The sequence below is a fragment of the Mesorhizobium sp. WSM3224 genome (genome assembly GCF_000427725.1).
Lineage (GTDB): Bacteria > Pseudomonadota > Alphaproteobacteria > Rhizobiales > Rhizobiaceae > Mesorhizobium.
The window spans coordinates 1-56,426 of sequence record NZ_ATYO01000001.1; the positions used below are offsets into that span (position 1 = coordinate 1).

Annotated in this window: 52 protein-coding genes and 1 pseudogene (1 of these 53 running past the window's edge); 29 read left to right on the forward strand and 24 right to left on the reverse strand. The window is 62.9% G+C overall.

The window, feature by feature from the left end; genetic code table 11:
- Together YU3_RS35710 and YU3_RS0100010 are read left to right on the forward strand one after the other, a co-directional pair.
- The coding region (locus tag YU3_RS35710; protein WP_036257551.1) for an IS256 family transposase at positions 1-638 on the forward strand (638 nt) is incomplete at its 5' end.
- Between the two features lie 460 nt (positions 639-1,098).
- Positions 1,099-1,350: a DUF768 domain-containing protein gene (locus YU3_RS0100010; protein ID WP_027164301.1), complete on the forward strand. Its 252-nt coding sequence runs from the start codon at positions 1,099-1,101 to the stop codon at positions 1,348-1,350.
- A 41-nt stretch (positions 1,351-1,391) separates the two neighbouring features.
- Here the strand turns inward: YU3_RS0100010 and YU3_RS35715 are convergent.
- Positions 1,392-2,509: pseudogene (locus YU3_RS35715) on the reverse strand (P1 family peptidase).
- A 7-nt stretch (positions 2,510-2,516) separates the two neighbouring features.
- Complete coding sequence (xseA, locus tag YU3_RS0100020; RefSeq protein ID WP_027164302.1) at positions 2,517-4,082, reverse strand: exodeoxyribonuclease VII large subunit; 1,566 nt, start codon at positions 4,080-4,082, stop codon at positions 2,517-2,519.
- Positions 4,083-4,202: 120 nt separating this feature from the next.
- Here xseA and YU3_RS0100025 point away from each other — a divergent pair, with 120 nt between their 5' ends.
- On the forward strand, positions 4,203-6,404 hold the full coding sequence (locus YU3_RS0100025) for an EAL domain-containing protein (protein ID WP_027164303.1): 2,202 nt from the start codon (positions 4,203-4,205) through the stop codon (positions 6,402-6,404).
- 3 nt (positions 6,405-6,407) lie between these two features.
- Here YU3_RS0100025 and YU3_RS0100030 read toward each other — a convergent pair whose 3' ends face one another.
- Complete coding sequence (locus YU3_RS0100030) at positions 6,408-7,364, reverse strand: LysR substrate-binding domain-containing protein (protein ID WP_027164304.1); 957 nt, start codon at positions 7,362-7,364, stop codon at positions 6,408-6,410.
- Between the two features lie 226 nt (positions 7,365-7,590).
- Here YU3_RS0100030 and YU3_RS0100035 point away from each other — a divergent pair, with 226 nt between their 5' ends.
- The gene (locus tag YU3_RS0100035; protein WP_027164305.1) at positions 7,591-7,878 is read left to right on the forward strand and encodes a DUF1127 domain-containing protein; all 288 of its coding nucleotides are present in this window, start codon (positions 7,591-7,593) and stop codon (positions 7,876-7,878) included.
- Positions 7,879-8,032: 154 nt separating this feature from the next.
- Here YU3_RS0100035 and YU3_RS0100040 read toward each other — a convergent pair whose 3' ends face one another.
- The 4 genes from YU3_RS0100040 to YU3_RS0100055 form a co-directional block, all read right to left on the reverse strand.
- On the reverse strand, positions 8,033-8,311 hold the full coding sequence (locus YU3_RS0100040; RefSeq protein WP_036257557.1) for a hypothetical protein: 279 nt from the start codon (positions 8,309-8,311) through the stop codon (positions 8,033-8,035).
- 25 nt (positions 8,312-8,336) lie between these two features.
- Entirely contained in the window at positions 8,337-9,368 is a 1,032-nt protein-coding gene (locus YU3_RS0100045) for a DUF937 domain-containing protein (RefSeq protein WP_027164307.1), read from the reverse strand.
- A gap of 102 nt (positions 9,369-9,470) precedes the next feature.
- Positions 9,471-10,844, reverse strand: coding sequence for a glutamate--cysteine ligase (locus YU3_RS0100050; protein ID WP_027164308.1), 1,374 nt, complete (start codon positions 10,842-10,844; stop codon positions 9,471-9,473).
- A gap of 272 nt (positions 10,845-11,116) precedes the next feature.
- Positions 11,117-11,851 (reverse strand): 16S rRNA (uracil(1498)-N(3))-methyltransferase, encoded by a 735-nt coding sequence (locus YU3_RS0100055; protein ID WP_027164309.1) that lies wholly within the window; start codon positions 11,849-11,851, stop codon positions 11,117-11,119.
- A 130-nt stretch (positions 11,852-11,981) separates the two neighbouring features.
- Here YU3_RS0100055 and YU3_RS0100060 point away from each other — a divergent pair, with 130 nt between their 5' ends.
- Entirely contained in the window at positions 11,982-12,377 is a 396-nt protein-coding gene (locus YU3_RS0100060) for a GFA family protein (protein WP_027164310.1), read from the forward strand.
- Between the two features lie 6 nt (positions 12,378-12,383).
- Here YU3_RS0100060 and YU3_RS0100065 read toward each other — a convergent pair whose 3' ends face one another.
- The gene (locus YU3_RS0100065; protein ID WP_027164311.1) at positions 12,384-13,019 is read right to left on the reverse strand and encodes a hypothetical protein; all 636 of its coding nucleotides are present in this window, start codon (positions 13,017-13,019) and stop codon (positions 12,384-12,386) included.
- A gap of 86 nt (positions 13,020-13,105) precedes the next feature.
- On the opposite strand from YU3_RS0100065, the gene YU3_RS0100070 reads away from it, so the two are divergent.
- Together YU3_RS0100070 and YU3_RS42065 are read left to right on the forward strand one after the other, a co-directional pair.
- Positions 13,106-13,804, forward strand: a complete 699-nt coding sequence (locus YU3_RS0100070) for a type 1 glutamine amidotransferase (protein ID WP_027164312.1) — start codon at positions 13,106-13,108, stop codon at positions 13,802-13,804.
- Positions 13,805-14,098: 294 nt separating this feature from the next.
- A complete protein-coding gene (locus tag YU3_RS42065; RefSeq protein WP_263481599.1) occupies positions 14,099-14,230 on the forward strand; it encodes a hypothetical protein in 132 nt (43 codons plus the stop codon).
- Positions 14,231-14,272: 42 nt separating this feature from the next.
- Here YU3_RS42065 and YU3_RS0100080 read toward each other — a convergent pair whose 3' ends face one another.
- The 3 genes from YU3_RS0100080 to YU3_RS0100090 all read right to left on the reverse strand — a co-directional run bounded on the left by YU3_RS0100080 (position 14,273) and on the right by YU3_RS0100090 (position 17,056).
- The gene (locus YU3_RS0100080; protein ID WP_027164313.1) at positions 14,273-15,034 is read right to left on the reverse strand and encodes a metallophosphoesterase; all 762 of its coding nucleotides are present in this window, start codon (positions 15,032-15,034) and stop codon (positions 14,273-14,275) included.
- Between the two features lie 61 nt (positions 15,035-15,095).
- A complete protein-coding gene (locus YU3_RS0100085; RefSeq protein ID WP_027164314.1) occupies positions 15,096-16,232 on the reverse strand; it encodes an alpha-hydroxy acid oxidase in 1,137 nt (378 codons plus the stop codon).
- 20 nt (positions 16,233-16,252) lie between these two features.
- Entirely contained in the window at positions 16,253-17,056 is an 804-nt protein-coding gene (locus YU3_RS0100090) for an FCD domain-containing protein (protein WP_027164315.1), read from the reverse strand.
- A gap of 208 nt (positions 17,057-17,264) precedes the next feature.
- Between YU3_RS0100090 and YU3_RS0100095 the strand changes: the two genes are divergently transcribed.
- From YU3_RS0100095 to glcF, 4 genes are all read left to right on the forward strand, one after another.
- Positions 17,265-18,587 (forward strand): DUF3422 family protein, encoded by a 1,323-nt coding sequence (locus YU3_RS0100095; RefSeq protein ID WP_027164316.1) that lies wholly within the window; start codon positions 17,265-17,267, stop codon positions 18,585-18,587.
- A gap of 163 nt (positions 18,588-18,750) precedes the next feature.
- The gene (locus YU3_RS0100100) at positions 18,751-20,247 is read left to right on the forward strand and encodes an FAD-linked oxidase C-terminal domain-containing protein (protein WP_027164317.1); all 1,497 of its coding nucleotides are present in this window, start codon (positions 18,751-18,753) and stop codon (positions 20,245-20,247) included.
- 194 nt (positions 20,248-20,441) lie between these two features.
- On the forward strand, positions 20,442-21,659 hold the full coding sequence (locus YU3_RS0100105; RefSeq protein ID WP_027164318.1) for an FAD-binding protein: 1,218 nt from the start codon (positions 20,442-20,444) through the stop codon (positions 21,657-21,659).
- A gap of 64 nt (positions 21,660-21,723) precedes the next feature.
- Positions 21,724-23,049 carry a glycolate oxidase subunit GlcF gene (gene glcF / locus YU3_RS0100110; protein ID WP_027164319.1) on the forward strand — a complete coding sequence of 442 codons (1,326 nt, stop codon included), beginning with the start codon at positions 21,724-21,726 and terminating at the stop codon, positions 23,047-23,049.
- Between the two features lie 4 nt (positions 23,050-23,053).
- On the opposite strand, the gene YU3_RS0100115 is transcribed toward glcF, so the two are convergent.
- Together YU3_RS0100115 and YU3_RS0100120 are read right to left on the reverse strand one after the other, a co-directional pair.
- Positions 23,054-23,974 carry a bifunctional 5,10-methylenetetrahydrofolate dehydrogenase/5,10-methenyltetrahydrofolate cyclohydrolase gene (locus tag YU3_RS0100115; RefSeq protein ID WP_027164320.1) on the reverse strand — a complete coding sequence of 307 codons (921 nt, stop codon included), beginning with the start codon at positions 23,972-23,974 and terminating at the stop codon, positions 23,054-23,056.
- A 413-nt stretch (positions 23,975-24,387) separates the two neighbouring features.
- Complete coding sequence (locus YU3_RS0100120; protein WP_027164321.1) at positions 24,388-25,128, reverse strand: L,D-transpeptidase; 741 nt, start codon at positions 25,126-25,128, stop codon at positions 24,388-24,390.
- Between the two features lie 215 nt (positions 25,129-25,343).
- Here YU3_RS0100120 and YU3_RS0100125 point away from each other — a divergent pair, with 215 nt between their 5' ends.
- Complete coding sequence (locus tag YU3_RS0100125) at positions 25,344-25,982, forward strand: DNA-3-methyladenine glycosylase I (protein ID WP_027164322.1); 639 nt, start codon at positions 25,344-25,346, stop codon at positions 25,980-25,982.
- 161 nt (positions 25,983-26,143) lie between these two features.
- On the opposite strand, the gene YU3_RS0100130 is transcribed toward YU3_RS0100125, so the two are convergent.
- Both YU3_RS0100130 and YU3_RS0100135 read right to left on the reverse strand, forming a co-directional pair.
- Complete coding sequence (locus YU3_RS0100130; protein ID WP_036257564.1) at positions 26,144-26,527, reverse strand: hypothetical protein; 384 nt, start codon at positions 26,525-26,527, stop codon at positions 26,144-26,146.
- A 26-nt stretch (positions 26,528-26,553) separates the two neighbouring features.
- Positions 26,554-26,790 (reverse strand): hypothetical protein, encoded by a 237-nt coding sequence (locus tag YU3_RS0100135; RefSeq protein WP_027164324.1) that lies wholly within the window; start codon positions 26,788-26,790, stop codon positions 26,554-26,556.
- Positions 26,791-27,029: 239 nt separating this feature from the next.
- Here YU3_RS0100135 and hisS point away from each other — a divergent pair, with 239 nt between their 5' ends.
- From hisS to YU3_RS0100165, 6 genes are all read left to right on the forward strand, one after another.
- Positions 27,030-28,535 (forward strand): histidine--tRNA ligase, encoded by a 1,506-nt coding sequence (gene hisS / locus YU3_RS0100140; RefSeq protein WP_027164325.1) that lies wholly within the window; start codon positions 27,030-27,032, stop codon positions 28,533-28,535.
- Positions 28,536-28,713: 178 nt separating this feature from the next.
- Positions 28,714-29,832, forward strand: a complete 1,119-nt coding sequence (locus YU3_RS0100145) for an ATP phosphoribosyltransferase regulatory subunit (RefSeq protein ID WP_027164326.1) — start codon at positions 28,714-28,716, stop codon at positions 29,830-29,832.
- Complete coding sequence (gene hisG, locus YU3_RS0100150) at positions 29,829-30,527, forward strand: ATP phosphoribosyltransferase (protein WP_027164327.1); 699 nt, start codon at positions 29,829-29,831, stop codon at positions 30,525-30,527. Before YU3_RS0100145 ends, hisG begins: the two co-directional genes overlap by 4 nt.
- A 171-nt stretch (positions 30,528-30,698) precedes the next feature.
- On the forward strand, positions 30,699-32,465 hold the full coding sequence (locus YU3_RS0100155) for an AMP-binding protein (RefSeq protein WP_036257568.1): 1,767 nt from the start codon (positions 30,699-30,701) through the stop codon (positions 32,463-32,465).
- 9 nt (positions 32,466-32,474) lie between these two features.
- Positions 32,475-33,098, forward strand: a complete 624-nt coding sequence (locus YU3_RS35720) for a poly-gamma-glutamate hydrolase family protein (RefSeq protein ID WP_036257571.1) — start codon at positions 32,475-32,477, stop codon at positions 33,096-33,098.
- Between the two features lie 95 nt (positions 33,099-33,193).
- Positions 33,194-34,297 carry a calcium:proton antiporter gene (locus YU3_RS0100165; protein ID WP_027164329.1) on the forward strand — a complete coding sequence of 368 codons (1,104 nt, stop codon included), beginning with the start codon at positions 33,194-33,196 and terminating at the stop codon, positions 34,295-34,297.
- Positions 34,298-34,355: 58 nt separating this feature from the next.
- Here the strand turns inward: YU3_RS0100165 and YU3_RS0100170 are convergent, their stop codons facing one another.
- A complete protein-coding gene (locus YU3_RS0100170; RefSeq protein ID WP_027164330.1) occupies positions 34,356-35,264 on the reverse strand; it encodes a hydrogen peroxide-inducible genes activator in 909 nt (302 codons plus the stop codon).
- A 163-nt stretch (positions 35,265-35,427) separates the two neighbouring features.
- Between YU3_RS0100170 and katG the strand changes: the two genes are divergently transcribed.
- Complete coding sequence (gene katG / locus YU3_RS0100175) at positions 35,428-37,641, forward strand: catalase/peroxidase HPI (protein ID WP_027164331.1); 2,214 nt, start codon at positions 35,428-35,430, stop codon at positions 37,639-37,641.
- A gap of 74 nt (positions 37,642-37,715) precedes the next feature.
- Here katG and YU3_RS0100180 read toward each other — a convergent pair whose 3' ends face one another.
- A complete protein-coding gene (locus YU3_RS0100180) occupies positions 37,716-38,393 on the reverse strand; it encodes an MIP family channel protein (protein WP_027164332.1) in 678 nt (225 codons plus the stop codon).
- Between the two features lie 330 nt (positions 38,394-38,723).
- Between YU3_RS0100180 and YU3_RS0100185 the strand changes: the two genes are divergently transcribed.
- From YU3_RS0100185 to YU3_RS0100195, 3 genes are all read left to right on the forward strand, one after another.
- Complete coding sequence (locus YU3_RS0100185; RefSeq protein WP_027164333.1) at positions 38,724-40,013, forward strand: RsmB/NOP family class I SAM-dependent RNA methyltransferase; 1,290 nt, start codon at positions 38,724-38,726, stop codon at positions 40,011-40,013.
- A gap of 95 nt (positions 40,014-40,108) precedes the next feature.
- Positions 40,109-40,567 (forward strand): PaaI family thioesterase, encoded by a 459-nt coding sequence (locus tag YU3_RS0100190; RefSeq protein ID WP_027164334.1) that lies wholly within the window; start codon positions 40,109-40,111, stop codon positions 40,565-40,567.
- A 3-nt stretch (positions 40,568-40,570) separates the two neighbouring features.
- Positions 40,571-41,206 (forward strand): 5'-methylthioadenosine/S-adenosylhomocysteine nucleosidase, encoded by a 636-nt coding sequence (locus tag YU3_RS0100195; RefSeq protein WP_027164335.1) that lies wholly within the window; start codon positions 40,571-40,573, stop codon positions 41,204-41,206.
- 12 nt (positions 41,207-41,218) lie between these two features.
- On the opposite strand, the gene YU3_RS0100200 is transcribed toward YU3_RS0100195, so the two are convergent.
- Positions 41,219-41,536 (reverse strand): hypothetical protein, encoded by a 318-nt coding sequence (locus YU3_RS0100200; RefSeq protein ID WP_027164336.1) that lies wholly within the window; start codon positions 41,534-41,536, stop codon positions 41,219-41,221.
- 107 nt (positions 41,537-41,643) lie between these two features.
- Here YU3_RS0100200 and YU3_RS35725 point away from each other — a divergent pair, with 107 nt between their 5' ends.
- Together YU3_RS35725 and guaA are read left to right on the forward strand one after the other, a co-directional pair.
- Entirely contained in the window at positions 41,644-42,147 is a 504-nt protein-coding gene (locus YU3_RS35725; protein ID WP_051333787.1) for a MarR family winged helix-turn-helix transcriptional regulator, read from the forward strand.
- Between the two features lie 56 nt (positions 42,148-42,203).
- Positions 42,204-43,781 (forward strand): glutamine-hydrolyzing GMP synthase, encoded by a 1,578-nt coding sequence (gene guaA / locus YU3_RS0100210; protein WP_027164337.1) that lies wholly within the window; start codon positions 42,204-42,206, stop codon positions 43,779-43,781.
- A gap of 976 nt (positions 43,782-44,757) precedes the next feature.
- On the opposite strand, the gene YU3_RS0100215 is transcribed toward guaA, so the two are convergent.
- From YU3_RS0100215 to YU3_RS0100230, 4 genes are all read right to left on the reverse strand, one after another.
- On the reverse strand, positions 44,758-45,792 hold the full coding sequence (locus tag YU3_RS0100215) for a hypothetical protein (RefSeq protein WP_156913262.1): 1,035 nt from the start codon (positions 45,790-45,792) through the stop codon (positions 44,758-44,760).
- A 331-nt stretch (positions 45,793-46,123) separates the two neighbouring features.
- Positions 46,124-46,783, reverse strand: coding sequence for a PIG-L deacetylase family protein (locus YU3_RS0100220; RefSeq protein WP_027164339.1), 660 nt, complete (start codon positions 46,781-46,783; stop codon positions 46,124-46,126).
- The gene (locus tag YU3_RS0100225) at positions 46,780-47,595 is read right to left on the reverse strand and encodes a sugar phosphate nucleotidyltransferase (protein WP_027164340.1); all 816 of its coding nucleotides are present in this window, start codon (positions 47,593-47,595) and stop codon (positions 46,780-46,782) included. Before YU3_RS0100225 ends, YU3_RS0100220 begins: the two co-directional genes overlap by 4 nt.
- Entirely contained in the window at positions 47,592-48,887 is a 1,296-nt protein-coding gene (locus YU3_RS0100230) for a class I SAM-dependent methyltransferase (RefSeq protein ID WP_027164341.1), read from the reverse strand. Before YU3_RS0100230 ends, YU3_RS0100225 begins: the two co-directional genes overlap by 4 nt.
- A 254-nt stretch (positions 48,888-49,141) precedes the next feature.
- Here YU3_RS0100230 and rfbC point away from each other — a divergent pair, with 254 nt between their 5' ends.
- Complete coding sequence (rfbC, locus tag YU3_RS0100240) at positions 49,142-49,699, forward strand: dTDP-4-dehydrorhamnose 3,5-epimerase (RefSeq protein WP_027164342.1); 558 nt, start codon at positions 49,142-49,144, stop codon at positions 49,697-49,699.
- Here rfbC and YU3_RS0100245 read toward each other — a convergent pair.
- The gene (locus tag YU3_RS0100245) at positions 49,688-50,998 is read right to left on the reverse strand and encodes a DUF4910 domain-containing protein (protein ID WP_051333788.1); all 1,311 of its coding nucleotides are present in this window, start codon (positions 50,996-50,998) and stop codon (positions 49,688-49,690) included. The two genes, rfbC and YU3_RS0100245, sit on opposite strands and share 12 nt — an antisense overlap.
- Positions 50,999-51,008: 10 nt before the next feature.
- Positions 51,009-52,076 carry an SDR family oxidoreductase gene (locus YU3_RS35730; RefSeq protein ID WP_051333789.1) on the reverse strand — a complete coding sequence of 356 codons (1,068 nt, stop codon included), beginning with the start codon at positions 52,074-52,076 and terminating at the stop codon, positions 51,009-51,011.
- Between the two features lie 360 nt (positions 52,077-52,436).
- Between YU3_RS35730 and YU3_RS35735 the strand changes: the two genes are divergently transcribed.
- The 4 genes from YU3_RS35735 to YU3_RS0100270 all read left to right on the forward strand — a co-directional run.
- A complete protein-coding gene (locus YU3_RS35735; RefSeq protein WP_245273380.1) occupies positions 52,437-54,020 on the forward strand; it encodes a lipopolysaccharide biosynthesis protein in 1,584 nt (527 codons plus the stop codon).
- Positions 54,017-54,961 (forward strand): glycosyltransferase family A protein, encoded by a 945-nt coding sequence (locus tag YU3_RS38535; protein ID WP_051333791.1) that lies wholly within the window; start codon positions 54,017-54,019, stop codon positions 54,959-54,961. Before YU3_RS35735 ends, YU3_RS38535 begins: the two co-directional genes overlap by 4 nt.
- Before the next feature lie 46 nt (positions 54,962-55,007).
- Positions 55,008-55,937 carry an NAD-dependent epimerase/dehydratase family protein gene (locus YU3_RS35745; RefSeq protein ID WP_036257574.1) on the forward strand — a complete coding sequence of 310 codons (930 nt, stop codon included), beginning with the start codon at positions 55,008-55,010 and terminating at the stop codon, positions 55,935-55,937.
- Positions 55,938-56,094: 157 nt separating this feature from the next.
- Positions 56,095-56,426 carry the 5' end (the start) of an exopolysaccharide biosynthesis polyprenyl glycosylphosphotransferase gene (locus YU3_RS0100270; RefSeq protein WP_245273403.1) on the forward strand. It continues 1,096 nt past the right edge of the window, so the window shows 332 of its 1,428 coding nt (coding positions 1-332); it begins with the start codon at positions 56,095-56,097; its stop codon lies off the right edge, out of view.

A 56,426-nucleotide genomic window follows, 5' to 3' on the forward strand; every position in this document is an offset into this window, starting at 1 on the left:
TCGACTGGGATGGCCGGCGCCAGATCCTGGCCGTCGAGATGGCCAATCGCGAGAGCCGCTCGGCCTGGAGGGACTTCCTCGTCGCGCTGAAGGCGCGCGGCCTCAAGGGCGTCGAGCTGGTCGTGTCCGACGACCATGCCGGCCTGGTCGCGGCGATCGGCGAGGTGATCCCGGAAGCGGCCTGGCAGCGCTGCTACGTGCACTTCCTCAGGAACGCGCTCGATCACCTGCCGAGGAAGCATGGCGACGACTGCCTGCAGGAACTCAGATGGCTCTACGACCGGCGCGATCTCGCCGAGGCCAAGGCCGATCTCGCCGCATGGCTGTCCAAATGGTCGCGCCGCTATCCGCGGCTGACGATGTGGGTGGAGGAAACCATCGAATGCACGCTGACCTTCTTTTGCCTGCCGCGCCAGCACCACAAGCATCTGAAGTCCACCAACATGCTCGAACGCCTCAACGAGGAAATCCGCCGGCGCACCTATGTCGTGCGCATCTTTCCCAACGCCGAAAGCTGCCTGCGCCTGGTCCGGGCGCTGGCCGTCGAGACCAACGAAAACTGGATGGAGGCCAACCGCTACATCAACATGGACGACCTGCGCGAGCATAAAAAGCTCGCCCTACGCCAAGCCGCATGACCAGATCCCATGGCCGCCCCATTTTGCAGAACTTGACGCACACAACCGATTCAGGGGCGGTAGAAAAGCAGGGCAGCGGCGAAGAGAGTGACATTGCGGGAGTGTGGCGCTACGTAGCGGTGCCTCGATGGATGCCTGAGGAGTGGGATTAGCATGTGCTACGTATTGTGACACTTATTGTGACACAAATCGGCTGAAGAATCTCAAAAAAGCTAATAGAAACAATAACATGGCACCGTAGTTGATCCCAGCCAACGGTACCATCATTCTCAATGATCTGAATGTGCACCTTGAACCCTTCCATTCCTTCGGCTGTGCGGACCATGGGCAAGATATCTTGTCCCACCGGCAAGATGTCTTGCCGGTCGAGGCCGACTCGGCTCGAATGGGGCATGCATCCTTTGTGGGGATGCGGACGTTCATGGCTACCAATCGGCTTTGCCGCTAGGGAAGAAGCAGTATGAGTGAACATGCGATCGAGTTCTTGCGCGGATGGATTGGCGAGAAAGTCCACTGCCAGCATTCGCCGATCAAGATCGAGCAGGCGGAGACCCTTGCCAAGGAGTGCTGCGCCAAGGCGGCCGAGGCAGGCATTCTCCTGGAGGACATCCAGGAAGAGGTCGGCGATATCCAGGAGCTGATCGCATCGCGTCTCGAGGAAGCCGCCGAAGAGAGCACCAGCGCATCAACGCCGGACAAGCCGGCGAAGTAAAAACGCCAGCCCGGCACAGGCCGGCAGGCGGTTTGGTATCCTTAGCCGAACGTCTCCTTCAGCCACGCCTTCGGCAGCGCCGGCACGAAATTGCCGTCGCGGCCCGTCATATCCTCATTGGCGACCAATGCATTGAGGATCGCCTCCTCGATACCTTGCACGACCGCGTCGAAGAACGGATCGATGTCGACGTCCGGAATGAACTCCGCGCGTCCGATACTGCCCGAAGCCGCAAGCGCCGCCTTGGGATTGGCGGTCGAGAACGCCAGAAAGATATCGCCCGAACTGTGGTAGCCATAGCCGCCGGTCATGGCGATGCCGAGCGGCACGCGCCGTGCGAGCCGCTTCATCTGATGCGGCAGGAACGGTGCATCGGTGGCGACGATGGCGATGATCGAGCCTTTTTCGGCACGGGGCCTGGCCTCACGGATGGCTGGCTCGACCAGATCGGGACCGACGCGCCGGCCGCGAATGGTGAAATTGTGCCTCTTGCCGAAATTCGCCTGCACGAAGACGCCGAGCGCGTAGCGTCTGTCCCGCCATTCGACGAGGCGCGAGGCGGTGCCGGATCCCGCCTTGAAGCCGAAAGAGATCATGCCGGTACCGCCGCCGACGCTGCCTTCCTCGATGGCGCCGCTCGTCGCCCCGTCAAGCGCGGCGGCGACATGGTCGAAGCCGACATGATGGCCGTTGAGTCGTTGAGGAAGCCGTCATAGGTCTCGGCCGCCACCGGCAACCCCCAGGCGCTGTCGAGCGCGGCGGGCAACACCTGGCTCATCCAGCGCAGCGTGCCGTCTCGGGTCACGCCGCAGGAATGCGTGTTGGTGATCGTGACGGGGAAATTGAAAGCGCCGGTTTCCTCGATGATGTGCGTGCCCGTCAGTTCGCCATTGCCGTTCTGGCTGAACACACCGGCGAACACCGACGTCGCGAGATCCGCGATCGGCCTCGGCAGGATCGCGGTGACGCCGGTGCGCACCGGACCATTGCCGACCCGCAGCGGACCGTCGCCGGAAATCAGCGTCGCATAACCGACCGAAACGCCCGGAACATCGGTGATGGCGTTGAAGCGGCCCGGCGTGCCGTCGAGCGCGATGCCGAAGGCGCGTAGGCGCGGCTTGCCCGAGGGCGTACGACGATGCGGATCGTGGCTGCTCATCGTATCCTCAGAACAACGAACCCTGATTGCCAGGCTCCTTAGCCTTCGACGCCGGCTTGGTGGCCAGTTTCGGCCGCCCGCCGCCGCTGGTGGCAATGGCCTCGGCATTGCCGTCGGCAAATTCCAGCTGCAGCGCGGCGCCCGGGGCCAGCTCCGCGACCCGCTTGATGACGGCGCCGTCGGCGTCCTTGACCAGCGCGAAGCCCCGCGCCAGCACTGCTTTGTGCGACAGCGTGGAAAGCAGCCGGTCTGCCTGGGTGAGAGCAGCGCGCAGCCGGTCCATCTGCCGCGCCATCGCCTGGTCCTGCCTGCGCGACAGTGCTATCAGCGTGTCGGTCTGCTGCTTCTGGCGCCGGACGATCGGCGCCGGCGACAGGCTTGCCGCCGCGCGTTTGAAACGCGCCCGCCGTTCGCGCACGATGGCGAAGAACGCGGCTCGCGCCCGGGCAATATCGCGGCCAGTCAGCGTGCGCGCTTCGTTGAGGCGCCGCGACAGTGTCGCAGGCGTCAGCCTTTGCCGCTCCAGCGTTGCCCGCTTGCGCTCGATATTCACCGTCAGCCCGCGGCCGAGGCGGCTGGTCGCGTCGTCGAAACGGCGGCGCGGCAGCGCCAGCAACTGGTCGGGCGAGGGCAGCGCGCGCGCCGCGGCACGCACCGCCTGGCGCTTGCGTTCCAGATGCCGCGAGGCGCAGGCGTTGAGCCGCGCGCCGAGGCTCGCCAAGGTGGCCTCCAGGTCCGCCCTGACCGGCACGGCGATCTCGGCTGCACCCGTCGGCGTCGGCGCGCGCATGTCGGCGACGAAATCGATGAGCGTCGTGTCGGTCTCGTGGCCGACAGCGGAGATCACGGGGATGCCCGAGGCCGCCACTGCTCGCGCCAGCCCTTCGTCGTTGAAACCCCAGAGGTCTTCGAGGCTGCCGCCGCCGCGCGCCACGATCAAAACGTCGGGCTGGGGGATGGGACCTTCCCAGGTCAGTGCGTTGAAGCCGTTGACCGCCGCGGTCACCTCCCGGGCCGTCGTCTCGCCCTGGACCCTGACCGGCCAGACCAGCACATGGAGCGGAAACCGGTCCTTGATGCGATGGATGATGTCGCGGATCACCGAGCCGGTCGGCGAGGTGACGACGCCGATGACGCGAGGCATGAACGGCAGCCGCCGCTTGCGGCCGGCATCGAACAGGCCTTCGGCCTGCAGCCGGCGCTTGCGTTCCTCCAGCAGCGCCATCAGCGCGCCGGCGCCGGCCGGCTCCAGATTGTCGATGACGATCTGGTAGTTTGATTTGCCGGGATAGGTCGTCAGCTTGCCGCTGGCGATCACCTCCATGCCTTCCTCGGGCCGGAATTTCAGCCGCGCCATGGTGGTCTTCCAGACCACGGCATCGATCCGCGCACGGTCGTCCTTCAGCGCGAAATAGGCGTGTCCGGAGGAATGCGGGCCGCGATAGCCGGAAATCTCGCCACGCACCCGCACATTGCCGAAGGCGTCCTCGACAGTGCGCTTCAACGCTCCGGAAATCTCGCTCACCGTGTATTCGGTGGCGTTGCTGCGTGATTCGCCTGCTATTTCGTTCATCAGGCGATTGGGGAACGCTTATCGGCTCGCGTCAAGCACGGAGAAACCTCGCTAATATCATAACGCGATCTTAAGCCCGTTTTGCTTTGACTGGCGCCAGGAGAGCCGGCCAGGGACGTTATGAGCGCACGCCACAACAGCAGCCCGCTGACGCGTCAGGTCACACTGACCGTGCTGACGCTTGCTGCCTTCGCGCTGGCCATCGTTGTCGGCTTCGGCTTCTACGCCGCCGACCAAGCCGACAATGCCTCGCTCGAACGGCAGAAGATTTTCATTGCCGATGGCCTGAAGGACCAGATTGCCACCGTCCAGCGCGAGCAGGAAAGCGTGACCGTCTGGGATGAATCTGTAACCAATGTGAGGGCGGGCAATCAGACCTGGATCGAGGAAAACCTCAGCACCTGGATGTACACCTACTACGGACACAACCGGGTCTATATTCTCGACCCCGCCAATCATCCGATCCACGCCATGCAGGAAGGCAAGGTCGTCGAGGCGTCAACCTTCAGCGAGGATGAGCCCGAACTGCAGCCGGCCATCGAGAAGCTGCGCCACATGCTCGCTGAGCCGGCCGACGCCTCCAGCCAGCCGGTGAAGATGGTCGCCGAGGATATGGTGTCGCTCGGCGGCAAGCCGGCAATCCTCAGCGTCGCGCCCCTGGTGCCGAGCTCGGACAGGGTCACCCAGGCGCCGGGCACCGAATATCTGCATGTGTCGGTCGAATTCATCAACGATGCGGTCATCGGCAAGATCGCCGGCAAGTATCTGCTCGAGGGCGCGCGTCTGGTGCCGCTATCGCAGCCGGCTGGCCCGGCCGTCATACCACTGGTCGATTCGCGCGGCGTCATTCTCGGCTATATCGGCTGGGACCAGCAGCGGCCCGGCCTTACCTTGGTGCGCAAGGTCGCTCCGGTTTTGGCGATCGCGCTGCTCGTGGCGGGCGGCGTCCTGGTGTTCCTGTTGCGCAGGTTGCGTCGCGCCTCGGCCGCGCTGCAGACCAGCCAGGACCAGGCGCAATATCTCGCCTTCCATGACATGCTCACCGGCCTGCCAAACCGGGCGCTGTTCGAGGATCGCTTGCGGCGCACTTTGCTGTTTGCCAGCCAGGACGCAACGCGCGTGGCGCTGCTTTACCTCGATCTCGACCGCTTCAAGCATGTCAATGACACGCTCGGCCATCCGGCCGGCGACGAACTGGTCCGTCAGACGGCGGCGCGGCTCAGGCACACGATTCGCGAAGTCGATACCGTGGCACGCCTCGGAGGCGACGAGTTCGCCATCATCCTGCTCGATGTCCGCGACGTCGGCAGCGCCGAGGATATCGCCGACCGATTGCAACAGAAATTGCGCGAGCCCTTCAAGCTGATCGACGACCAGGTTTTTGTCAGCGCCAGCATCGGCATTGCGCTGTCGTCCGGATCGGACACCGATGCGGACGACCTGCTGCGCAAGGCCGACATCGCGCTTTACGAGGCCAAGAAGAACGGCCGCGGCCGCTACCAGGTGTTCGCCGGAGACATGGACGATCTGCTGTTGCGCAAGCGCAAGGTCGAGGCGGAACTGCGCAAGGCACTGGATGGCGATGGCGGCATTAAGCTCGCCTATCAGCCAATTTTCGCCGCCGACGGCCGCAGGATTCTCGGTGCCGAAGCGCTGATCCGCTGGGGGCACGAGGTGCATGGCGCGCTGCCGGCGGCGCAGTTCATCGCCATCGCCGAAGAGCGCGGCCTTATTGGCGAGCTCGGCAAATGGGCTCTGAGCGAGGCCTGCCGCTTCGCCGTCATGACTGAATTGCCCTGGATAGCGGTTAACGTCTCGCCGATGCAATTGCGCGATATCGGCTTTGCCGGGCAGGTCGCGGCGATCCTGGACGAAACCGGGCTCGACCCGTCCCGCCTGCAGCTCGAGACCACCGAAGGCGTGCTGCTCGAGCACAACGACACGATCGGCACGGTGATCGCCACGCTGCGCCAGTCCGGCGTCCGCATCGTGCTCGACGATTTCGGCACCGGCTATTCCTCGCTCAGCTACCTGCGCCGCCAGTCGATCGACAAGTTGAAGATCGACCGCTCTTTCGTGCGCCTGCTCGATGAGGACGAAAGCGCTTGTGCAATAGTCAAGACGCTGATCGAGCTGGCGCTGGCGCTGAAGGTGGAGGTGACCGCCGAAGGCGTCGAGACCGACACACAGAAGGCCCTGCTGGTCGGCATGGGTTGCCACCAGCTGCAGGGCTATCTGCTGTCGCCGCCGCTAGAACCAGGCCAACTGCTTGCGTTACCGGGTGTTTCGTCCGCCGAGGAACGCTCTGCCGCTCGCGCCTGACTTCTACCAGCCAGGCATGATCTGGTTTGCCTTGACCCGCTTCATCTTGGCGAAGGCGAGCGCGGCGAAGTCGAAGCTTCCCGCCTCTTCGCTGACCGGCACGGAAATGTTGTCGAGGCTTTCGGCGATGTGGCGGGCTAAAGCATCGACGATCTCCGGCTGCGAGGTCTGGCCACGCATGATGCCGATGCGGCAATCCGGCAACTGGCCGAAGCCGTCGGCTTCGCCAAGCACGCGCATGCCGGGCCTGAGCGCGCATTCCGGCAACACGGAGATGGCGAGGCCCGAAAGCACGGCCGCGGTGATAACCGTCGCCGAGAAGCTGGAGAACAGCACACGGTACTCGCGGCTCTGCCGGTCGAGCACATCGACCGCGGCGCGCCGCCAGATGCAGTTCGGCCGTCCGAAAGCCATCGGCAGGATTTCCTGCTCATGCGTGGCGTGGTTTGCCGAGGTGACCCACAAAAGCGGCTCGCGCCGCACCACTTCCGACTGGCCGCGCGTGTCATTATGCGTCACCAGCGCCAAATCGAGATTGCCGCGCTTGATGTGCTCGACCAGGCCGGGTGTCGGCTCGCAGATCACGGTCAGCTCGACGCGCGGGTTGGAGCGCGAGAAGCGCGCCATGATCTCGGGCAGGAAGCGGTCGGCATAATCGTCCGGCGTGCCGATGCGGATCGTGCCTTCGAGGCGCTGGTCGTCGAAGGCGGCTAGGGTCTCACGATTGAGGTAGATCAGCCGTCTCGCATAGGAAAGCAGCCTGTCGCCCTCCTCGGTCAGCTTGTTGGTGCGGCCGTCCTTTTCGAACAGTTGCTTGCCGATCCGCTCCTCCAGCCGCCGCATCTGCATCGACACCGCCGACTGCGTCCGGTGCACCTCCTCGGCCGCGCGGGTGAAGCTGCCGGTGTCGACGATTGAGATGAAGGTCTGCAACTGATCGAGGTCGAGCGGGGCTTTCATCGGTCCAACCTATCATTGATGTTGATGCTACAGATTAAAAACATTCGTTGGATTAATCAATCGCATGATGGCAAATTGCCATTGTCCACATGAAAGCACTGCGTGTCGCCCAAAAGTGGTCCCCGACGACGACATGCATCACTTTAAGTGTATCGAAACCGGAACGGCGCTTCTCCCAAGGCGCCGATTGCTTGGTTTCGTCCGCCCGACTCCGAAGGAGACTGACATGGCTACGATTGAATTCGCCTCCGAGACCCCGCGCATCACCACGCGTCCGGCCGTTGCGACGCTTGTGGTCAATGCTCTCGCCAACGCCTATGTCGCCTGGAAAAACCGCCGCGCCTTCTACCGCCTTGGCGAAATGTCGGATGCCGAGCTTGCCGATATCGGCCTCACCCGTGCCGACCTCCACGTCGCCAACGTGCCGTTCGGCCGCGATCCGACCGTGAAGCTGCGTGCCATCGCCAGCGAGCGCGCCGACACGATCGAGGATCTCGCTCGTCAGGTGGCCTGAACGGCCGCGTGCCTGGATTTCCGGTCGCATTGAACCTTTGCCAGGCTCGGCGCGACCAAGCTTCATGCAGGCTCCCACACTCCCTGCCGGTTCCCCGCCGGCCTGCCTGCACATTGCCCGGTTCTCCTCCAGGACCGGGCATTTTTCTTTTCGGTTAGAACCGGTCGATGAATTCAGCAACACGCGCACCGGCGAATATCAAAATGCCGAAGGTCAGGGCGCAAACCGCAAATATCCCGTAGCCGGCGCGATTGCTTTCATCCACCTGCTTCCATTGCGATGGCAATGGTTTGCCATGCTTCAAGGCGTCGCGGATATCGCTGTAGCCGGGAGCATTCCGTGGATTGACGAGGTCGTAACGAAAAATGGCATAGACAACGCCTAGCATTGTCGCCGCCATCAAGCCTTTGACGATCATTTCGCCCAGAGTCATTTGGATACCCGCCGCATCCGGCAGCCTACCGCCGGTCCATGTCGCGCTTGAACTGGTCGAAGATCGTCCCGACGTTCTTTTCATAGTCGTCGCGCTGCTGCGCGCCGGTCTCGAACATCTTGCCGAAGATGTCGTCGAACGGATTTCGTGGCCGGCCGCTTGGGTTGGTCTGCGGCTGCTGCGGCGCGCTCTGTTGCGGTTGGCGCTGTTGCGGCTGCGGCGCCGGCTGTCCGCCGGGCAGGCCGAAACCGCCACCGCCCTGGCGCAGCATCTCTTCGAAGATCTTGCCGAGCGGGTTGTCGCCATAGGGGCTTTGCGTCTGTTGCGGCTGCGTTTGCTTCGGCTGGCCTTGCGGCTGCGCGGCGCCGCCGCCGAACATGTCCTGCAGCACCTTGCCGAGCGGGTTGTCGCCGTAAGGATTGGGCGCTTGCTGGGGCTGGCTTTGCGGCTGCGGCGCGCCGCCGCCGAACATATCCTGCAGCACTTTGCCGAGCGGGTTCTCGCCGTAGGGATTGGGCGCCGGTTGCGGCGCCTGGCGCGTCTGCGGCGCCGGCGCGCCACCGCCCTGTCGCATCATTTGCTCGATGATCTCGCCGAGCGGATTGCCGCCGCCGAAACCACCGGCGGCCTGCATTTGGTTGTTGGTTTGCTTGAACAGCCCGCCCATCATCATTGAGGCCATGGCCGGCAGCATCTGCTGCAGCACCTGCTGGCTCAGTCCTGTCGCCTGCGCGGCCTGACCGGCCACGGCGCGCGACAGGTCTTTCGAGCCGAACAGATGGCTGAGAATACCGTTGCCCTCATCGATGCCTTGCGGCGAAAAGGCTCTGGTAGCGTCCTCGAAATACTTGGCGTGCTGGCCGCTCGCCATCGCCGTCATGAAGGCGCCCATCCCGTAGGGATCGGCGGTATTGCGCTGCAGTCCTTGCGAGAAGGCGGGTAGCAGCGCCTGGACCGCGGCCTGCGTCTGCTGCATCGAAAGCCCATATTGCTGGGCCAGTGCCTGCATGCCGGCGCCGTTCTGCGCCTGGGCGAATATGTCGAACAAGGAAGGCATTGGCATCTCCTCCGAGAACATCCTCGTGGAAGAAACCTAGTTCGTTTCCATTCCTGATTGAAGCGGCTTTCGCCGCGCCACCGTGACGCGGATACCGGACGGTTAATAGGCATACTCCATGAACACCGGCTCAATCGAGCCGCCCCAGCGCGTGTGGTAGGCCGACAGCATCTCCTCGGCGCTTGTCGTGCCGCGCGCCACGACCTCGTCGAGCGTGTTGAGGAACGACGTCTCGTCATAGCCGTCGCGGTTCTTCTTGCAGCGGTTCTTCAGGCCCATGCGCGAGATGGCGAGCACGTCGCGGGCGACGTCGCGCAAGGTGGCGTTGCGGAACGGCGCCGCAATCCCTTGCTCCGGCACGGCGTTGCGCATCGCCAGCGCCTCTGCGTAGGTCCAACTCGCTGTCAGCGCCTCGGCGGCGTCAAGCGCCTGCTCGTCATAAAGCAGCCCGACCCAGAAGGCCGGCAGGGCGCAGATGCGCCGCCACGGCCCGCCGTCGGCGCCGCGCATTTCGAGGAAGCGCTTCAGCCGCACGTCGGGGAACAGCGTCGAGAGGTGGTTTGCCCAGTCGCCCATCGTCGACAGTCCGTCCGGTATTTCATTGCGGGCGGCGCCCGCCATGAACTGGCGGAAGGTGATGTGCGTCATGTCGTGATAATGGCCGTCGCGGATGACGAAATACATCGGCACGTCGAGCGCCCATTCGACATAGTCGGCGAAGCCGAAATCGGGTGAGAAGCAGAATTCGAGCATGCCGGAGCGCTGGTTGTCGGTGTCGCGCCAGATGTCGCCGCGCCAGCTCTGCAGCCCGTTCGGCCGGCTCTCGGTGAAGGGCGAGTTGGCGAACAGAGCCGTCGACAGCGGCTGCAGCTTTAGCGACACCTGCATCTTGCGGCGCATGTCGGTCTCGCTTTCGAAGTCGAGATTCACCTGGATCGTGCAGGTGCGGTACATCATGTCGAGGCCCTTGGTGCCGACCTTCGGCATGTAGCGCGTCATGATCTCGTAGCGCGACTTCGGCATTTTCGGCGTTTCGGCCAGCGACCATTTCGGGCTGCCGCCGAGGCCGAGGAAGCGGATGCCCATCGGCTCGGCGATCTCGCGCACCTGCGCCAGATGCGCGTTACCCTCGCGGCAAGTCTGGTGGATCGACTCCAGCGGCGCGCCGGACAGCTCGAACTGGCCGCCGGGCTCAAGCGAGATCGCGCCCTGGCCCGTCGGCTCGACAAGGCCGATGATGCGGCCGGCATCCATGATCGGATCCCAGCCCAGCTTTTGCTGCATGCCTTCCAGGATGGCGCGGATGCCGTGCTCGCCGCCATAGGGCACCGGCGCGTTGCCGTCGACATAGAAGGGGAACTTCTCGTGCTCGGTGCCGATGCGCCATTTGTCGCGCGGCTTGTTGCCTTCGGCCAGATAGCCGACGAGTTCGTCGACGCCCTCGACGGGCTGGAAATCGGTTGTGTCGCGCGCCATGGTCAGCCCTCCGCAGCGGTCAGTCGACCGCCGGCGCTAGATGGACGAAATGTCAGTAGGCGATCAAGCGAAAAATCGTGAGCCAGAGGTCAAGTGGATTTGAACGGCGACGACGGCTCTTCCTTCTCCCTTGTGGGAGAAGGTGGCCGCGAAGCGGCCGGATGAGGGGTGTTCCAGCGAAGTGAGACGCCGGCTTTCCCTGGAACACCCCTCATCCGTCTCGGTGCTATCGCGCCGATCCACCTTCTCCCACAAGCGGACAAGGGAAGATCCTACCAGTCGCCGATCGTCGCCTGGATCGCGGCCAGCGCCGCCACCGCGGCCGTGTCGGCGCGCAGGATGCGCGGCCCGAGCGGGATGGCGGTGACGAAAGGCAGTGCCCTCAGCATCTTGCGTTCGTCGTCGGAGAATCCGCCTTCCGGCCCGACCAACAGCGCCAGCTTCTTCTCGTTGATCGCCTGCAAGGCCGGCAGCGGATTGTTGGTCGAGGCGTCCTCGTCGCAGAAGATCAGCCGCCGCTCCTTGTCCCAATTGGCGAGCAGCCGTTCGAGCTTCTCCGCTTCCCGCACATCCGGCACCGCCAGTATGCCGCATTGCTCGGCCGCCTCGACGACATTGGCGCGCAGCCGGTCGATGCCGGGTTTTGCAACCTGCGTGTGTTGGGTGATGACCGGCTGCAGCACGCCGGCGCCCATCTCGACCGCTTTCTGCACCAGGTAATCGAGCCGGCCCTGCTTGAGCGGCGCGAAGCAATAGACGAGATCGGGCAGCGGCGGCTGCGGCCGCTGCAATTCCAGTACCCTCAGCCGCACCGCCTTCTTGAACCTGGCGGCGATCGAAGCCGACCATTCGCCGTCGCGTCCGTTGAAAAGCAGGACTTCGGCGCCTTCGCCGAGCCGCAGCACATGGGCAAGATAGTGACTTTGCTGCTGTCCGGCGTCGAATTCGAGGCCGGGTCCGAGATCGTCGGGCACGAACAGCCGCTGCATTTTGTAGTTGGCGCGCATGACTGAGGAATGGGCGAGGCTCCCCCCGGCGTCAAGTCGTACGGAAAAGACGACATGCGAAGGTCGGAGCACCAATGCCGGTTCGCCGTGCGATCATACAAGCTGAGAGCCGGGAAGTTGCGAGAGATCAATGAGCAAGATTACACGCGGCAGTTGCCTATGCGGTGCCATTCAGTACGAGTTACGCGGCGAATTGCGTCCGATCGTTGCGTGTCACTGCAACCAATGTAGGAAGGCCAGCGGTCATTTCGCGGCGGCCACTCAGGTCGAACAGGCGCAGGCGGCAATTACGGGCGATACATTGCGTTGGTTCAAGTCATCCGAACATGCCGAGCGAGGCTTCTGTTCCGTATGCGGCGGCAATCTGTTCTGGCGCCGATTCGGCAGTCCTTACATCTCTGTCTGGGCTGAGACCATTGACGGCAAGACCGGTCTAAAAATGGAACGCCAGCTCTATCCGGAATCGGCCGGTGATTATTACGATCTGCCGGCGGTGCCGATGGTGTCGCAATCGGATCTGAAATAATTGCGCTCAGCCCGCCCAGACAGGGCGATATCCGGCGCGGAGCACGGCTACGGTTGTCGGTGGAGTGATCATGATCGCATTGGCCAGTTCCGGCGCGCTCAGCGGGATCGCCGCTTGATAGCCACCGAAGCTCCAGGGCAGGGCTGAACCGTCATGCAGTGCGTAGGATTTGCTGCCCACGCCGATCATGGTGCCGCCTGGCAGGCTGGCGAGCGACGCGGGATCGAGCCTTACCCCCTGTCCGCCCGAGGCCAGCCGTTCCTTGTGCAGCCGCTTGTCGACCATCGGAGCGCGCGGTTCGTCAATGCCGAAGGCTTCGCCGAAGCGTCCCACGAAGTCGGTTGCCCTTTCGCGCCGGCAGAAGAAGCAGGGCCGGTGGCCGGCGGCCAATGCCGTCACCTCGTCAAGGAAGAACAGTTCGGTCCAGCCGGCCTTGCCGCCCGGCCGGTTGCGGCCCATTGGTTCGCGCCGCACATTGCGGAACTGGCATACGCAGATGATCCAGGCCGGCAAGGCCCAGCGCTTCTTCAGCAGCGTCCTGGTTTCAGGGTCGTGGATGATGCCGCGATTGCCGGTGAACAGGCCGCGCTCCGGCACGGCATGGATGGCGCCGAAAGGATCGACCCGGTTCTGCAGTGGCATAGCTTTCTCTCCGACTGCGCATCTTGGCTGAAAGACGAGCCGCATGATATCGCTCGCCCCAGCGTTTTCATGTCAGCAGGTTTTCGATGCGGGTTTTGGTCGTCCAGAATTTCGACAATGAGGGCCTTGGCCAGATAGGCGCGGCCCTTGTGGAAGCCGGCGCCGACATTGATTTGCGAAAACCCTATCGCGGCGAGGCCTTGCCCGGAGACAGCACCGAGCATGATGCCATAGTGGTGCTTGGCGGCGCCCAGAACGCGCTCGACGACGAGATCTGCCCCTACTTCCCCGCCCTGATCGACCTGACGCGTGATTTCGCCGGCAAGGACCGCTCGGTGCTCGGCATCTGCCTCGGCAGCCAGCTTCTGGCGCGCGCCTTCGGCGGCAAGAACCAGATCGGTGGCGCCACCGAGTTCGGCTGGCATAAGGTGTCGCTGACGCCGGCCGCGAAGTCGGACCCGGTGCTGGCGGCGCTGCCCGAAAGTTTCCCGATCTTCGAATGGCATGACGACACGTTCGGCCTGCCGGAGAACGCCGTGCGGCTGGCTGGCAGCGCGGTCGCCGAAAACCAGGCCTTCCGCCTCGGTCGCGCCGTCTACGGGTTCCAGTTCCATTTCGAGGCGGACACGCCGATGGTGCGCGACTGGAGCACGTCCTTCGCGGCAATGATCGCCGAGCGCCATCCCGACTGGAACGACCGGCTCGACGACGAACTGGCCCGCAATGGCCCCGACGCCGACGCCGCCGGCCTGGCGATTGCCCGCGCCTGGGTAGCGACCATCTGATCGTAGAACCCGTCATCGGACGCGGCGTGGCATAATTGGCACGCCTCAGCGCTTCCGTCTGGGGAAAACGCTCTTCATCCTTGGTTTGTGTCCGGCCGCTCGCCTAAGAGGGCGCGCTTTGTATCGTCAGTGCAACCGCCATGAACCTTTTGTGTGATCCAGCCGACACACCGGCGATACAGAATCTGCCTAGAAGCGCGAAATCGTCGAAACATTGAGACGCATTTTACCGTTTCAACGCATTGGTAACCGCCTCGTGCCCAGATGCAGAAAGCTTAACCAGAGATGACGTCCGTGAAAGCAGCTCTCCTGTCTTTTGTCATGCTGTCTGCCATCGTGCTCTGCGGCCTGGGCATTTATGCCGCCGACGCAGCGACCAACCACCGGGCCGTCGACGGCTACGGCGTCACCGCCTCGCTGAACTGAGCCTCGACAAAAATCGGAAGCACGCCCCGGACCGCGACAGGTCTAGAGCGCTTTTCCATGGACTGTCAGGATGCGTTTGTCGTCGCCATTGACGGCAAGCGCGCTCAGCGTTCCCGATTTCCAGGCAAGCGTGTCGACATTGACCCGGTTGCCCATCACCTCGGCTTGCGGGACGGGTGTGTGCCCGTGCACGATCACCTTTGAAAAAAGCCCTGGATGGTCGTGGAAGGCGTCACGGATCCAGATCAGGTCCTGCTGGCTTTGCTTGTCGAGCGGCACGCCAGGGCGGATGCCTGCATGGCAGAAGAAGAAATCGCCGAAGGTCACCGAAAAGACCAGCGAGCGCAGGAAGTCGACATGGCTGCGCGGCACGGCTTTCACCAGGGCCGCGTGCCCCCGCCGCACGGCTTCCGCCTTGCCGAACCAATGGGCATCGCGCGCAAGATCCACGCCATAGGACTGCGCCGTCTGCACGCCGCCGTAGTTCATGAACAGCCCGTCCGGCTCTGCATCGGCAAGAAATTCGAGCATGCCGATATCGTGGTTGCCGGCCAGCATGATGTTGCGAGCGTCGCGTTTTTGCGCCTCGATCAGGAAATCGATGACGCTTCTGGAGTCCGGCCCGCGGTCGACATAGTCGCCGAGATGGATGATGCGCCAGTCGGGCGCATATTCCAACTCGCTCTCGATGTGCTGGTGCATGGCGGCGAGCAGGTCATGACGGCCATGCACATCGCCGATGGCGTAGAGCCGTATGCCGTCGGGCCCGCTTGCGTCGAGATAATGGATGCCGATTTCGGTCACGGTGGGCGTCTTTTCGGTATGGGTGCTGCCGCCAGGCTAATGCCGACCGATGAAGAACATCCTAGCGACGCAATTGCTCCTTGCCCATGTCGATGACGAGGCGCTTGCCGCACAGCGCCAGCGTGATGTCCATTTCCTTGCGGATGATTTCGAGCGCCTTGGTCACGCCGTCCTTGCCCATCGCGCCGAGGCCATAGAGGAAGGGCCTGCCGATATAAGTGCCCTTGGCGCCGAGGCAGAGCGCCTTGAGCACGTCCTGGCCGGAGCGGATGCCGCCGTCCATATGGACTTCGATCCTGTCACCGACCGCATCGGCGATTTCTTCCAGCACCGAGATCGAGGAGGCTGCGCCGTCGAGCTGACGCCCGCCATGGTTGGAGACCACGATCGCGTCGGCGCCGGTCTCGGCCGCCATCAGCGCGTCCTCCTTGTCGAGAATGCCTTTCAGGATCAGCTTGCCGCCCCAGCGCTCCTTGATCCAGGCGACGTCCTTCCACGACAAATGCGGATCGAACTGCTCTGTCGTCCAGGACGATAGCGAAGAGACGTCGCCGACGCCCTTGGCGTGCCCGACGATGTTGCGGAAGGTGCGGCGCTTTGTGCCGGCAATCCCCAGGCACCAGCGCGGCTTGAGGGCAAGGTCGACGATGTTGGCAAGCGTCATCTTGGGCGGCGCCGAAAGTCCGTTGCGCACATCCTTGTGGCGCTGGCCGAGGATCTGCAGGTCGAGCGTCAGCACCAGCGCCGAGCATTTTGCAGCCTTGGCCCGGTCGATGAGGTCGAGCACGAAATCCTTGTCGCGCAGCACATAGAGCTGGAACCAGAACGGTTTCTTGGTAACCGAGGCGACATCCTCGATCGAGCAGATGCTCATTGTGGACAGCGTGAACGGCACCCCGAACTCTTCCGCCGCCTGTGCCGCCAGCATCTCGCCGTCGGCGTGCTGCATGCCGGTAAGCCCGGTCGGCGCGAGCGCCACCGGCATCGCCACCTTCTGGCCGATCATAGTCGATTCCAGCGAGCGGTTGCTCATGTCGACCAGCACGCGCTGGCGGAATTTTATCTTGCCGAAATCCTCTTCGTTGGCCCGGTAGGTGCTCTCCGTCCAGGCGCCGGAATCGGCATAGTCGAAGAACATCTTCGGCACCCTGCGGCGTGCCAGGTCCTTGAGGTCGGCGATGGTGAGAATTTCGCTCATGACAGGTTCCCCGCTGATGGCTAGGAGCGTTTGCGTGTGGGTTCGATATCGCCGGCATCGGAGCGCTGCCTGAGGCGCAGCCTGGATATACGCTGCCAGTCGCCGCTGCGCTCGGCTTCCGCCATCGAGCGCTCGACATAGGTGATGTGCTCCATCGCCGCTTTGCGCGCCGCGACAGGATCGCCGGCTTTGATCGCGGTGTGGATGGCGCGGTGCTGGTCAAGCAGCGCTTCGCGCGCGCCGGGGACGCCGAAGACCAGGAGCCTGTTCTGGAACACACCTTCCGACAGCAGCCGGTAGCAGGAACGCAGCGTGTGCAGCAAAATGATGTTGTGCGCGCATTCGCACACCGCATGATGGAACTCGACGTCGATCTCCGCCTCGTCGTCGAAGTCGCCGGTCCGGTGCGCCTCGTCCATGCGCGCCATGATGCGGTCCAGCAGCGCCAGATCTTCCGGCGTTGCCCGGCGCGCCGCATATTCGGCCGCCACCGCTTCGATCTCGCGGCGGTACTCCAGATAGTCGGTCACCGCCTTGCGGTGCGTGGAGATGAGGTCCGTCACCGGCTTGGTGAAAAGCTGGCCGATGACGTCGGCGACATGCGTGCCGCCGCCTGGTCGCGTCGTCAGCAGGCCACGGGATTCCAGCGCCTTCAACGCATCGCGCAGGATCGGCCGCGACACGTCGAACTGGCGCGCCAGCTCGCGCTCGCCGGGCAGCCGGTCGCCGGTGCGCAGCACGCCTTCGAGGATCAGGCTCTCGATCTGCTGCACCACCTCGTCGGCGGTGCGTGAATGCTCGATCCTGGAGAAAATGTCGCTCAAGAGAGGCGCCTGGAGAACGGAACGGATGTCGTCCAGATTAAAGCGTCTGTCGCCAACTGGTCAAATTATTTATCCAATTTGTCCAATCCGGTCGGATCGCTCGCCGCGCGCCGCCGTCTCCGGCTGCTAATATTTGCTGTTTACGCGTCTTGCCGATTGCCGCAAGACGACCGGGTTGCACGAAGGGTCGAAAACAGGGGGACCAGCCGTGTCTGACGAGATGTCCAATCTCGAATTCCAGCCGCGCGCCCAAGGCAGCGTGATGGGTTTTCCGGCGCATGAAGGGCGACCGGGCGCATTGGGCGAGGTCCATGCCCGTCCGCACCCGCTGATCGAAAAACCGCGCGTGCTCATCCAGCTTTCCTTCATGACCGAGGGCGGCACCGCGGTCGACCATGCCGTGCTCTCGGAATTGTCGCGGCGGCTGGGCATCGCCGCGCCCGAACGCTACGCGCGCCATCATGCCATGAAGTGGGGCAAGGGCACGCTGCGCTGGGAGCGGCATACGGAATTCTCGACCTATCTCTGGGAGGGGCCGCTGGCCGAGAACGGCCGGGGCCAGGAGGATTCGCCCTTCGGCAACGGCTTCTCGCCCCCGGGCGCGGTGATTTCCGGCATCCGCCTCGAGATCCGCAAATGGACGCAGGCGAGCGAAAAGCTGATTGCCGACTTCGACCCGACCAGCCTGTGTTATTCGCTGGTCGAGCGGGGCGCGGCCGCCATCATCACCGATTTTCGCCAGGACGGCGACGGCCTGACCCGGATGCTGGTGCTCGATCGCGGCCTGACGCCGGCCAGTACTGGTGCTTTGTCGCAGCGGCTGATCGATATCGAGAACTACCGGACACTTGCCATGCTCGGCCTGCCGCTGGCGTTGACGCTGTCGGGCCGTGCCCGCCGCATCGAGGATCGCCTGGCGCAGACCACGCTGGAAATGAAAGGCGTCGAAACACGCGACAGCCAGACCTTGCTCGCCGGCCTGACCGAACTCGCCGCAGAGCTGGAGGCCGACGCTGCGTCCAGCCTCTACCGTTTCGGCGCCAGCCGTGCCTATGACGGCATCGTCACCGAAAGGCTTGAGGCGCTGGATGAAGAGCCGGTGCAGGGGTACGATACCTGGGCGGGTTTCCTGCTGCGGCGCATGGCGCCGGCCATACGCACCTGCCGTTCGGTCGAAGAGCGCCAGGCCAACCTGTCGCGAAAACTCACCCGCGCCACCACGCTGCTGCGCACCTGGGTCGACGTCGAGGTCGAAAAGCAGAACCGCGACCTGCTGGCTTCTATGAACAATCGCGCCCGGCTGCAACTGCGCCTGCAGCAGACCGTCGAAGGCCTCTCCGTCGCCGCCGTATCCTATTATGTCGTCGGCCTCATCGGCTATGTCGCCAAGGGCGCCTCGATCTTCGGCCACGCTTTCGCGCCCGAAATTGTCACCGCGGCGTCTGTGCCGGTCGCTATCCTGCTCGTCTGGTGGGGCGTGCGCCGCGTGCGCAGGATGCACTCCGAACCGGTCAGACATCCGGGGGAGTAGTCTCTCCCTTGCAGGCCCTCAAGGGGGAGAAAGCCAGCGGCAGATTGCCGCTGCGGAAGCTCACGGCTACGCTTGCCATCGGATGCAACCAAAGCAGCGTTTGCAACGAAACTGTCAGGCTGGTAAAAGATTTTGACCAGTCAAGCGAGATGAGGCCCGCCCGATGTCCGGCCTAGCCATGCCCAAGCCAGACGCCGAGACGATGCGCCGGCGCGGCGAGATCGTCGCCGACATGCGCATCATCGTGCCGGGCGAGGGGGTCGTCGACACGGCCAATGAAATGCGCGCCTTCGAAAGCGACGGCCTCACCGCCTACCGGCAGCTGCCGCTGGTCGTGGTGCTGCCGGAAACGGTGGCGCAGGTGTCGCGCGTCCTGAAATACTGCAACGACCGCAACATCCGCGTCGTGCCGCGCGGCTCCGGCACCTCGCTGTCCGGCGGCGCGCTGCCGTTGGAGGACGCGGTGCTGCTGGTGATGAGCCGCTTCAACCGCATCCTGGCGATCGACTATCCCAACCGCATCGTCGTCGCGCAGCCGGGCGTCACCAATCTCGGCATCACCATCGCCGTCGAGCAGGAGGGCTTTTATTACGCCCCCGATCCATCTTCCCAGATCGCCTGCTCGATCGGCGGCAATGTCGCCGAAAACTCCGGCGGCGTGCATTGCCTGAAATACGGGCTCACCGCCAACAATGTGCTGGGCATCGAGATGGTGCTGATGAATGGCGAGGTGGTGCGCCTTGGTGGCAGCCATCTCGACCAGGAAGGCTATGACCTGCTCGGCGTCATGACCGGCTCGGAAGGCCTGCTTGGCGTCGTCACCGAGGTGACGGTGCGGATCCTGAAGAAGCCGGAGACGGCGCGCGCGCTGCTGATCGGCTTTCCGACCAGCGAAGAGGGCGGCCAGTGCGTCGCCGACATCATCGGCGCCGGCATCATCCCCGGCGGCATGGAGATGATGGACCGTCCGGCGATCCACGCGGCGGAAGATTTCGTCCATGCCGGCTACCCGCTCGACGTCGAGGCGCTGCTGATCGTCGAGCTCGACGGTCCAAGCGTCGAGGTCGACCATTTGATCGGCCTCGTGGAGGCTATCGCCTACAAGAACGGCTCGACCACCTGCCGCATCTCGCAGTCGGAGCAGGAGCGGCTGAGCTTCTGGGCCGGACGCAAGGCGGCCTTCCCGGCGGTCGGTCGCATCTCGCCCGACTATTACTGCATGGACGGCACCATCCCGCGCAAGGAACTGCCGCGCGTGCTCGCCGGCATGCGCGGCCTGTCGGAGAAATATGGCCTCGGCGTCGCCAACGTCTTCCACGCCGGCGACGGCAATCTGCATCCGCTGATCCTCTACGACGCCAATGTGCCGGGCGAGCTCGACAAGGCCGAGAGTTTCGGCGCCGATATCCTGCGGCTTTGTGTCGAGGTCGGCGGCGTGCTGACCGGCGAGCACGGCGTCGGCGTCGAGAAGCGCGACCTGATGCCGGAAATGTTCAACCAGATCGACCTCGACCAGCAGATGCGCGTCAAATGCGCCTTCGATCCCAACCATCTTCTCAACCCCGGCAAGGTCTTCCCGCAGCTTCGCCGCTGCGCCGAGCTGGGCCGCATGCATGTGCATCGCGGCCAAGTGGCGTTTCCGGATATTCCGAGGTTTTGAGTGGATACGTCGGCGCTTGAACACCCCCCTCTGTCCTGCCGGACATCTCCCCCGCAAGGGGGGAGATTAGCAGTTCAGGCGCCTCGCCTTTTCTTCAACGCTGAAAATTGGCGAAACCCTACGCGACATCTGATCTCCCCCCTTGCGGGGGAGATGTCCGGCAGGACAGAGGGGGGTGCGAAGGAACGCGGCCCATGACCACCTTCACCCCCGCCACCTCCGCCGAAATCCTCTCCACTGTCCAATGGGCAGCCGCCGAGGAAACGCCGCTGGAAATCCTCGGTCATGGCTCCAGGCGCGGCATCGGCCGTCCGCAGCAGACCGAGCACACGCTCGATCTCTCGAAGCTCACCGGCGTCACCCTCTACGAACCGGCCGAGTTGGTGCTGTCGGCCAAAGCCGGGACGCCGCTCGCCGAAATCGAGCAATTGCTGACCGAGAACGGCCAGCAGTTCGCCTTCGAGCCGATGGATTACGGCCCGCTGCTCGGCGGTGAGCCGGGCCAAGGGGGCAAGAACGGCACGATCGGCGGCGTGCTGGCGTCGAACCTCTCCGGTCCGCGGCGGCTAAAGGCGGGTGCGGCGCGTGACCATATCCTCGGCATATCGGCGGTCTCCGGCCGTGGCGAGGCCTTCAAGTCGGGCGGGCGTGTGGTCAAGAACGTCACCGGCTATGATCTCTCCAAGCTGATGGCAAACAGCTGGGGCACGCTCGCGGTGCTGACCGACGTCACCTTCAAGGTCCTGCCGGCGGCCGAGACAGAGGTGACGCTGGCCATCCGCGGTTTGCTCGACGATGCAGCCGTGGCCGCCATGGCGCTGGCGCTGGGCTCCAGCGCCGAGGTGTCGAGCGCGGCGCATCTGCCGGAGCGCATCGCCGCGCGCGTCGCCGGCGGCAAGCACGGCAGCGATGCCGCGACGCTGCTGCGCGTCGAAGGGTTTGGTCCGTCGGTCGTCTATCGCATCGAGGCGTTGAAACAACTGCTCGGCAAGGCCGGGCCGCTGGAAGAGATCGCCGGCGAGCCTTCGAAAACCATCTGGCGCGACATTCGCGATTGCACTCCTTTCGCCGACGGCGGCGCGCGGCCGGTCTGGCGCGTTTCGATGGCGCCGTCCGAGGCGCATCACATGGTGATGGCCCTGCGCATGCAGGCGGCGGTCGATGCCTTCTATGACTGGCAAGGCGGGCTGGTCTGGCTGTCGATGCGCGAAGACGACCCGGAGGCCGATCTGTTGCGCGGACTGATCCGCAAGCACGGCGGCGGCCACGCGACGCTGGTGCGCGCGTCGGCCCCGCATCGCGCGGCCCTGCCGGTGTTCGAGCCGCAGCCGCCGCATCTGGCGGCGCTGTCGGCCCGGCTCAAGGCCGAGTTCGATCCCAAGCAGATTCTCAACCCCGGCCGCATGGCCTAGAGCAATTCCAGGAAAAGTGTGAAACGGTTTTTCGTTCGGAATTGCGTCTAAACAGAGCATTGCAATGCAGACCAATTTCTCAGCTGCCCAGCTTGCCGATCCGCATGTCGCGGAATCGGAAAAAATCCTGCGCAAATGCGTGCATTGCGGCTTCTGCACCGCCACCTGCCCGACCTATGTGACATTGGGCAACGAGCTCGATTCACCGCGCGGCCGCATCTACCTGATCAAGGACATGCTGGAGAACGGCCGGCCGGCCGACAAGGAGATCGTCACCCATATCGACCGCTGCCTGTCCTGCCTTGCCTGCATGACGACATGCCCGTCAGGCGTGAACTACATGCACCTGGTCGATCATGCCCGCGCCCATATCCAGGAGACCTACAAGCGCCCTCTGCTCGACCGGCTGACGCGCGCCATGCTGGCCTTCGTCCTGCCTTATCCAGGCCGCTTCCGCGCCGCGCTGAGACTGGCCGGACTTGGCCGGCCGTTCATCGGCCTGTTCGAAAAACTGCCGGCGTTGAGGCCGGTCGCGGCCATGCTGAAGCTCGCGCCCTCGTCGATACCTCCGGCGTCGCCGTTTGCCTCGCCCGGCACGCATGCCGGGCAGGGCGCAAAGCGTGGCCGCGTCGCCATCCTCACCGGCTGCGCGCAGTCGGTGCTCGACCCGGCCATCAACGAAACCACCATCTCCCTGCTGACAAGGCTGGGCGTCGAGGTGGTGGTGCCGGAAGGCGAGGGCTGCTGCGGCGCGCTCGTCCATCACATGGGTCGAGAGGATCAGGCGCTTGCCTCGGCAAGGCGCAATGTCGACGCCTGGATGCGCGCCATCGAGCAAGGCGGGCTCGACGCCATCATCGTCACCGCATCCGGCTGCGGCACGACGATCAAGGATTACGGCTTCATGCTGCGCCTCAATCCGGCCTATGCCGAAAAGGCGGCGCGGGTTTCGGCGCTGGCCAAGGACGTCACCGAATATCTCGCCGCTCTCGACCTGCCTGAGCCGGTGCGCAAGCCGGGCACGATCGTCGCCTACCATTCCGCTTGCTCGATGCAGCACGGGCAGAAGATCACCCGCCAGCCGAAGGAGCTTTTGACCAAAGCAGGCTTCGTCGTGCGCGAGCCGCGCGAGGGGCATCTCTGCTGCGGCTCGGCCGGCACCTACAACATCCTGCAGCCGGAGATCTCGGCCAGGCTGCGCGACCGCAAGGTCCGCAATATCGAGGCAACGGGCGCCGAGATCGTTGCGACAGGCAACATCGGCTGCATCACGCAGATCGCATCCGCCGCCAAGCTGCCGGTGGTGCATACGATAAAATTGCTCGACTGGGCTTATGGCGGCCCGAAGCCGGAAGGCGTTTCTGACGCCAAGCTTGTCGCTGCCGAATAGTGAGCTATTCCGCCGCGAGTTGGTCCGGCACCCCATAGGTCGCGCGGTAAAGCGCCCGCTGGCGGTTGAGCGCTACCATGGTGTTGCGCAGCAGGATCGCCACGGTGAGCGGGCCGACGCCGCCGGGCACCGGCGTGATCCAGGACGCGACTTCCTTGACGCTGTCGGTGTCGACGTCGCCGACGATGCGGCTTTCGCCGTCAGGGCCGACCTCCGAATTGATGCCGATGTCGATGACACAAGCGCCCGGCTTCACCATGTCGGCCTTGATCAGCCGCGGTTTGCCGACGGCGACGAACAGTGCGTCGGCGCGGCGCGCGTGCGCTGCCACCGAGCGCGTCATGTGGTGGCAGACCGTCACCGTCGCGCCTTCGCTCATCAACAGGAAGGCGATCGGCTTGCCGACGATCTCCGAATGGCCGACGACGACGACCTCGAGCCCCTTGAGATCGAGCCCGGTTTCCTTCAGCAATTCGACCGAGGCCGCCGCCGTGCAGGGCGCCAGATCGAGCTGGTTGTAGACGATGTTGCCGATCGAGGCCGGATGCATGCCTTCGACGTCCTTCAGCGGATGCACCGCCGCCTGCAGCGTCTTGATCGGGATATGCACCGGCACCGGCCGCTGGATGATGATGCCGGTGACGCGCGGATCGGCGTTGAGGCCGTGGATCGCGGCTTCCAACTCGCCGGCGGTGATGTCGGCGGCGAAGCGCCGCTCCTCGAAGGAGATGCCGGCAAGTGCCGCCTTGGCGCGCTGGTTGCGCACGTAGACGTCGACCGCGGCGGTATCGCCGACGGTGATCGAAACCAGCTTCGGCGGGAAGCCTTCGGCCGTGGCGATCGCCGCGTCTTCGCGCACCGAAGCGATGATGCGCTGGGCGACCGGACCGCCTTTCAGGTAGCGGCTGTCGTCGGTCCTGGTCATGGCTGGCACCTCTGCCTCTGGAGCAATTCGAGGAAAAGCGCTGAAGCGGCTTCCCGTCCGGAATTGCGTAACAATTGAGATTTGTGCACTGCAATAGCAGAGGATTGCCGGGAAATCAGCCCCGGAAACGAAACGCCCTGCTTTCGGGGCGACCTGTCGCACTATGCCTATCGCCCAAAAGTGCGAGCGATTCTGGGAGAACGACAGGCATCAGACAAGAGCTCAAAATCGAAAAGGCAGCGCGGTTGCCCGCGCTGCCTTTTCGTGACCGGCCGTATCCCCACACGACCCGTCCCCCGTTAACTCGTTCTCGTTGGCAGTCTAAGCATCTCTTCCAGAAGAGCGCTATGGCTTGAGGGCAACACCAAGCACCAAAAACGACCATTTGCGCCTGAGCGGCTGATTCGTGATGACTATATCACCTCGACCGTGGTTCCGACGTTGACGCGCTCGTAGAGGTCGACAACATCTTCGTTGCGCATGCGGATGCAGCCGGAAGACACCGCGCCGCCGATCGTCCAGGGCTGGTTGGTGCCATGGATGCGGTATTCGGTGGTGCCGAGATAGAGCGCGCGCGCGCCGAGCGGGTTCTCGATACCGCCCGCCAGATAGGTCGGCAGGTAACGGCCCTTGGCCGCCTCGCGCTTGATCATCACCGCCGGGGGACGCCAGTCCGGCCATATTTTCTTGTCGGTGATCTTGTGCGTGCCCGACCATTCGAAGCCCGGCTTGCCGGTGCCGACGCCATAGCGGCGCGCCTTGCCGTCCTTCTCGACCAGATAGAGGAAATTCTGGTGCGTATCGATGACGATGGTGCCCGGTTTCGCCGGCCCGTCATAGGCGACTTCCTGCGGCAGGTAGATCGGGTTGATCTGCGGCCGCGCCACCATGCGCTTGGCGGGCTGCTGCACGGCCGCCGTGCGCTGCTGGTCGGGCTGCGCCTGGAACAGCCGGCGCAGCGGCTGCTGCGTTGCCTGCCGGGTCGGGCGCACGATGCCCGGCGCATGGCCAAGCTGCAGCACCCAGGGCGCCGAAAGGTCGGGGCTCACCGTTACAGGCGGCATGTCGGCATAGCGGTCATTGGCAAAGGAGGTCATGGCGCCGGCGGCAAGAAACACCGCAGCACCGAGCAGGGAACAAAACGCTGTCTTCATCGGAACGCACCTTGATCGTCGAACTCATCCGGGGCGGGGAGGCGCCCTCGGTTTCGCGATCCTTGGCGCGGAGCGGCAAGCAAAGCATGAATCGGGATGCGTAAAATCCCGCTTTGTCAGTAAACCTTTTGGTGTGGTTACCGGCCGGTTCAGGAATCTGGTAAAGCCACGGTAAACTCGGCGCCGAGGCGCATTAACGAATGGATTTGCTAGCGATGGCAACTGAACATGCCGGCATTCTCGACGGCCCCGATGGTAGGGCGCGCTGCTTCTGGCACGGCAACCTGCCGGATTATCTCCACTACCACGACCATGAATGGGGCCGGCCGGTAACGGATGACCGCCGGCTGTTCGAAAAGATTTGCCTGGAAGGGTTCCAGTCGGGCCTGTCGTGGCTGACCATCCTGCGCAAGCGCGAGAACTTCCGCGAGGCCTTCGCCGGCTTCGACTTCGACAAGGTGGCGGCGTTCACCGATGAGGATATCGAGCGCCTGCTCGGCAATGCCGGCATCGTCCGCCATCGCGGCAAGATCGTCTCGACCATCAACAACGCCAGGCGCGCCCGCGAGATGGTTGACGAGTTCGGCTCCCTGGCGGCCTGGTTCTGGAAATTCGAGCCGGGCCCGGAGGAGCGGCCGTCGGTCGTCGACCTCACGCATCTGCGCGCCAATCCGACGACGGCGGTGTCGGTCAGGATATCGAAGGAATTGAAGAAGCGCGGCTGGAGCTTCGTCGGCCCGACGACCGTCTATGCCTTCATGCAGGCCATGGGCCTGGTCAACGACCATCTCGAAGGCTGCTACTGCCGCGCCGAAGTGGAGAAGGAGCGCAAGAAGCTGAAGCGGCCGAAGTAGGCGCGCCTTTTCCTTCTCCCCTTGTGGGAGAAGGTGGATCGGCGCGCCGAGACGGATGAGGGGTGCTCCAGCGGAGTGAGACGCTGGCTTTCCCTGGAACACCCCTCATCCATCGCCTTCGGCGACACCTTCTCCCGCAAGGGGAGAAGAGAAAGAGGCCATCACTTCTCGTAGCGTCCCTTATGGCCGCTGCCGTTGATGTTCCAGACCAGGCTGGAGCCCGACACCATCAGCACCAGCCCGCTGAAGCCGCTATCGTCGGGCGTGTGATGCGTGGAGGCGGAACCGCGGCCGGCCGGGATGATCTCGACGGTCGTGCCCTTCCTCACCCAGCAGCCCTTGCCGTACTGGTCGTTGGCGCCGTAGGCGAGCGCGAATTCGAAGCTGCCGTCTTTCTTCAGCAACAGCTCCGAGCCGACCTCCATGACGCCGTTCAGGTAATAATGGCCGGCAAGACGGGCGTCGCCCGGCTGGCAGGCGTTGGCCGCGCCGGTCGCGCCAACGGCCAGCGCGCCGGCAAGCGCGCACGCAAATTGCAACTGCATGATGATCCCCCGATCGTCGAGTGAAGTCAGAGGCTGCCGGTGCCGGTCAGAAAAAGCCCGGCGATGATCGCCGCCATCGCGGCGAAGGCCGGGTAGATCACCAGCAGGCCGGTCACCAGCGCATCGCCCACCGTAGGCTTACGCGCCTGCGCCGAGACTTCGAACGGCCCGGCCGGCTGCTGCGCCGGCCTGAGGGCGGCGCTGCCGGCAGGCCGCAATCTGGCCGATTTGCCGCTCTCGATGATGTCTCCAGCCGTCGTCATGGCCCCGAACCCCTTGTTTCGGCGTGCTTTATGGTCGTCGATTGTGTCGGCAGCATGCCGCGCCGATGGCGGAATTGTTTCAGTCTTTCCTTCTCCCCTTGCGGGAGAAGGTGGATCGGCGCCACCTTCTCCCGCAAGGGGAGAAGGAAAGGCGCTAACCCTTGCCGCACCACTTGGCATGGGTTAGGACACGCCCGCTCCAGATAAGTCAGTGTTTACTTAACGAAAAGACCGATCCTATGGCCGACAAATCGGAAAAGACGAAAGCGCGGCTGCCGCGCGGTTTTGCCGACCGCAGCGCCGAAGACATCCGCGCCGTCGAAAAGATGATGGCGACCATCCGCTCGGTCTATGAGCTCTATGGTTTCGAGCCGGTCGACCAGCCGATGATCGAGTACACCGATGCTTTGGGCAAATTCCTGCCCGACCAGGATCGGCCGAATGAAGGCGTGTTCTCATTCCAGGACGACGACGACCAGTGGCTCTCGCTGCGCTACGACCTGACCGCGCCGACCGCCCGCTTCGTCGCCGAGAATTTTGAAAAACTGCCGAAACCCTACCGCAGCTATCGCTCGGGCTGGGTGTTCCGCAACGAGAAACCAGGCCCCGGCCGCTTCCGCCAGTTCATGCAGTTCGACGCCGACACGATCGGCACGCCGGGCGTCGCCGCCGACGCCGAGATGGCGATGATGATGGCCGATGTCATGGAAGCGCTCGGCATCAAGCGCGGCGACTACGTCATCCGCGTCAACAACCGCAAGGTGCTGGATGGCGTGCTGGAGGCGATCGGGCTCGGTGGTGATGAGAATACGGGACGCCGGCTGACGGTCCTGCGCGCCATCGACAAGCTGGACAAACTCGGCCCGGAAGGTGTGAAGCTCCTGCTTGGCCCGGGGCGGTGGGATGGCGGCAAGGAAGGCGAAGGCGATTTCGCCAAGGGCGCCGGACTGAATGACGCACAGGCCGAAGCGGTTCTTCTCGCAACGGCCAGGAACGGACAGGTCGGCCAGGATTCCAGCGTCAGCGCCAACGCCATGCATCAGGAAGGCGTGGGCGAACTGGCAACTATCGAAGCTCTGGTCAGGGCGGCAGGATATGGCGAAAGCCGTATCGCCATGGACCGCTCCGTCGTGCGTGGCCTCGAATACTACACCGGCCCGGTCTTCGAGGCCGAGTTGTTGGCAGAAATCCCCAACGAGGACGGCCAGATCGTGCGCTTCGGTTCGGTCGGCGGTGGCGGTCGCTATGACGGGCTGGTCTCGCGCTTCCGCGGCGAGCCGGTGCCGGCGACCGGCTTCTCGATCGGCGTCTCGCGATTGATGACGGCGCTGAAGAACCTCGGCAAGCTCGATACCTCGGACGTCATTGCTCCGGTCGTCGTGCTGGTCATGGACAAGGACACGGAAAGCCTCGGTCGCTACCAGAAGATGGTCGCCGACCTGCGCGCCGCCGGCATCCGCTCCGAAATGTATCTCGGCGGCGCCGGCATGAAGGCGCAGCTGAAATACGCCGACCGCCGCGGCAGCCCGGTCGCCATCATCCAGGGCGGCGACGAGCGCGCCAAGGGCGAGCTGCAGATCAAGGACCTGATCGAAGGCGCCCGCATGTCGGCGGAAATCACCGACAACGCCGAATGGCGCGCCGCAAGGCCGGCGCAGGTGACGGTGGCGGAAGGCGAGTTGGTTGGCGAGGTGAAGAAGATTTTGGCGGCGCAGGCGGCAGATCGCACGAAAGGTGGCGCTTGAACACCCCCCTCTGTCCTGCCGGACATCTCCCCCGCAAGGGGGGAGATTGGATGTTGCGTATGCTTTCGCCAATCGCCGGCGCTACAGAAGAGGCGCCGAGCTCCAAGCTGCCGATCTTCCCCCTTGCGGGGGAGATGGCCGGCAGGCCAGAGGGGGGTGCCTCGCGCCCGACCTATCCATGACCTCCCGTCCCGCCATCGCCGCCGACATCACGAAGCTCTTCGCCGAGCGCGACACCCACGCCGTCGAAGTCGCCGTGCTGCAGCCCGCAGATCCGTTCCTCGACATGGCGGGCGAAGACCTGCGCCGGCGCATCTTCCTGACCGAGAGCGAGACCGGCAAGACGCTGTGTCTGCGGCCCGAATTCACCATTCCGGTCTGTCTCGACCACATCGCCAGCCAGGCCGGAACCCCGCGCCGCTATTCCTATCTCGGCGAGGTGTTCCGCCAGCGCCGCGAGGGCGGCAATGAATTCTTCCAGGCCGGCATCGAGGATCTCGGCGACCGCGATACGGCCGCGGCCGATGCCCGCTCTTTGGCCGACGCGCACGCGCTGCTGTCGCTGGTGCTGCCGGGACAGAAGCTCGCCGTCACGCTCGGCGACCAGACCCTGTTCGAGGCGGTGCTGGCGGCCCTCGGCCTGCCGCGCGGCTGGCGCATGCGGCTTGCGCGCGCCTTCGGCTCGGCGCCGATGCTGGAAGCGGCTCTTGCCGACCTCGCCAACCCGCCGCGCAACAGCCAGCTCTCCGGCCCGGTCGCCCTGCTGGTGCTCGACGGCGATGCGGAAGGTCTGTCAGCGCATATCTCCGCCGGCATGGAGGAGGCCGGGCTGTCGGCATCGTCCGGCCGTGCCCCGGCCGATATCGCGCGCAGGCTGATCGAGAAAGCGCAACTGCGCAGCGTGCGGCTGTCCGACGAAGCCTTCTCGGCGCTGAAGGGTTTTCTCGAGATCGACGTGGCGCTCAACGGCGCGACCGCGGCGCTCGAAAAATTCGCCGCCGATGCCGGCCTGTCGCTGGGACCGGCGCTGGAGAATTTCGCGGCCCGCGCCAAGGCAATCGAGGCGCATGGCCTATCCTCGGCGCAAATCCGCTACGACGCCGCCTTCGGCCGCCCGCTCGACTATTATACCGGTCTCGTTTTCGAGATTGCCGCGGGTGACGGCGATCGCCCGCTGGTCGGCGGCGGCCGCTATGACCGGCTGCTGACGCTGCTCGGCGCGAAGAAGCCAATCCCCGGTGTCGGCTTCTCGGTGTGGCTCGACCGCATCGAAGCCTTGCGGGAGGGCGCACGATGATCACGCTGGCGATCCCGTCGAAAGGCCGCCTCAAGGAACAGTCTCTTGAAGTGCTGGCCAAGGCCGGCTTGACTGTCGCCCTGCCGCAGGACGACCGCAAATACCGTGCCCGCATCGACGGCCTCGACGATGTCGAGGTGGCCTTCCTTTCCGCTTCCGAGATCGCCGGCGAGATCGGCCAGGGAGCGGTCGATCTCGGCATCACCGGCGAGGACCTTTTGCGCGAGAACCTCGCCGACTGGGAAGCGCGTGCCGAGATCGTCGCCCGCCTCGGCTTCGGCCATGCCGATGTCGTGGTGGCGGTGCCCGACATCTGGCTCGATGTCGATAATATGGCCGACCTCGACGATGTCGCCGCCGATTTCCGCCAGCGCCACGGCCGGCGCTTGCGCATCGCCACCAAATACTGGCGGCTGACGCAGCAGTTCTTTTCGCTCAAGCACGGCATCCAGGTTTACCGCATCGTCGAAAGCCTTGGCGCCACCGAAGGCGCCCCGGCCGCGGGCCTGGCCGACGTCATCGTCGATATCACCACCACCGGCTCGACGCTGCGCGCCAATCACCTCAGAGTGCTGGGCGACGGCACGATCCTGAAGTCGCAGGCCTGTCTCGTCGCTTCGAGGAAGCAGCGTGACGCGGCGGACGAGATGCGGTTGCGGGAAGTCGCCGCGAAGATGGCCACGCTGGTCGCCTAAGCGGTCGCGATCTTCGGATACGCTCATGCGCCTCAGGTTCTTTCTTCCACGCATGTCTTTGTCCCGAAACCGGTTCCCACGTTCGGGAGGCATGCTTTGACCCCATACCTTCGGCGGGTTTCCACCATCCCGGCAGGCTGATAGGCTGGCCTACCCCGGGAGGAGACGGCGATGGCGATCAAACTCGACGAGCTTATGAACGCCACCAATCTGCGCGCGCGCGGCGCCAGCGGCGCCTTCGTCGCTCCGGTCGGCGGCAAGGCGCATGTCTCGGGCGACCGCTCGGTGCCCCTGCTCGACAAGACCGTTCCGGAACTGTTTTCCGATACAGTCAGCAAATATGCCACGCTCGACGCCGCCGTCTTCGTCGGCCAGGACAAGCGCTTCACCTGGAGCGAGCTGTCGGACACGGTCGACGCGCTGGCGGCCGGCTTCCTGGCGCTCGGCCTGGAAAAGGGCGACCGCGTCGGCATCTGGTCGCCGAACCGCTGGGAATGGCTGGTAACGCAGTTCGCCACCGCCCGCATCGGCCTCATCCTGGTCAACATCAACCCGGCCTATAGGCTGACCGAGCTCGAATATGCGCTCAACAAAGTGGGCTGCAAGGCGCTGGTCACGGCAGCCCAGTTCAAGACCTCCGATTATCTCGGCATGGTCGAGACACTGGCGCCTGAACTTGCCACCGCCGAGCCCGGCAAGCTCAAGGCAAAGAAGCTGCCGGGGCTGAAGATCGTCATCCGCATGGGCGAAGACAACTCGCCCGGCATGTTCAATTTTGGCGATGTGCTCGCCATGGCCGGCCGCGATGAGCATGACAGCCTCGACCGCATCTCGGAGAGCCTGAAACCGGGCGAGGCCATCAACATCCAGTTCACCTCAGGCACGACGGGCGCGCCGAAGGGCGCGACGCTGACGCATTCCAACATTGTCAACAACGGCAATCTCGTCACCTCGGCGATCAGGCTCACCGTCGATGATCGTCTCTGCATCCCGGTGCCGCTCTATCACTGCTTCGGCATGTCGATGGGCACGATGGGCTGCGTCTCAAAGGGCGCCACCATGGTGTTCCCCGGAGAAGGCTTCGATGCCGGCGCGACGCTGAAAGCGGTGGCGCAGGAGCGATGCACCGGCCTTTACGGCGTGCCGACCATGTTCGTCGCCATGCTCGACCATGCGGATTTCCCGACCTTCGATCTCTCCAGCCTGCGCACCGGCATCATGGCCGGCTCGCCGTGCCCGATCGAGGTGATGAAGAAGGTGGTGTCGCTGATGCATATGAGCCAGGTGACCATCGCCTATGGCATGACCGAAACCAGCCCCGTCTCCTTCCAGAGTAGCGTCGACGACCCGCTGGAAAAGCGCGTCTCCACCGTCGGCCGCATCCACCCGCATGTCGAGGTGAAGGCGATCGGCGCCGATGGCGCCACCGTCGCGGTGGGCGAGCCGGGCGAGCTCTGCACGCGCGGCTATTCGGTGATGAAGGGCTATTGGGACGACGTCGAGAAGACCCGCGAGGCGATCGACGCCGAGGGCTGGATGCATACCGGCGACCTCGCCACCATCGATGACGAGGGCTATTGCAACATCGTCGGCCGGGTGAAGGACATGGTCATCCGCGGCGGCGAGAACGTCTATCCGCGCGAGGTCGAGGAATTCCTCTATCGCCATCCGAAAATCAAGGAAGTGCAGGTCTTCGGCATTCCTGACGACAAATATGGCGAGGAGCTCTGCGCCTGGATCGTCTTGAAGCCCGGCCAGATCGCGACCGCCGAGGAGATCAAGGCCTTCTGCGCCGGCCAGATCGCGCACTACAAGGTGCCGCGCTATATCCGCTTCCGCACCGAACTGCCGATGACGGTGACCGGCAAGCCGCAGAAGTTCCTGATGCGCGAGGCGATGGTGGAAGAACTCGGGCTGGTGGCGCAGAAGACGGCGTGAAACGGCATTATGGACAACGAGTTTCCAAATTTCGCGGCGCTGAGAGCCGCCAAAATCGAAAACATAGATTATCGCATCGTCGTCCGGCGTGGCGCGCGAACCGGCAGTGCGATCGTCATGGCCCCGCATGGCGGCAAGATCGAACCCCGCACCTCCCTGATCACCGAGACGATCGCAGGGGGCGATCTCGATATGTATTGCTTTGAAGGGCTCATGCCGGAAAGCAACAGGGAGCTGCACATAACCTCCAGGAATTTTGACGAGGAGTCAGCGCTGGAACTGTTGCGGACGAAGTCCACCGTCGTCGCTATCCACGGTCGTCAGGATCGGGACGATCCCTCGACGGTCTACCTGGGCGGCAAGGACGCCGCGTTGGTTTCAGAGATAGCCTGGCGTCTGCAGGAGGCCGGCTTCCAGACGACAACGGATAACCATCCATTTCCAGGCATCCAGGATTCAAACATCGTCAACCGGGGACTGACGGGGAAAGGAGCACAGCTGGAAGTACCCCTCTCGCTGCGCCGTCGACTGGGAAGCGAGCCGGAACTTCTGGAAAAATTCTGTGGGGCGGTTCGCAAGGCCATCGAGACATTCGACGCCAAAAATGGTGCCCGGTCCTCAATCGTGTTTTGAATGGTGCGCTTGGCGGGCAAAGATGCCCGTGAGAGATGCTCCCCACGCGCTTTTCCGCTAAGTTCGCGCAAACGCACGGCGTTCGGGGGACTTGGATGACTGGTTTCGGACGGTCGGTGACTTCCTACACGATGCCGTTGGCCGCGTTGGCGATGGCTGCTGCGGTCAGGGCCAGCGGCCTTTCGGTTGACCAAGGGTCGCCGGATGTCAGGATACTCGTTGGGGCGCTGTCGAGCGCCATCATGTTCACCACCATTTTCGTGGCGCTCGACCATGCCGAGGCGGTCGCCCGGCGCGTGGGGGAGCCCTACGGAACATTGGTGCTGACTTTTGCGGTGACGGCAATTGAAGTGTCGATCATCGTCTCCATGATGCTGCATGGAGAAAACAATCCGACGCTGGCGCGCGAGTCCGTTTTCTCGACGGTGATGATCACCTCCACCGGCGTTGTCGGCATATGTCTCACGCTTGGCGGCTGGCGCCATCGCAAGCAGGCGATCGTTCGGCAAGGGACCAGCGCTTACCTGTCGGTTCTGATCGCGCTGACCGTGATGACGCTTATTCTCCCGACCTACACCCAAGCTACGGGCCCCGGCACGTTTTCGGCGGCTCAGCTTGGTTTTGTAAGCGTCCTTTCAGTGCTGCTTTATGCGAGCTTCGTGTTCGCCCAGACCGTTCGGCACCGGGAGGACTTCGTTCAGGGAGAGGCACACGACGTTCCAATGCGAACTGTCGCCCATGAAAGCATTGCCATCAGCGCTCTGCTGCTGTTGTGCGGTCTGATCGGAATTGTCATGCTCGCCGAGCAGGTCGCCGCAAGCGTCGAGGATGCGCTCGCCGCCTACCAGGTGACCCAGGCCGACAGCATTGTGGGGGCATTGATCGCGGGACTGGTGTTGATGCCGGAGGCCATCTCTGCGATCCGCGCCTCATTCAAGAATGAGCTGCAGCGCAGCTTGAACATCGCGATGGGCTCGGCCTGCGCCACGATCGGCTTGACGATACCGGCGGTCGCGGCGGCCAGCCTGCTGACGGGCAGGGGGCTGACCTTGGGGCTTCCGGCGTCCGATGCCGTGCTTTTGGTGCTGGCGCTTTTCATATGCAGCGTAAGCTTCAGCACCGAAAGAACGACGTTCCTGACCGGTATGATCCATGTCGTGGTGTTTTTTACCTATGTGTTTCTGATCTTTGTGCCGTGAAACTTGTCGTGGGCCGAGCATCGGGCGCAAGAGATGGAAAAGGGCATGGACGGGCGCCTCACGCCGCCAGCACCGCCTGATCCAACGCCCGTATGATCCTCGCCAGTTCCACGCATTCATCCTGTCGCGCCCTGTTGCGGCGCCAAGCCATGCAGATCAGGCGTTGCGGCATCGGTTCCTGGAACGGCACGATCCGCAGGTCCGGCATGACGCCGGCGGCACGTGCCGCCATTTCCGGCACCAGCGTCACGCCCAGCCCATGCGCCACCATCTGCAAGAGCGTCGTGAGACTCGTCGCGCCATAGCTTGCCATCGCCACCGGCCGCACATTGCCGCAGACCGCCAGCGCTTGCTCGCGCAGGCAGTGGCCTTCCTCCAGAAGCATCAGCCGCTCCAGCGCCGGGCTTTCGGGCGGCACGGGCGGCGAGGCGAAGGCCGGATCGCCGGCGGGAACCGCAAGGAAGAAGCGATCGGGGAAGAGCTCTTCGGTGACGAGGCCCGGATAATCAAGCGGCAGCGCGGCGATAAAGGCGTCGAGCCGGCCGGTGGCCGTGTCCTCGACCAATGATGCGGTCACGGACTCGCGCAGTTCGATCTGCAGGGCAGGGTATTGCTTCTTCAGCTCCGGCAGCACATGCGGCAGCAGATACGGCGCCACCGTCGGGATGATACCCAGCCGGAAGCGGCCCTCCATGGCGGGACGACCGCGTCGAGCCGTCGTTTCGACGTCACGGATATCGGCGAGGATGCGCTCGATGCGCGGCTGCAAGGCATGCGCCTCGTCGGTCATCCGCACCGTCTTGCCGCCGCGTTCGAACAGACGACAATTCAGTCGTTCTTCCAACTCGGCGATCTGCGAGGACAGTGCCGGCTGGCTGACACCGGCAAGCTTGGCGGCGCGGCCGAAATGCAGCGTCTGCGCCAGCGCGTCGAAATAACGCATCTGGCGAACGGTGAGACCAATCATAAGCAAAGGTTATCAAAACAAACAGGAAAGGCAATTTGTCTTTATCGGCTGGCCGGCCTAGTCTGGAATCATTCCAGGTTGGCGCGGCCAATGGCTGCCCCCGCACATCTCGGGAAAATCGACCTCGGCGAAATTCAACCTCGGCAGAATCGGAGAGACTAAGATGGACGCGAAAACCGACGACAACAGCGCTGGCAAATGCCCCGTGGCGCATGGATCCGCCGGCCGGACCAACCGTGACTGGTGGCCGAACCAGCTCGACCTTGCCGTTCTCCACCAGCAGTCGAACCTGTCGGACCCGATGGGCGAAGACTTCGACTACGCCAAGGAATTCGCGAGTCTCGACCTCGATGCGGTGATCAAGGACCTGCACAAGGTCATGACGGATTCGCAGGATTGGTGGCCGGCCGACTTCGGCCATTACGGGCCGCTCTTCATCCGCATGGCCTGGCATAGCGCCGGCACTTATCGCATCGGCGATGGCCGCGGCGGCGCCGGCGCCGGTCAGCAGCGTTTCGCGCCACTGAACAGCTGGCCGGACAATGCCAATCTCGACAAGGCCCGCCGGCTGCTGTGGCCGGTCAAGCAGAAATACGGCCGCAAGATTTCCTGGGCCGACCTTCTGATCCTCACCGGCAACGTCGCGCTGGAATCGATGGGCTTCAAGACCTTCGGCTTCGCCGGCGGCCGTGCAGATGTGTGGGAGCCGGAGCAGGACGTGGATTGGGGCTCCGAAACCAAGTGGCTGGATGACCAGCGCTATTCCGGCGATCGCGAGCTTCAAGGCCATCTCGGCGCCGTGCAGATGGGCCTGATCTACGTCAACCCGGAAGGTCCGAACGGCAAGCCGGACCCGATCGCCGCCGCGCGCGACATTCGCGAGACCTTCGGCCGCATGGCGATGAACGATGAGGAGACCGTCGCGCTCATCGCCGGCGGCCACACTTTCGGCAAGACGCACGGCGCTGGCGATGCCTCGCTGGTGGGTCCCGAACCCGAAGGCGCCGGCATCGAGGCGCAGGGGCTCGGCTGGTCGAGCAAATACGCCTCCGGCATCGCTGGCGACGCCATCACTTCGGGCCTCGAGGTGACCTGGACGACGACGCCGACCAAATGGAGCAACAACTTCTTTGACATCCTCTTCAACTATGAGTGGGAGCTGACGAAGAGCCCGGCGGGGGCCCATCAGTGGACGCCGAAGGGCGGTGCTGGCGCCGACACCGTGCCGGACGCGCATAATCCCTCCAAGCGTCGCGCGCCTGCCATGCTGACCACCGACCTCGCGCTGCGTTTCGATCCGGCTTACGAAAAGATCTCGCGCCGCTTCCACCAGAATCCGGATCAGTTTGCCGACGCCTTCGCCCGCGCCTGGTTCAAGCTCACCCATCGCGACATGGGTCCGGTGGTGCGCTATCTCGGCCCGCTCGTGCCGAAGGAAGAGCTGATCTGGCAGGATCCGATCCCGGCCATCGACCATGAGCTGGTGAGCGAGGCCGACATCGCTTCGCTCAAGGCGAAGATCCTGGCGTCCGGCCTCTCGGTCTCGGAGCTGGTCTCGACCGCCTGGGCTTCGGCCTCGACCTTCCGCGGTTCGGACAAGCGCGGCGGCGCCAATGGCGGCCGCATCCGGCTTGCGCCACAGAGGGACTGGGAGGTCAACCAGCCGGCCCAACTCGCCAAGGTGCTGGCCAAGCTCGAAGCCATCCAGCAGGAGTTCAACGCGGCACAGGCCGGCGGCAAGAAAGTCTCGCTGGCCGACCTCATCGTGCTTGGCGGCGTCGCTGCGGTCGAGAAGGCGGCCAAGGACGGCGGCAACGAGGTGAAGGTGCCCTTCACGCCGGGCCGTATGGACGCCTCGCAGGAGCAGACGGATGTTCACTCCTTCGCGCCACTGGAGCCGACCGCCGATGGATTCCGCAACTACAGCAGGGGCAAGCTGCCGATGTCGGTCGAAGCGATGCTGGTCGACCGCGCCCAGCTCCTGACGCTGACCGCGCCGGAGATGACGGTGCTGGTCGGCGGCCTGCGCGTGCTCGGCGCCAACGCCGGCGGTTCGAAGCACGGCGTCTTCACCGACAGACCGGGCTCCCTGACCAACGACTTCTTCGTCAACCTGCTCTCGATGGCGACCGTCTGGGATCCGGCGGCCGGTACCGAGCCGGGCTCGGACGAGGTGTACGAGGCGCGCGACCGCAAGACCAAGGCGGTCAAGTGGACCGGCACCCGTGCCGACCTGATCTTCGGCTCGCACGCGCAACTGCGCGCGCTCTCCGAGGTCTACGGCTCGGCCGACGCCAAGGCGAAGTTCGTCAAGGATTTCGTCAAGGCATGGGTGAAGGTGATGAACCTCGACCGCTTCGACATCGCCGCGAAGTAAGGTCTTATCCTCCCAAGTAAAACGGCGCGGGGTTCCATGCCCCGCGCCTTTTTTGATTAGCCCTTCGAGATCGGTCAGTCTTTTTCGAAGATGCCGGCCTTGGCGACGACGCCGGCAATCGCTCCGCCGATCAGCGGCGCGACGATGAACAGCCAGAGCTGGCTGAGCGCCGCGCCGCCCGAAAACAGCGCCGGGCCGATCGAGCGCGCCGGATTGACCGAGGTGCCGGTCACCGGGATCATGGCAAAGTGTATCCCTGCCAGCGTCAGGCCGATGACCAGGCCGGCAAAGGCGGTGGTGTGCTTGGCGTTGGTGACGCCGAGGATCACGGTGACGAAGGTGAAGGTGCCGATCAGCTCCCACAGGAAGGCCGAGCTCATGCCCCATTTCGCCTCGTCCCAGCCATTGGCGCCGAAGCCGCCTGTGTGGCCGCCGGCCTGGCCGGAAACGATGATCCACAGCGCCAGCGAAGCGATGATGGCGCCGATGATCTGCGCGATCCAGTAAGGGACGACATCCTTGGCCGGCATCCGCCCCGCCAGGAACACGCCGAGCGTCACCGCCGGATTGAGATGCGCGCCCGAGATCGGGCCGATCGCATAGGCGGCGGCGATCAGGCCGATGCCGAACGCCAGGCCGATGCCTTCCTGTCCGAGCGGCAGCGCGCCGCCGAAACCGCCCGTGACAACGGATGCCGTGCCGATGAACACCAACAAAAACGTGCCGAGAACTTCTGCCAGATAAGTCTTCATTGCCCTCTCCTCATAGGATCCGCCAAACCGCGTCTTCCGCGCCGCGAATCACTGCCGGGAGAGTATTCCTGCGGGAAACACTTGGAAAGCTGAGAGGTTAAGCCAAGGGGCTTGCTTGTGCACATCAGTCAAAAACATTAGAGACCTTTCATATTCTCGCCGATCGTCTTGCTTTCCGATGGTGTCGCCTGTTTTAAAAAACCGTTCGGCGAAATCGACCCGGATTTGAAAACGTGTTTCACCGGGAAACCGAATAGAACTGTTTCAATCCTGGCCTGAAAGGCTTTAAGAGCGGGCTGGACCAGATTTGTAAGAGCTACGGAAAACGGAATGCGACTGGGCGGAAGGCTGGCGGCGGCCATAGAGGTTCTGGAAGACATCGGCCGGCGTCACCGGCCGGTGGCCGACGCCTTGCGCGATTGGGGCCTGTCGCACCGCTTCGCCGGCGGCGGCGACCGCGCCGCGATCGGCAACATCGTCTATGACGCGCTGCGCCGCAAACGCTCGGCCGGCTGGCTGTTTGGCGACGACACGCCGCGCGCCATCGGCTTCGGCGCGCTTCTGTTGGAATGGGGGCAGACGGCGCAGTCGCTGAATGAGGCGCTCGACGGCGACAAGTTTGCGCCGCCGCTGCTCAGCGCCGGCGAGCTGAAGGCAACCGCCGGCCGCGGGCTGGCCGACGCGCCCGATGTGGTGCGCGCCGATGTCCCGGACTGGTGCGCGCCGCTGCTCGAGCAAGCCTATGGCGGCGCCTGGGTCGAGGAAGGCGCTGCCTTGGCGCAGCGCCCGCCGCTGGATCTCAGGGTCAACACGCTCCAGGCCGATCGCGCCAGGGTGCTGGCTGAATTGCAGGGCACCGGTGCGGCGCCGGCGGCGATGGCGCCGCATGGCATCCGCATCCCACCGATCGACGGCGACGGCAGGCATCCGAACGTCCAGGCCGAGCCGGCGTTCCAGAAAGGCTGGTTCGAAGTACAGGATGAGGGCTCGCAGCTTGCCGCAGCACTTGCCGGTGCTGAGCCCGGCATGCAGGTGCTCGACTATTGCGCCGGCGCCGGCGGCAAGACGCTGGCGCTGTCGGCCGAGATGGACAATCGGGGCCAGCTCTTTGCCCATGACTCGGAAAAGGTGCGGCTGGCGCCGATCTTCGAGCGCATCCGCCGCTCGCACAACCGCAACGTCCAGGTCGTCAGCAAGCCGGCCGAGCTTGCGCCGCTCACCAAGCATATGGACGTCGTGCTGATCGACGCGCCCTGCACGGGCAGCGGCACCTGGCGGCGGCGGCCCGACGCCAAATGGCGGCTGACCGAGAGGCAGCTCGATGCCCGCAAGGCCGAACAGCAGGCGATTCTCGACACCGCGCAAGCCTTCGTCAAACCTGGCGGCCTGCTTGTCTACATCACCTGTTCGGTGTTCGACGCCGAAAACGGCGAGCAGGTCGCCGCGTTCCGCGAACGCCATGACGGCTTTGCGCCGGTCGACCATCGCCTGCTCTGGGACAGCCATTTCCCCGGCCATGAGCAGGCGGCGCGCATTGCCGGCACCGGCGGCATCTCGCTGTCGCCGGCGCTCAGCGGCACCGACGGGTTCTATTTCCACGCCTTGCGCCGGGCCGCGTGAGATTGGCCGCATTTTGCTGCGCTGCAACATAAGAGATTGCCTGTCTCGCCTGGCTCTGCAATAAGCTTCGCCAGCAAAACGAGAAGGCGAAGGCCATGGCAGCCAAGATCGTACCCGCTCCCGACTTCGAGGAACGTGTCAGGGTCTCTTTTGCCCGGCAGGAAGCTATGGCGACCATCGGCGCCGAGCTGACGCTGGTGACGCCGGGCATCATCGAGATCGAGATGCCTTATTCGGCCGCACTCACCCAGCAGCATGGTTTCCTGCATGCCGGCGTCATCTCCACCGCTTTGGACTCCGCCTGCGGCTACGCGGCCTTTTCGCTGATGCCGGAGAATTCCAGCGTGCTGACCATCGAGTTCAAGGTCAACCTCTTGGCGCCGGGCAGGGGTGAGCGCTTCCTGTTCCGCGGCTCGGTAACAAAGCCCGGCCGCACTATCATCGTCGCCGACGGCCAGGCTTACGCCTTCGCCGCCGATGGCGAGGCCAAGCTGATCGCCACCATGACCGGCACGATGATGACGGTGGTCGGCCGTGACGGCATAGAAGGGTGACGCATGGCGATTGCTGCAGCCATCGCCGGTAAGTCCGTTCTTTTCGTCATGGCGGCGGAGGCCGAATATGGTCCCCACCTCAAGAACCTGTTCACGCCATTGATGACAGGCGTCGGTCCGGTCGAGGCCGGCGTCAGGCTGGGCGCCGAGCTCGCGGCGTTGAAGGCCGAGGGAGCGCTTCCGGACCTGGTCGTTTCGCTGGGCTCGGCCGGCAGCCGCAAGCTCGAACAGACCGAAATCTACCAAGCCGTGTCGGTGAGCTATCGCGACATGGACGCTTCGCCGCTCGGCTTCGAGAAGGGCGCAACGCCTTTCCTCGACTTGCCGGTGACGGTGCCGCTGCCCTTCGTTATCCCGGGCATCAAGACCGCCGCGCTCTCGACCGGCGGCGCGATCGTCACCGGCGCCGCCTATGACGCGATCGACGCCGAAATGGTCGATATGGAGACCTTCGCCTGCCTGCGTGCCTGCCAGCTCTTCGGCGTACCGCTGATCGGCCTGCGCGGCATTTCCGACGGCGCGGCCGATCTCAGGCACGTCAACGACTGGAACCAATATCTCCACGTCATCGACGAGAAGCTGGCCGCGGCGATCGGCTTGCTGGAGCGGGCGATCGGCGACGGCCTGCTCGAGGGCTGACTGCACGTCGGATCAGGCGGCCAGTCGCTGCGGATCGCCGAAATCGATGCGTGCGATACGTCCACGGGCGGCGCCGGTTGCGTCGATATAGTCGATCGCCCCCGGTGTATGATCAAGCTTCCACGCGCCGGCAGGACCGTTCTTCCATTCGACCTTGTAGCCGTCGTCCAGCAGCGTCCAAACTCCGTGGAAGCGTGTGCCGTCCGGCAGGAGCATGTGCGCCCGATCGTCGGTTTCATAGTGGATGAAGGCGTTCTTGCCGCCCATGTCGATGACATGCGTGGTTCCGACCATGATAATGGCCAGCGTGTCCCTGTTCAGTATCGTCATTGTCCCTGTCCACGGGTTGGGGGAAAGCTGAACCGCTCCAACGTTTCGAAAGAGCCTCGACGGAGTGAATATCGTCAAGTATCTTGACTATATGGAGTTTGGATCGGATGGTCAAGGAGCTTGACGAAAAAGCCGAGGCGTTGCCCGACCATGTCGGCTGGCGGCTATGGCAGGCGAGCCGTGCGTGGCAGGCGCAGTTCGCTGCCGCGATGCGGGCAACCGGCCACTCCTGGTTCAGCGAAGCGCGCGCCGGGCTGCTCGGGCACATCCCCCGCGGCGGCACGCGCCAGGCGGCATTGATCGAGCGCGCGGCCACCACCAAGCAAGCGGTTCAGCAATTGCTCGACGGGCTGGAGGCGGAAGGCGTGCTGGAGCGGCTCCCCGACCCACGTGACGGCCGCGGCAAGCTTGTGCGCTATACGCGCAAGGGCCTGGATGCTCTGCGCGACGGCGACCGCATCAAGCTTCAGATCGAATTAGGCTATATTGGTCGCATCGGCGAGCAGCGGTTCGCGGCGCTTATGGATGCCTTGCGGGCGCTCGACGCAGCCCGGGGCGACGTGCCGGAAACGGCCGCCGCTGCTCAAGACGAAACATCGGAATCGAACTAGGCGGCGCGACCGCGCGACCCATTGCGCCGACTCGTTTCTTTCTCTAAAGGCTCGCCATGACGACAGCCAATCATCCCGATACCGTTCTGCCCGACACTGTCCTGATCATCGATTTCGGCAGCCAGTTCACGCAGCTCATCGCCCGCCGCATCCGCGAGTCGGGTGTCTTTTCCGAGATCGTGCCGTTCCAATCGGCCGAAGCAGCCTTCAAACGCATCAATCCGAAAGCGGTGATCCTGTCGGGCGGCCCGGCCTCGACCACCGATATCGGCAGCCCGCGCGCGCCGCAGATCGTCTTCGACGCCGGCGTACCGGTGCTTGGCATCTGCTACGGCCAGATGGCTCTCTGCGTTCAGATGGGCGGCGTCGCCGAAAGCTCCAACCATCGCGAATTCGGCCGCGCCTTCGTCGAGATCGAGAAGGACAGCCCGCTGTTCGAAGGCCTGTGGGCGCCGGGCCAGCGCCACCAGGTGTGGATGAGCCATGGCGACCGCGTCATCGAATTGCCGCCGGGCTTCAAGGTGCTCGGCAAGTCGGAGAGTTCGCCCTTCGCCATCTTCGGCGATATCGAACGCAAGATGTACGGCATCATGTTCCACCCGGAAGTGGTGCACACGCCGGATGGCGCGAGGCTGCTCAGGAACTTCGTCCACAACATCGCCGGCATCGAGGGCGACTGGACGATGCGCGCCTATCGCGAGCACGCCGTGGAGTTGATCCGCAAGCAGGTCGGCAAGGGCAAGGTCATCTGCGCGCTCTCGGGCGGCGTGGATTCCTCGGTCGCGGCGCTGCTGATCCACGAAGCGATCGGCGACCAGTTGACCTGCATTCTCGTCGACCACGGTCTGATGCGCAAGGATGAGGCGGCAGGCGTGGTGGAGATGTTCCGCCAGCACTACAATCTGCCGCTGATCCTGGTCGACGCATCCGACCGCTTCATCTCGGCGCTGGAAGGCGAGGCCGACCCCGAAAAGAAGCGCAAGACCATCGGCCGCCTGTTCATCGAAGTGTTCGAGGAGGAGGCGAAGAAACTCGGCGGTGCCGATTTCCTGGCGCAAGGCACGCTTTATCCCGACGTCATCGAAAGCGTCTCTTTCTCCGGCGGCCCGTCGGTGACGATCAAGTCGCACCACAATGTCGGCGGTCTGCCCGAGCGCATGAACATGAAGCTGGTCGAGCCGCTGCGTGAACTGTTCAAGGACGAGGTGAGGGCGCTCGGCAAGGAACTCGGCCTGCCCGAGAGCTTCATCGGCCGCCATCCTTTCCCAGGCCCCGGCCTGGCCATTCGCTGCCCGGGCGGCATCACGCGCGAAAAGTTGGAAATCCTGCGCGAGGCCGACGCGATCTATCTCGACGAGATCCGCAAGGCCGGCCTCTACGACGCCATCTGGCAGGCCTTCGCGGTCCTGCTTCCGGTGCAGACGGTCGGCGTCATGGGCGACGGCCGCACCTACGAATTCGTCTGCGCGCTGCGCGCCGTCACCTCAGTCGACGGCATGACGGCCGACTTCTACCACTACGACATGAATTTCCTGGGTGCGGCCGCCACCCGCATCATCAACGAGGTGAAGGGCATCAACCGGGTGGTCTACGACGTGACGTCGAAGCCGCCTGGGACGATCGAGTGGGAATGATTTTGGCCCATCCGGGGGTATCGAACAGCGTCCCGGAAACCTCAATAGCACACTGATAAATAAAATCAGCCAATGACGTTCGGGGACTGCCGGCCGGCAGAGACCGCCGCTGACGGATTTCCTGACGGTGTGTCTCGACGCGAACGCGAAGCCGTTTGGCCTGGTTCCTTCAGCCGGCTGACCCTCGCATTTATGCGAAGCGAGCCATATTGGCGCCATGGACAGCGCGCTTGGCGACCTGTTCCGTTCCGGCACCAACGCTGCTCGCGACGGATCTCATCAGAAAGCCGAAACCTGGGGATTATGCGATCATGTTCTTTCGCACCGGTATATTTTAGCTATCGTGAATATACGGCGGGCTGAGTCCGCCGGGCCGGCGTCCTTAAAGCCATCCTACCCCAACGAGGGCGCCGGTCACCTTGCGGCGTTGGGCCAGGTCCGTTGTCGTGCCGGTGCGGCGGTGACAACGGACCTGGTTCATCTGCTCGACCAGTTGGTGGCACGTGGTCTTGCACCGGACATTCTGCGGCATTGCTTCGGATTGCGCTGTAACAAAAAGGTCCGCGTCTCAAGCGCATTGGTCCTAATTGAATGATCTTTGCGCCCGCACTACCGGTCGTCACGTTGTCGGTGTTGATTTACCCAGGAGCTTTGCCCATTTGCTGATGTCAGTGCTGCAGAGGGAAAGTGAGCTGCGCTCAGCAATGAATTGAGTTGATTCTTGGTTAGCTCACGAGCTTGCTCGTCGGTGACGCAGGCTTCGTAGCCCACTGGCCGGCTAGTGATTACTCGACGTTCTTGCTCAAGATTTGAAAGTCTTTCGATCGCTGCCGCGTTGTTGCTTGTCATCTTAGGTCTTGATTCGCTTTATCCACTCACTGGTCTCGGCTCTTGAGGCGAATAAGCGGGAATGAGCGCATTAACCTTCGGCGCCTGACTTGGAGCTGCCATTTATCGCTGCATTTGTGTCAATTGGTCAGGGGCTGACGATGAAGCCGATGCCGTCGCGGCCGAGGTCTGCGCCACGTCGCGCCATCTCGGCTGCCTTAAGACCGCCGACGAGCCTGCGGATGGTCGGATACCAGCCGAGAATCTCCGGCGATACGCCGAGCTGACCGCGCCCCGGCTTTCTCGGTGGCCAGATGCGGAGGCCGAAATACCGAGCCGCCAGGCGATCGATTTCGCCGCTGAATTGAACGAGCAGGCTTCCGCGAGCGGCTTCGAATACTCGGGCCAGGCCATTGATATCCATCGATGGTTTTTCCGCCGGTCGCAAGGCCACCACAACTGCATCCCACATGCCCGGCAGCAGCATTTGCGGATGAGCAAGCATTGTCACTCTGGCACCTTGCTCGATCAGGGCGTCCTCTATGTAACGCCTGCAAGGGGTATCGCACAGGACCGCGATTTCTGTATTTCTGATGCTGAGGCCGGCATCGTACAGGAGCCGACAGCACAGCCGGGCTAAATCGGGAAGCAAGTTTATCGACGGATGCTCTAGATTTGGTGCGACGACTTTGACCTGCATCTCGCTGCAGGCATGCAGGTCGACCATCTCGGGGGAAAGTTCCCATGGCTCGGCCATTAGCGCTACCACTGAATGGGGACGGAGGAACTCGGCTGTCGTTCGTGATATTGGCCGTGTCCGCGGACAGTTCACAAGAATGTCGACCTCATTCCAGTGATGGGGGTGCATCCGTCGCATAATTTTCAGCTGAGCCGAATGTCCGGCATGGTTGGCCAGGTCCAGCGCGTCCCAAGAGGTAGCTGGACTTCTGGCGTGCTTTTTCCGCTCAGCTGTAAGCGCAAATACGGTTCGGGCGCCGGCGAGCGCCGCCGCGATTGCCGTGATCGCCTCTGAACCGAACCCGGCTCCAGTAACCACCACCTGTCCGTCGAGATCGAGTTGAAACTCTTCGACGCACTCGCGAATTGCGTTGACGACCGTTGCCTGGTCGATCTCGGCGTCTTGACCAAGATCTCCGTCCTCCGGCTGCAGGCCGTCGGTCACAGGGTAGGCCCGCTCATCGTCGCGGGGCCGGATTCGCTCGCAGAATGCACTTCCCATGAGGCTTGGACCGATAATATTGACATAATGGCCGGTTGTAATTCTTTGCATCGCCGCGAAATCTACTGCAGTCTTATCAGTTGTTTCGAGGGATTGGTGTAGGCCAAATCGCCTGATTTGTGGAGGAAATGTGCTCCTGCGTCTTCGACGGATCTACTTCGTTTGGAGGAAGGTCTGATGCTCCCGGACATGTTGAGACCACTCGTATACGATCAGCGGTTGAAGCGATCTCACCCACACAGGATCATGCGCGTCGGGTGACCGCTCCGCCTTTTCAGCCGAAGGACCAGGAAGCCTTTCGCACTACAAACCCCTCGGCAAATCCATCCTTGGCCCGGCACTCCATCCCGCGCAGCCGCGCTAGGCCACGAAACGTTTCAGCGTCGAACCAATCCTTGGACCGCTGGCTGCCGAAATGGGCAAGGAGCAACTCCGTTTTGCGCTGCATCTGGGCTTCGGACAGCGGCATATAGAAATTTGGCTGGCCCAAGTCGCCGTCCCATTTCGGGATCTCATATTCAAGGATGAGGTGATCTCGAAAAAGGTTCCAGGTGATCTTGTTAACTTCCCGATGATCCTGATGCGCATCATCCCGACGGTGGGTGAAGATCAGGTCGGGTCTGAATCCTTTGGCCTGGGTTGCAAGCCACTCCTTGATCTCCCGACCTTGGGTCGGAAAGTAACTGTCATCGAAATCGGCAATCGTGACGATAGGATCTACGACCCCTTCCAGAAAGCTATGTGCCGATGCGCGGGCCTCGTCGCTGCGGGCTCCACGTCCGCTCAGTACAAGCCAGAGCACGTCAAGTTTAGCTCCTCCGGCAACAAGGGATAGCAAAGTTCCTCCCGCGCCGATCTCGATATCGTCGGAATGGGCGCCAAGACAGAGTACGCATAGACTCTCCTGGGCGCTTCCGAGCGACAGGGCCCTCATGATCTGGCGACTGCGAGTCCAGATCCGCCGGTCCGCTCGCGCATCTGCCGGTTCCAGGGCATGTTGCCTTTTTCGACCATGTCCTCGAGCACCTGCCAGTCGCGCAAGGTGTCCATGGAGCGCCAGAACCCATCATGCTTGTAGGCCATCAGCATATCGGCCTCAATCAGCCTCCGGAAAGGTTCAAGCACGAGTTCCTCGCCTTCGCGCATGAAATCGAAGATTTCCGGTCTGAATAGAAAATACCCGCCGTTGATCCAGATATCTGAGCTCGCGGAAGAGCGGAACTCGCGGACGCGGCCGTCCTTTGCGATGTCCGCAAAGTGATAGGTAACCGGCGGGGGCACCGCCAGGAAGCAGGCGAGCTTTCCGCTCGCGCGGAACTTGCGCTCCATGTCGTCGAGATCGACGTCCGTGAGCCCATCGCTGTAGTTGGCAAGGAACATGTCGTCACCCCGAACCAAATCACGAGCCGCCCAGAGCCGTTCGCCGATGTTGCGCCAGATGCCTGTGTCGATGAGTGTGACTTGCCAGTCCTTGTGACTGTCATCCAAGAGCCTAACATCGCGACCGTCGCCGGTAACGACGCAATCAGCGAACATCTGCGGCCGGCTGTTGAGGAAGAAATCCTTGACGACGTTCGCTTTATAGCCAAGGCAAAGGATGAACTCCTCATGCCCGTAGTCGCTGTAGTATTGCATCACGTGGCGCAGGATCGGCTGCGGGCCGAGTGGGATCATCGGCTTAGGCACTGCTTCGGAATAGTCGCGAATGCGCGTGCCGAGCCCGCCGCAGAATAGAACGACTTTCATGGCTGGTGCTCCGCAGGATCGATTACCTTAACGAAGGGGATTGGCACGACGAATTTCGCGCCCCATGTGGCCACGTGCGACATCTGTTTGACGATCTCGTCCTTCAGGTTCCATGGCAGGATCAGTATGTAGTCCGGCTTGGCTTCCTGAATGGCCTCGACGGGCTTGATCGGAATGTGCATCCCAGGCGTGAAGCGTCCGTGCTTGTAGGGATTTCGGTCGACCGTGAAATCCAAAAAGTCAGTGCCGATTGCGCAATAATTAAGAAGTGTGTTGCCTTTGCCGGGCGCCCCATAGCCGCAGATCGTCTTGCCTTCGTTCTTCGCCGCTATCAGGAAGCTGAGCAGGTCGCGCTTGGCACCGTGGGCGCGATCGGCAAATGACGTGTAAGTCGTCATCTCCTTGAGCCCGCCGCTCACCTCGCGCTCGAGCAGTCCACTCACCGCCGGCGACGGACGATAGTTGCTATCTGCGCGCGCGAGGTAGACCCGCAGGGAACCTCCGTGGGTGGGCAGTTCCTCTACGTCGAAGACCTTGAGGCCGTGGCGGGCGGCCATCATGTCGATGGTTGTCAGCGAGAAATAGGAGAAATGCTCGTGATAAATCGTGTCGAACTGGTTTTCATCGATGAGCCGCTCAACGTGCGGGAACTCAAGGGTCACCACGCCTTGCGGCTTCGTCAGGAGCGCGATACCTGCAACGAAATCGTTGAGGTCTGGAACTTGCGCAAGAACGTTGTTGCCGACAATGAGGTCGGCCTGCTTGCCTTCAGCGATGAGTTCGCGCGCCAGGCGTACGCCGAAGAAGTCGATACGTGTCGGCACACCCTTGGCGATGGCAGCTTGCGCGACGTTCGCCGCGGGCTCGATGCCAAGTGTGGGAACACCCAGCGGTTGGAAATGCTGCAGCAGATAACCGTCATTACTGGCCAGTTCGACCACAAGGCTGTCTTGTCCGAGCCCGAAGCGCGCCGCTGCGTGATCGCAGTAGCGTTTCGCATGTGCGACCCAACTTGTGGAATACGATGAAAAATATGCGTACTCAGTGAATATCTCTTGCGGACTGATATGCTCCGGCAGCTGTACCAGGAAACATTCCTCGCAAACCATCACGTGAAGCGGGTAATAGGTTTCCATATTGCCTAGCCGGTCCGGCGATATGAAGTTTTCGCAGGGCGGCGACATCCCTAGATCGATAAATGTATGACGAATAGGCGCCGCACAGAGCCGGCAACGTCTTTCGTGTTCGATGTCGGCGTCTTGACGGCGCATATCAGCTGGATGAAAATTCATGAGATCCAAGCCCGGATTTGTCTGCGGCGACCTTGAACCCGTCAGCGAGAGCCGCCGACTTGGTATTCTGACAGACGAGGTAGTCAAATCGAATGAGGCTCGGCCTAGGTTGACCCGGAAGAGGTACGCGGACGCCCTTTTTTGATCGTTTATTCTTTGAGTGAACGGCAGTTGGTGTAGAACCACAGCAAGATAGCTTTTGCTGCGATGCACCGCCGGCAATGTAGGCTGAGGATCGTCGATAGGAGCTTCGCGTGCGTTTTCATCCGTCTTCGCTCGGCGGGCCAATGTTGGTCGAACCGGAACCCATCTGGGATCAGCGTGGGTTTTTTACCCGTACTTTTTGCGTTTCTGAGTTTGCCGACCAAGGATTGAACACCAGCTTCGTCCAGCACAGCATGTCCTATTCGCAGCACAAGCATACGCTGCGCGGCATGCACTTCCAGAATCCGCCCCATGCAGAGGTAAAACTGGTCAGTTGTATTGCAGGAGCTGTTTACGACGTCATTGTGGATCTGCGTCCGCAATCGCCAAGCTACCTGAAATGGGAGGGATTTGAGTTGACGGCTAGTAACCGCCGCTTGCTCTACATCCCCAGCGGGTTCGCCCATGGCTTTCAGACGCTCGGGCCCGACTCGACGGTGAGTTACATGATTTCCGAGTTCTATGCGCCGGGGGCGGCGTGCGGCTTACGATTCGATGACCCATGCCTGGCGATCGACTGGCCTGCTTCACCCAGCATATTGTCCGATCGCGATAGGCATTGGCCGCTGCTCGCAGCCGAGGCGCGCCATGCTGAGCTACTGAGCTGACAACAGCCCGTGTTCGCGCAAAAGCCGGGCAGCCTCGGCGACATCGGCGAAGGAAAGTCCGGACCGCTCGGCCATAGCTAGCAACGAATTACTGCCGTCCGCTAGATTGAGAACCCATAGCATTGGCATCGCCCCATGACTGGAAGCTTGAAGACCTCCAAGCGCCGCGTATAAGCCGCGCCTGCCAAGCTGGGGCTCGCCCTTCGGGCTGAGGTTGAGAGGGACCCAGTCTTCCTCGACGACGTCGATTACGTCCGTAAGTATATCGTATGAATGGGCCAAATGCTCCGCACGAATGAAATCAACATCGTCGGCGGAGGTGTGATATTGCGGAAAGGTGCCGTGGGCACCGCGTTGGAACAAGCCGACAGGCATGTTGAAGCCGGGCGAGCAGAACTGGCGCTCGTCGTAGCCGTACGGACTAAAATCCACCACGTTAGCCGATTGCCCAGGAAGGTGGGAAAGGACGTGTGCCATCGCCCGGTCGATGAAGGCATCACCGCGGCGGCTGCGTTTGTACGTAGGGCCCTGGCTGTCGCCGACGCAAGAGACCACGAGACCGTGGTCGATTTGTGGGATTTTATCCTCATTGGCTGCGAGCCATGCCAGGGAGCCAATAGTTCCGGGAATGAAGAGGAAGCGATAGCTATAGCGTGTCTGACGCGCGCGGAGCTCTTCCGCCAGGACCGTCAGCAAAGCCAGGCCCGAGCAATTGTCGTTCGCCATGGAGGGGTGGCAGATATGGGTGGTCAGCAGGAACTCGCGGTCACTCGTGCCCTTATGGAGGTATTCACCGTACGTCAGCGCGCCTTGCCTAAGTTCGCTATCGATGTGAACCCGGTAGCGACCTTCTGGAAGTGACATCAGGAGATTGTGCGGCATGCAGAATCCCCACCGTTCCGAATAATAGGAGGTGCGGTAGGGAATAAGGTCGGGCTGCTCCGGTATCGTGAAGACATGTTCCTTCAAATCGGCGAGGCTCACCATCTTGTCGACCGGAACGCTGTAATTCAGGACATGGAGATTGGAATGCCGGAAATCGACGATTCGGTTGCCGAGTTCGTTCTCGATGTAGGCCTCGCGGATAATCCATTCTTTTGGTATCACCCAATCGAAGACGGGCGTTTCCGTCGCAACCTCATGCACCTCGATCGGCAGATGGCGTGACAAAACGCGCAGCGTATCGCGAACGCCGGCACCAGTGATGCTGCGCGCTATCGGGAAAAGTTCTACGGCAAGTTCGTAAATCTCCTCGCCCAATCGGGCAGACGTATTCAGCTGTTGAGCGCCGTCATCCATATCGCCATCGTTACTGCAGCATCGCGGCCGGAATTTTTGCCCGGCCGTGCACCTCGCGGCGAAGATCGTCGGCGAGAACGCCGGTCGCCATCAGGTGCTTGATATGAGCGATCCGCTGATAGCGTGGCCCCTCGAACTCACCGGGCGTCAGTCGTGATGACTTGAGCACGCTGAGAAGTTGCTCCGCCCCGCTTCGGGCGTTGTGGCGAGGGATTGCGTCAGGCAGCACGCGAGCAAGCTTGCTGAAGTCGACACGATACGAGCGCTTGTCCGGTCCAGCATCGCTAGCGAAGGTGAGTTGGCAGCCTGGGACGACTTCGGTGACGATGTCCGCGATGTCACGGATCCGGTAGTTATGCTCCGTGGATCCGACATTGAACGCTTGGTTCCAGACCGCTTCGGTCGGTGCCGCAAGACCTGCGATGAAGGCTCGGCATATATCCTCGACATGCACGAGCGGTCGCCAGGGCGTTCCATCCGATTTGAGATAGAGCAGCTTTTCCGAAATGGCCCACGCCATCAGATTGTTGAGCACAATGTCGAAACGTATGCGCGGCGAAACGCCATAGGCAGTCGCCGGCCGGAAGTAGACCGGGCAGAAATCGGCGTCGGCCAGCGCCGAAATGCCTCGTTCCGCCAGAACCTTGGATTTTCCATAGGCTGTGACCGGATTGAGTTCGCCGGTCTCATCTATCAGGTCGTTCTCGGAAACCCCATAATTGCTGCATGAGGAGGCGAACAGGAAGCGCCGCACTCCCGCTGCCTTGGCGACATGCGCGACTTGAACGCTTGCCCGATGATTGATCGCGAAGGTGATGTCGGGGTTGAGGTTGCCCAGCGGGTCGTTGGAAAGTGCTGCAAGGTGGATGACGGCCTCGACATTGACGAAGTCCTCTCGGCTCGCGTCGCGGACGTCCTTGCATATGCTCGGAACATTGGTGAGCTTGCCCGCGGGGGCAAAGGTGCAACGCTCGTACAGATTGGCATCGTAACCTATGACGTCGTGCCCTGCAGCGATCAGCATGGGCACCATCACAGAGCCGATATAGCCTTGATGGCCCGTGACCAGAACTCGCATTGTTCCTCCTGCAGAATGCATGGTGCTGTTTCGACCTTCGCATGATTTTGTCTCAAGGCGAGTGACCCAATCGGATGAAGGGTTTAGATCTGTCGGCCATGCCCGCAAACTTCCGTACATTGACGACGAGTCGACGTCCTGTGCTCGCCGTTCTGGTCAGCTGCAGGATTTATCAGGCAAAGAAACCGGATCGTGTCCAGCACTTCACCGGGACCGAGCAACGCCCAGATACCTCGACGCCACTCGGGCCGCATCCCTGGCTCTTCGGAACTAATTCAAACGGGCACTGGCTAATCACAATTGATATAGGCCACCTGCGGTGTGGAGAGGTGCCCGCGCGAGCCATAAGCTGGCAGGGTCTTGGCGGTAGGCTCACGCCGCCCGGTAACTCGACTGTGGCACCGTCACAAGTCTCGGATCGTACGTCGTCTTCTTGCAAGGAGTTCGAAGCTGGAGGAGCTGAAGGGAAAATCGCTGCGGGGCGCGTTTGCCAAGCTTTGCGGGCAAGGGGTTTCCTTTGTCCTGCGGCTCGGCTTTGTCGCCGTGATGGCACGCCTCCTGGAGCCGACGGATTTCGGACTGGTCGCCATGGTGACGGTGGTTACCGGCTTCTTCGACCTTTTCGCCACCGCTGGACTCTCGGCGGCGACGGTTCAAAAAGCCGATATCAGCGATGAATATGTATCGACCCTTTTTTGGGTCAATGTGGAAGTCGGCGTCGCCCTTGGTGTGCTCTGTGTCATCATCGCGCCTTTCCTGGTTGTTTTCTACCAAGAGCCTCGCCTCCTTTCGGTGACTGCCGCGCTGGCAGCCGGTTTCTTGTTCAATGCCTCCGGAGTGCAGCATCTTGCACTTCTTCAACGCTCGCTGCGCTATGGGGTTCTGTCTGTCATAGAGACAGTTGCCCAGCTAGCCGGCGTTGCGACCGGGCTTGGAATGGCCTTTTGCGGCTTTGGCTATTGGGCGCTGGTTGGGTCCGCACTCATTCAGCCAGCGACGATGACCCTTCTTATGTGGCTCTCGACTTCCTGGCGTCCGGGAAAGCCCGGAAGGCTCTCCGATGTGCGGTCCATGCTAAGGTTCGGGGCTACGATCACGTTCAATAATCTGGTCGTCCATCTGGCCTATAATTTCGACAAGCTGATGATCGGGCGCTATCTGGGGGCAGACGCCCTGGGCATCTATGGACGAGGCTATCAGCTCATCAATATACCGAACACGACGTTGCTGTCGGCAGTCGGTGGAGTGGCCTTTTCCGCCTTGTCCAGGCTACAGGGCGATCCCGTGCGCTGCAGAGCGTATTTCCTCAAGGGATATACGCTCGTCAACAGTCTTACACTTCCAACGACAATGTTCTGCGCAACCTTCGCGGACGAGATCATTACCGTTGTCCTTGGACACAAGTGGCACGCTGTGACGCCGATCTTCCGCTTGCTCGCCCCGACGATCCTGGTTTTCGGGATCATCAATCCAACGGGATGGTTCCTCCAGTCGACGGGTCTCCAGGGACGCAGCCTAAAGATGGCATACGCCATCGCCGTGCTGGTTTGCCTGGCAGTCATCATAGGTCTTCCCTACGGAGCCAACGGTGTGGCGCTCGCCGTTTCTGCGGCTATGACCGTGTGGGTGGTACCGCATGTCTTCTGGTGCGCGAAGGGGACGCTTCTGTCGCCCTTCGATCTCTTTGCTGCGGTCTGGCGGCCACTGCTGGCCAGTATCGTGGCGACCGGCGCGGGACTGGAGGCGGCGTTCTATCTTGAGCCGTCGCTCACGCCGCTCCTTCGGCTTCTAGTCGGCGGGATCGTCATGGGGACGGTGTACGTCTGTCTGCTCGTGTTCGTCCTGGGGCAAAAGCAGTTTTACCTGGATGTCCTGTCGGCGCTGAAGCCTGCATCGCCAGATCGAATTGCCGATACAGCCGCCAATCTTGGAGCAAGCAGATGAGCGAAAGTGTTCCACGGCTGAGCATCGGCCTCGCTGTCCGCAATGGAAAAGGGTGGGTGGAAAATTGCATAGAATCCATCATCCGCCAGGATTTCGAGGATTTCGAACTTATCGTTTCCGACAATGCATCTGACGACGGGGTGACAGAAACAATTGCAACCTATGCCCGGGTCGATCGACGTATCCGGCTGAACGTCAACCCCTTCAACGTTGGCGTCATCGAGAACATGAACCGGGTGCTGCGCCTGGCGCGTGGCACATTCTTCCGCTGGGTCAGCGCCGATGACTGGCTCGAGCCGGGCTGTCTCTCCACATGCGTGAAGACGCTTGAAGACCGATCTGACGCGATTGGCCTGACCACCGGCTTCACCATTTACTCGCCCGAGGGGGCGGTGAGATGGGAGGACTATCGGGGCGAGTTCCCAAGCTCGGGCGACGCAGCCCGGCGGTTTGAAAGGATGTTGTGGTTTTACCATGCCGGCGACGCCAAGTATGACCCGATCTACGGCATGTATCGACGCTCCCGGCTCCTGGAAACACGCATGCTTCGCCGCTCCGAGCAGACAGACTGGCTCATATGCGCGGAACTAGCGCTGGCAGGGCCGATCATTCACATCCCCGATCGGCTCGCGAACCGTACCCAGAAGCCGCGTCGCGGCCTGGACCGAGTTGCATTCCGCCGGCGCCTTGATCCCACCTGTAGCGAAGAACTCAGAACCTGGCCGTCCCGCACCTATCGCGATCTTCGCGATATCGTCGGTTCAGCAACGCTTACCGAGGATCAGGTGCGTCGATGCGAAATGGCGCTTCGCCGCTTCTGGGCGAAGGAAACAATCAGGGCCGGACGTGCGCAACTGTCCGACTCAAGGCATTTGCTGCTTAGGCGCCTGCGCGGAAATCAGGGCCGCTTCGTTTCATCGACACCTGTGGGTCAAGACTAAGGATGAGGGCGATGGCCCAGTCGCCGGAGATGGAGGGTCGGCCGAGATGGTCCACCAAAATCCAAAGACCACAGACCTCAAGGTTCTGATCACCGGCGGGAGTGGCTTTCTTGGCTCTCACCTTTGCCAACGGCTCGTTGGACTTGGCTGCGAAGTTCACGCGACCTCACGTTTCAAACGAGAGAGAGACGATCACGGACCGATCTGGTGGGAAGCCAACATGGCCGATCTCTCGACGGCTCGTCGCGTTGTTGCCGCAGTGAAACCGGACATTATCTATCATTTGGCCGGCGCGGTTGGCGCGAGCCCCGACCTTGAATTGGTTGTACCGACTTACCAGAGCCTGTTGACCAGCACGCTCAACCTGCTGATGGCCGGAACGGAGGCCGGCAGCGGCCGCATTATCCTAAGCGGCTCCTTTACCGAGCCCCAGCCGGGTCTCGCGCACCCCACTCCATATTCACCCTACGCAGCGGCGAAATGGGCGGCGTCGGGTTACGGACGCATGTTTCACACCCTCTTCCAGGCACCGGTGGTCATTCTACAGCCGTTCATGGTCTACGGACCGCGCCAGGCACCTGCCAAGCTCATCCCGAGCGTAATCAAGTCGCTCCTTGGCGAAACCGCACCCGAGGTGACCAGCGGAAAGCGCAAGGCTGACTGGATTTATGTGAACGATGTGATCGACGGGTTCGTTTTGGCGGCGACGACAAAGGGGATTGAGGGGAATACGATCGACCTCGGATCTGGCCGCCTCGTCTCTGTTCGCGAAATCGTCGAGAGGATTGTTGCAATCGTTGGCTCCGCGCCCGCTCCTGTTTTCGGTGCGTTTCCCGACCGGCCGGCTGAAAACGAGGTCATCGCCGACACCGAGTGTGCGTTCGCGCGGCTCGGCTGGGTGGCTAAAACCTCGCTCGATGAGGGTCTCAGTCGAACCGTGCAGTGGTACCGCAAGGGTGCTGTGGCGCCGCAATAGCGCAAGTCTTAACCAACTACTCCTTCTGAATAACTGGGATGCGCCCTGCGCACTTTTGTAGGCGTTTTATGCAGCGCCGGACCAACCAGATAATGTGCAAGAGTGGGGCGTTGCAGCCTGTCTTTTGTCAGCACTGTCCGGTGTATTTAAAATGGATATGTCGCCGATCGCTAGTTTTGAGACGGCAAGGGGGTTTGTAGCCAGCCCTTCCGGACGTTCCCTTGTTTCGTACCGGTCGGTACCCCCGCTGGCTATCATAGCAGATACGTTGGCCATCACCGCGGGGTGCGCCATCTGGTGCGCGCAATCGGGCGGGGATGGAGGATCGGTGGCGATGCTCACACTGGGTATCGCACCCATCGCCTGCGCGCTATTCGTGTGCTCGGCGAAGCTGGCCGGCCTCTACCAGCCTTCGACAATTCTTTCCGAAAACATGCGGCTCCACGTCGTTACGTCGCTATGGCTATGCACGGTGACGCTCCTCGGCGT

What these genes read in the sequence shown, in the direction of transcription:
- YU3_RS0100085 (WP_027164314.1), bottom strand. Translation starts at nt 16,232, where the DNA reads ATGAGCGAAATTCTCACCATCGCCGACCTCAAGGACCTGGCACGCCGC.
- YU3_RS0100035 (WP_027164305.1), top strand. Translation starts at nt 7,591, where the DNA reads ATGGCTACGATTGAATTCGCCTCCGAGACCCCGCGCATCACCACGCGT.
- YU3_RS0100065 (WP_027164311.1), bottom strand. Translation starts at nt 13,019, where the DNA reads ATGCCACTGCAGAACCGGGTCGATCCTTTCGGCGCCATCCATGCCGTG.
- YU3_RS0100030 (WP_027164304.1), bottom strand. Translation starts at nt 7,364, where the DNA reads ATGAAAGCCCCGCTCGACCTCGATCAGTTGCAGACCTTCATCTCAATC.
- YU3_RS0100050 (WP_027164308.1), bottom strand. Translation starts at nt 10,844, where the DNA reads ATGGCGCGCGACACAACCGATTTCCAGCCCGTCGAGGGCGTCGACGAA.
- YU3_RS0100220 (WP_027164339.1), bottom strand. Translation starts at nt 46,783, where the DNA reads ATGAGGGCCCTGTCGCTCGGAAGCGCCCAGGAGAGTCTATGCGTACTC.
- hisS (WP_027164325.1), top strand. Translation starts at nt 27,030, where the DNA reads ATGGCCGACAAATCGGAAAAGACGAAAGCGCGGCTGCCGCGCGGTTTT.
- YU3_RS0100145 (WP_027164326.1), top strand. Translation starts at nt 28,714, where the DNA reads ATGACCTCCCGTCCCGCCATCGCCGCCGACATCACGAAGCTCTTCGCC.
- YU3_RS0100010 (WP_027164301.1), top strand. Translation starts at nt 1,099, where the DNA reads ATGAGTGAACATGCGATCGAGTTCTTGCGCGGATGGATTGGCGAGAAA.
- YU3_RS0100245 (WP_051333788.1), bottom strand. Translation starts at nt 50,998, where the DNA reads ATGGATGACGGCGCTCAACAGCTGAATACGTCTGCCCGATTGGGCGAG.
- glcF (WP_027164319.1), top strand. Translation starts at nt 21,724, where the DNA reads ATGCAGACCAATTTCTCAGCTGCCCAGCTTGCCGATCCGCATGTCGCG.
- YU3_RS0100130 (WP_036257564.1), bottom strand. Translation starts at nt 26,527, where the DNA reads ATGCAGTTGCAATTTGCGTGCGCGCTTGCCGGCGCGCTGGCCGTTGGC.
- YU3_RS0100190 (WP_027164334.1), top strand. Translation starts at nt 40,109, where the DNA reads ATGGCAGCCAAGATCGTACCCGCTCCCGACTTCGAGGAACGTGTCAGG.
- YU3_RS0100195 (WP_027164335.1), top strand. Translation starts at nt 40,571, where the DNA reads ATGGCGATTGCTGCAGCCATCGCCGGTAAGTCCGTTCTTTTCGTCATG.
- YU3_RS0100185 (WP_027164333.1), top strand. Translation starts at nt 38,724, where the DNA reads ATGCGACTGGGCGGAAGGCTGGCGGCGGCCATAGAGGTTCTGGAAGAC.
- YU3_RS0100070 (WP_027164312.1), top strand. Translation starts at nt 13,106, where the DNA reads ATGCGGGTTTTGGTCGTCCAGAATTTCGACAATGAGGGCCTTGGCCAG.
- YU3_RS0100120 (WP_027164321.1), bottom strand. Translation starts at nt 25,128, where the DNA reads ATGAAGACAGCGTTTTGTTCCCTGCTCGGTGCTGCGGTGTTTCTTGCC.
- hisG (WP_027164327.1), top strand. Translation starts at nt 29,829, where the DNA reads ATGATCACGCTGGCGATCCCGTCGAAAGGCCGCCTCAAGGAACAGTCT.
- YU3_RS0100200 (WP_027164336.1), bottom strand. Translation starts at nt 41,536, where the DNA reads ATGACGATACTGAACAGGGACACGCTGGCCATTATCATGGTCGGAACC.
- YU3_RS0100170 (WP_027164330.1), bottom strand. Translation starts at nt 35,264, where the DNA reads ATGATTGGTCTCACCGTTCGCCAGATGCGTTATTTCGACGCGCTGGCG.
- YU3_RS0100165 (WP_027164329.1), top strand. Translation starts at nt 33,194, where the DNA reads ATGACTGGTTTCGGACGGTCGGTGACTTCCTACACGATGCCGTTGGCC.
- YU3_RS38535 (WP_051333791.1), top strand. Translation starts at nt 54,017, where the DNA reads ATGAGCGAAAGTGTTCCACGGCTGAGCATCGGCCTCGCTGTCCGCAAT.
- katG (WP_027164331.1), top strand. Translation starts at nt 35,428, where the DNA reads ATGGACGCGAAAACCGACGACAACAGCGCTGGCAAATGCCCCGTGGCG.
- YU3_RS0100135 (WP_027164324.1), bottom strand. Translation starts at nt 26,790, where the DNA reads ATGACGACGGCTGGAGACATCATCGAGAGCGGCAAATCGGCCAGATTG.
- YU3_RS35730 (WP_051333789.1), bottom strand. Translation starts at nt 52,076, where the DNA reads ATGCGAGTTCTGGTCACGGGCCATCAAGGCTATATCGGCTCTGTGATG.
- YU3_RS35725 (WP_051333787.1), top strand. Translation starts at nt 41,644, where the DNA reads ATGGTCAAGGAGCTTGACGAAAAAGCCGAGGCGTTGCCCGACCATGTC.
- YU3_RS0100225 (WP_027164340.1), bottom strand. Translation starts at nt 47,595, where the DNA reads ATGAAAGTCGTTCTATTCTGCGGCGGGCTCGGCACGCGCATTCGCGAC.
- YU3_RS0100230 (WP_027164341.1), bottom strand. Translation starts at nt 48,887, where the DNA reads ATGAATTTTCATCCAGCTGATATGCGCCGTCAAGACGCCGACATCGAA.
- YU3_RS0100125 (WP_027164322.1), top strand. Translation starts at nt 25,344, where the DNA reads ATGGCAACTGAACATGCCGGCATTCTCGACGGCCCCGATGGTAGGGCG.
- guaA (WP_027164337.1), top strand. Translation starts at nt 42,204, where the DNA reads ATGACGACAGCCAATCATCCCGATACCGTTCTGCCCGACACTGTCCTG.
- YU3_RS0100045 (WP_027164307.1), bottom strand. Translation starts at nt 9,368, where the DNA reads ATGCCTTCCTTGTTCGACATATTCGCCCAGGCGCAGAACGGCGCCGGC.
- YU3_RS0100025 (WP_027164303.1), top strand. Translation starts at nt 4,203, where the DNA reads ATGAGCGCACGCCACAACAGCAGCCCGCTGACGCGTCAGGTCACACTG.
- YU3_RS0100060 (WP_027164310.1), top strand. Translation starts at nt 11,982, where the DNA reads ATGAGCAAGATTACACGCGGCAGTTGCCTATGCGGTGCCATTCAGTAC.
- YU3_RS0100055 (WP_027164309.1), bottom strand. Translation starts at nt 11,851, where the DNA reads ATGCGCGCCAACTACAAAATGCAGCGGCTGTTCGTGCCCGACGATCTC.
- YU3_RS0100115 (WP_027164320.1), bottom strand. Translation starts at nt 23,974, where the DNA reads ATGACCAGGACCGACGACAGCCGCTACCTGAAAGGCGGTCCGGTCGCC.
- YU3_RS0100100 (WP_027164317.1), top strand. Translation starts at nt 18,751, where the DNA reads ATGTCCGGCCTAGCCATGCCCAAGCCAGACGCCGAGACGATGCGCCGG.
- YU3_RS0100155 (WP_036257568.1), top strand. Translation starts at nt 30,699, where the DNA reads ATGGCGATCAAACTCGACGAGCTTATGAACGCCACCAATCTGCGCGCG.
- YU3_RS0100040 (WP_036257557.1), bottom strand. Translation starts at nt 8,311, where the DNA reads ATGACTCTGGGCGAAATGATCGTCAAAGGCTTGATGGCGGCGACAATG.
- YU3_RS0100180 (WP_027164332.1), bottom strand. Translation starts at nt 38,393, where the DNA reads ATGAAGACTTATCTGGCAGAAGTTCTCGGCACGTTTTTGTTGGTGTTC.
- YU3_RS35720 (WP_036257571.1), top strand. Translation starts at nt 32,475, where the DNA reads ATGGACAACGAGTTTCCAAATTTCGCGGCGCTGAGAGCCGCCAAAATC.
- YU3_RS0100105 (WP_027164318.1), top strand. Translation starts at nt 20,442, where the DNA reads ATGACCACCTTCACCCCCGCCACCTCCGCCGAAATCCTCTCCACTGTC.
- YU3_RS35745 (WP_036257574.1), top strand. Translation starts at nt 55,008, where the DNA reads ATGGTCCACCAAAATCCAAAGACCACAGACCTCAAGGTTCTGATCACC.
- xseA (WP_027164302.1), bottom strand. Translation starts at nt 4,082, where the DNA reads ATGAACGAAATAGCAGGCGAATCACGCAGCAACGCCACCGAATACACG.